63 protein-coding genes, 3 tRNA genes and 1 pseudogene (2 of these 67 only partly in view) are annotated in these 53817 nt (G+C 69.7%); 47 read left to right on the top strand and 20 right to left on the bottom strand.

All coding sequences use genetic code 11. The annotated features are described in order from the left end of the window. From gspD to ACOFKS_RS08585, 14 genes are all read left to right on the top strand, one after another. On the top strand, positions 1-1265 hold the 3' portion of the coding sequence (gene gspD / locus ACOFKS_RS08650; protein ID WP_419808836.1) for a type II secretion system secretin GspD. 961 nt of this gene lie to the left of the window's left edge; only the last 1265 of its 2226 coding nucleotides appear in the window; the start codon falls outside the window, past its left edge; its stop codon occupies positions 1263-1265. A gap of 126 nt (positions 1266-1391) precedes the next feature. Continuing rightward, entirely contained in the window at positions 1392-3050 is a 1659-nt protein-coding gene (locus tag ACOFKS_RS08645; RefSeq protein ID WP_419808835.1) for a GspE/PulE family protein, read from the top strand. Then, positions 3043-4269, top strand: a complete 1227-nt coding sequence (gene gspF, locus ACOFKS_RS08640) for a type II secretion system inner membrane protein GspF (protein ID WP_419808834.1) — start codon at positions 3043-3045, stop codon at positions 4267-4269. The genes ACOFKS_RS08645 and gspF overlap by 8 nt, the downstream gene beginning before the upstream one ends. A 152-nt stretch (positions 4270-4421) precedes the next feature. Next, the gene (gene gspG, locus ACOFKS_RS08635; protein ID WP_419809278.1) at positions 4422-4802 is read left to right on the top strand and encodes a type II secretion system major pseudopilin GspG; all 381 of its coding nucleotides are present in this window, start codon (positions 4422-4424) and stop codon (positions 4800-4802) included. Then, a complete protein-coding gene (locus tag ACOFKS_RS08630) occupies positions 4717-5349 on the top strand; it encodes a GspH/FimT family pseudopilin (protein ID WP_419808833.1) in 633 nt (210 codons plus the stop codon). The genes gspG and ACOFKS_RS08630 overlap by 86 nt, the downstream gene beginning before the upstream one ends. Before the next feature lie 10 nt (positions 5350-5359). Next, positions 5360-5749, top strand: a complete 390-nt coding sequence (gene gspI, locus ACOFKS_RS08625; RefSeq protein ID WP_419808832.1) for a type II secretion system minor pseudopilin GspI — start codon at positions 5360-5362, stop codon at positions 5747-5749. Further along, a complete protein-coding gene (gene gspJ, locus ACOFKS_RS08620; protein WP_419808831.1) occupies positions 5746-6498 on the top strand; it encodes a type II secretion system minor pseudopilin GspJ in 753 nt (250 codons plus the stop codon). The genes gspI and gspJ overlap by 4 nt, the downstream gene beginning before the upstream one ends. After that, complete coding sequence (gspK, locus tag ACOFKS_RS08615; protein WP_419808830.1) at positions 6495-7463, top strand: type II secretion system minor pseudopilin GspK; 969 nt, start codon at positions 6495-6497, stop codon at positions 7461-7463. The genes gspJ and gspK overlap by 4 nt, the downstream gene beginning before the upstream one ends. Next, positions 7460-8542 (top strand): type II secretion system protein GspL, encoded by a 1083-nt coding sequence (gene gspL / locus ACOFKS_RS08610; protein ID WP_419808829.1) that lies wholly within the window; start codon positions 7460-7462, stop codon positions 8540-8542. Before gspK ends, gspL begins: the two co-directional genes overlap by 4 nt. Continuing rightward, on the top strand, positions 8539-9006 hold the full coding sequence (gene gspM / locus ACOFKS_RS08605; protein WP_419808828.1) for a type II secretion system protein GspM: 468 nt from the start codon (positions 8539-8541) through the stop codon (positions 9004-9006). Before gspL ends, gspM begins: the two co-directional genes overlap by 4 nt. After that, complete coding sequence (gene gspN, locus ACOFKS_RS08600) at positions 9003-9716, top strand: type II secretion system protein N (RefSeq protein ID WP_419808827.1); 714 nt, start codon at positions 9003-9005, stop codon at positions 9714-9716. Before gspM ends, gspN begins: the two co-directional genes overlap by 4 nt. Before the next feature lie 114 nt (positions 9717-9830). Further along, positions 9831-9907, top strand: a tRNA-His gene (locus tag ACOFKS_RS08595). Between the two features lie 24 nt (positions 9908-9931). Further along, a complete protein-coding gene (locus ACOFKS_RS08590; protein WP_419808826.1) occupies positions 9932-10981 on the top strand; it encodes a Glu/Leu/Phe/Val family dehydrogenase in 1050 nt (349 codons plus the stop codon). A 137-nt stretch (positions 10982-11118) separates the two neighbouring features. Then, positions 11119-11745 carry a tetratricopeptide repeat protein gene (locus ACOFKS_RS08585; protein ID WP_419808825.1) on the top strand — a complete coding sequence of 209 codons (627 nt, stop codon included), beginning with the start codon at positions 11119-11121 and terminating at the stop codon, positions 11743-11745. Positions 11746-11841: 96 nt separating this feature from the next. On the opposite strand, the gene ACOFKS_RS08580 is transcribed toward ACOFKS_RS08585, so the two are convergent. Together ACOFKS_RS08580 and ald are read right to left on the bottom strand one after the other, a co-directional pair. Continuing rightward, the gene (locus tag ACOFKS_RS08580; RefSeq protein ID WP_419808824.1) at positions 11842-12072 is read right to left on the bottom strand and encodes a DUF3072 domain-containing protein; all 231 of its coding nucleotides are present in this window, start codon (positions 12070-12072) and stop codon (positions 11842-11844) included. A gap of 61 nt (positions 12073-12133) precedes the next feature. Beyond that, the gene (gene ald, locus ACOFKS_RS08575; protein WP_419808823.1) at positions 12134-13240 is read right to left on the bottom strand and encodes an alanine dehydrogenase; all 1107 of its coding nucleotides are present in this window, start codon (positions 13238-13240) and stop codon (positions 12134-12136) included. A gap of 142 nt (positions 13241-13382) precedes the next feature. Here ald and ACOFKS_RS08570 point away from each other — a divergent pair, with 142 nt between their 5' ends. From ACOFKS_RS08570 to ACOFKS_RS08555, 4 genes are all read left to right on the top strand, one after another. Continuing rightward, a complete protein-coding gene (locus ACOFKS_RS08570) occupies positions 13383-15299 on the top strand; it encodes a potassium transporter Kup (RefSeq protein WP_419808822.1) in 1917 nt (638 codons plus the stop codon). Positions 15300-15368: 69 nt separating this feature from the next. Continuing rightward, positions 15369-15923, top strand: coding sequence for a TM2 domain-containing protein (locus ACOFKS_RS08565; RefSeq protein ID WP_419808821.1), 555 nt, complete (start codon positions 15369-15371; stop codon positions 15921-15923). Further along, on the top strand, positions 15920-16441 hold the full coding sequence (locus tag ACOFKS_RS08560) for a 2'-5' RNA ligase family protein (RefSeq protein ID WP_419809277.1): 522 nt from the start codon (positions 15920-15922) through the stop codon (positions 16439-16441). The genes ACOFKS_RS08565 and ACOFKS_RS08560 overlap by 4 nt, the downstream gene beginning before the upstream one ends. A gap of 58 nt (positions 16442-16499) precedes the next feature. Beyond that, positions 16500-16576 (top strand) — tRNA-Met (locus tag ACOFKS_RS08555). 7 nt (positions 16577-16583) lie between these two features. On the opposite strand, the gene ACOFKS_RS08550 is transcribed toward ACOFKS_RS08555, so the two are convergent. Then, a complete protein-coding gene (locus ACOFKS_RS08550) occupies positions 16584-17879 on the bottom strand; it encodes a M20/M25/M40 family metallo-hydrolase (RefSeq protein ID WP_419808820.1) in 1296 nt (431 codons plus the stop codon). A gap of 124 nt (positions 17880-18003) precedes the next feature. Between ACOFKS_RS08550 and ACOFKS_RS08545 the strand changes: the two genes are divergently transcribed. Continuing rightward, the gene (locus tag ACOFKS_RS08545) at positions 18004-18252 is read left to right on the top strand and encodes a hypothetical protein (RefSeq protein ID WP_419808819.1); all 249 of its coding nucleotides are present in this window, start codon (positions 18004-18006) and stop codon (positions 18250-18252) included. Between the two features lie 390 nt (positions 18253-18642). Here the strand turns inward: ACOFKS_RS08545 and glnA are convergent, their stop codons facing one another. Continuing rightward, positions 18643-20055: a type I glutamate--ammonia ligase gene (glnA, locus tag ACOFKS_RS08540; RefSeq protein WP_419808818.1), complete on the bottom strand. Its 1413-nt coding sequence runs from the start codon at positions 20053-20055 to the stop codon at positions 18643-18645. Between the two features lie 137 nt (positions 20056-20192). Beyond that, a complete protein-coding gene (locus ACOFKS_RS08535) occupies positions 20193-20531 on the bottom strand; it encodes a P-II family nitrogen regulator (protein WP_419809276.1) in 339 nt (112 codons plus the stop codon). 245 nt (positions 20532-20776) lie between these two features. Between ACOFKS_RS08535 and ACOFKS_RS08530 the strand changes: the two genes are divergently transcribed. Continuing rightward, entirely contained in the window at positions 20777-21736 is a 960-nt protein-coding gene (locus tag ACOFKS_RS08530; RefSeq protein ID WP_419808817.1) for a hypothetical protein, read from the top strand. A 140-nt stretch (positions 21737-21876) separates the two neighbouring features. Here the strand turns inward: ACOFKS_RS08530 and arsC are convergent, their stop codons facing one another. The 6 genes and pseudogenes from arsC to ACOFKS_RS08500 form a co-directional block, all read right to left on the bottom strand. Continuing rightward, positions 21877-22218 (bottom strand): arsenate reductase (glutaredoxin), encoded by a 342-nt coding sequence (gene arsC / locus ACOFKS_RS08525; RefSeq protein ID WP_419809275.1) that lies wholly within the window; start codon positions 22216-22218, stop codon positions 21877-21879. Continuing rightward, the gene (locus ACOFKS_RS08520; protein WP_419808816.1) at positions 22215-22742 is read right to left on the bottom strand and encodes a hypothetical protein; all 528 of its coding nucleotides are present in this window, start codon (positions 22740-22742) and stop codon (positions 22215-22217) included. Before ACOFKS_RS08520 ends, arsC begins: the two co-directional genes overlap by 4 nt. Continuing rightward, a pseudogene (gene accC / locus ACOFKS_RS08515) lies at positions 22718-24071 on the bottom strand (acetyl-CoA carboxylase biotin carboxylase subunit). Before accC ends, ACOFKS_RS08520 begins: the two are co-directional and overlap by 25 nt. Further along, on the bottom strand, positions 24071-24541 hold the full coding sequence (gene accB / locus ACOFKS_RS08510) for an acetyl-CoA carboxylase biotin carboxyl carrier protein (RefSeq protein WP_419808815.1): 471 nt from the start codon (positions 24539-24541) through the stop codon (positions 24071-24073). The pseudogene accC and the gene accB overlap by 1 nt, the downstream one beginning before the upstream one ends. Before the next feature lie 12 nt (positions 24542-24553). Continuing rightward, positions 24554-24985, bottom strand: coding sequence for a type II 3-dehydroquinate dehydratase (gene aroQ / locus ACOFKS_RS08505; protein ID WP_419808814.1), 432 nt, complete (start codon positions 24983-24985; stop codon positions 24554-24556). Positions 24986-24996: 11 nt separating this feature from the next. Beyond that, the gene (locus ACOFKS_RS08500) at positions 24997-25680 is read right to left on the bottom strand and encodes a DUF1223 domain-containing protein (RefSeq protein WP_419808813.1); all 684 of its coding nucleotides are present in this window, start codon (positions 25678-25680) and stop codon (positions 24997-24999) included. Between the two features lie 57 nt (positions 25681-25737). Here ACOFKS_RS08500 and thiS point away from each other — a divergent pair, with 57 nt between their 5' ends. From thiS to ACOFKS_RS08440, 12 genes are all read left to right on the top strand, one after another. Next, a complete protein-coding gene (thiS, locus tag ACOFKS_RS08495; RefSeq protein WP_419808812.1) occupies positions 25738-26772 on the top strand; it encodes a sulfur carrier protein ThiS in 1035 nt (344 codons plus the stop codon). Positions 26773-26847: 75 nt separating this feature from the next. Next, on the top strand, positions 26848-27030 hold the full coding sequence (locus tag ACOFKS_RS08490; RefSeq protein WP_419808811.1) for a CsbD family protein: 183 nt from the start codon (positions 26848-26850) through the stop codon (positions 27028-27030). Positions 27031-27208: 178 nt separating this feature from the next. Next, complete coding sequence (locus tag ACOFKS_RS08485; RefSeq protein ID WP_419808810.1) at positions 27209-28114, top strand: SMP-30/gluconolactonase/LRE family protein; 906 nt, start codon at positions 27209-27211, stop codon at positions 28112-28114. Positions 28115-28138: 24 nt separating this feature from the next. Continuing rightward, a complete protein-coding gene (locus tag ACOFKS_RS08480; RefSeq protein ID WP_419808809.1) occupies positions 28139-28891 on the top strand; it encodes a GDSL-type esterase/lipase family protein in 753 nt (250 codons plus the stop codon). Positions 28892-28954: 63 nt separating this feature from the next. Then, on the top strand, positions 28955-29686 hold the full coding sequence (locus ACOFKS_RS08475; RefSeq protein ID WP_419808808.1) for a CoA transferase subunit A: 732 nt from the start codon (positions 28955-28957) through the stop codon (positions 29684-29686). 95 nt (positions 29687-29781) lie between these two features. Continuing rightward, positions 29782-30645 (top strand): HAD family acid phosphatase, encoded by an 864-nt coding sequence (locus tag ACOFKS_RS08470; protein ID WP_419808807.1) that lies wholly within the window; start codon positions 29782-29784, stop codon positions 30643-30645. 10 nt (positions 30646-30655) lie between these two features. Then, on the top strand, positions 30656-31105 hold the full coding sequence (locus ACOFKS_RS08465; RefSeq protein ID WP_419808806.1) for a hypothetical protein: 450 nt from the start codon (positions 30656-30658) through the stop codon (positions 31103-31105). Next, a complete protein-coding gene (locus ACOFKS_RS08460) occupies positions 31105-31740 on the top strand; it encodes a CoA transferase subunit B (RefSeq protein ID WP_419808805.1) in 636 nt (211 codons plus the stop codon). Before ACOFKS_RS08465 ends, ACOFKS_RS08460 begins: the two co-directional genes overlap by 1 nt. Then, positions 31737-32621, top strand: coding sequence for an alpha/beta hydrolase (locus ACOFKS_RS08455; protein WP_419808804.1), 885 nt, complete (start codon positions 31737-31739; stop codon positions 32619-32621). Before ACOFKS_RS08460 ends, ACOFKS_RS08455 begins: the two co-directional genes overlap by 4 nt. Positions 32622-32663: 42 nt before the next feature. Next, complete coding sequence (leuC, locus tag ACOFKS_RS08450; RefSeq protein WP_419808803.1) at positions 32664-34100, top strand: 3-isopropylmalate dehydratase large subunit; 1437 nt, start codon at positions 32664-32666, stop codon at positions 34098-34100. Between the two features lie 100 nt (positions 34101-34200). After that, entirely contained in the window at positions 34201-34830 is a 630-nt protein-coding gene (gene leuD, locus ACOFKS_RS08445; protein WP_419808802.1) for a 3-isopropylmalate dehydratase small subunit, read from the top strand. Beyond that, complete coding sequence (locus tag ACOFKS_RS08440) at positions 34793-35791, top strand: NADPH:quinone oxidoreductase family protein (protein WP_419808801.1); 999 nt, start codon at positions 34793-34795, stop codon at positions 35789-35791. Before leuD ends, ACOFKS_RS08440 begins: the two co-directional genes overlap by 38 nt. Positions 35792-35849: 58 nt before the next feature. On the opposite strand, the gene ACOFKS_RS08435 is transcribed toward ACOFKS_RS08440, so the two are convergent. After that, on the bottom strand, positions 35850-36311 hold the full coding sequence (locus ACOFKS_RS08435; protein WP_419808800.1) for a hypothetical protein: 462 nt from the start codon (positions 36309-36311) through the stop codon (positions 35850-35852). A gap of 115 nt (positions 36312-36426) precedes the next feature. Between ACOFKS_RS08435 and ACOFKS_RS08430 the strand changes: the two genes are divergently transcribed. From ACOFKS_RS08430 to ACOFKS_RS08385, 10 genes are all read left to right on the top strand, one after another. Further along, a complete protein-coding gene (locus ACOFKS_RS08430; protein WP_419808799.1) occupies positions 36427-36750 on the top strand; it encodes a DUF1476 domain-containing protein in 324 nt (107 codons plus the stop codon). Between the two features lie 2 nt (positions 36751-36752). Further along, complete coding sequence (locus ACOFKS_RS08425) at positions 36753-36989, top strand: BolA family protein (protein ID WP_419808798.1); 237 nt, start codon at positions 36753-36755, stop codon at positions 36987-36989. Between the two features lie 3 nt (positions 36990-36992). Continuing rightward, positions 36993-37331, top strand: a complete 339-nt coding sequence (gene grxD, locus ACOFKS_RS08420; RefSeq protein ID WP_419808797.1) for a Grx4 family monothiol glutaredoxin — start codon at positions 36993-36995, stop codon at positions 37329-37331. 10 nt (positions 37332-37341) lie between these two features. After that, on the top strand, positions 37342-38607 hold the full coding sequence (locus ACOFKS_RS08415) for a glycosyltransferase (RefSeq protein WP_419808796.1): 1266 nt from the start codon (positions 37342-37344) through the stop codon (positions 38605-38607). Between the two features lie 210 nt (positions 38608-38817). Then, a complete protein-coding gene (locus ACOFKS_RS08410; RefSeq protein ID WP_419808795.1) occupies positions 38818-39186 on the top strand; it encodes a BlaI/MecI/CopY family transcriptional regulator in 369 nt (122 codons plus the stop codon). After that, on the top strand, positions 39183-40685 hold the full coding sequence (locus ACOFKS_RS08405) for a M56 family metallopeptidase (RefSeq protein WP_419808794.1): 1503 nt from the start codon (positions 39183-39185) through the stop codon (positions 40683-40685). Before ACOFKS_RS08410 ends, ACOFKS_RS08405 begins: the two co-directional genes overlap by 4 nt. Positions 40686-40786: 101 nt before the next feature. Beyond that, positions 40787-41644: an MBL fold metallo-hydrolase gene (locus ACOFKS_RS08400; RefSeq protein WP_419808793.1), complete on the top strand. Its 858-nt coding sequence runs from the start codon at positions 40787-40789 to the stop codon at positions 41642-41644. Further along, positions 41629-42312 carry a hypothetical protein gene (locus ACOFKS_RS08395; protein ID WP_419808792.1) on the top strand — a complete coding sequence of 228 codons (684 nt, stop codon included), beginning with the start codon at positions 41629-41631 and terminating at the stop codon, positions 42310-42312. Before ACOFKS_RS08400 ends, ACOFKS_RS08395 begins: the two co-directional genes overlap by 16 nt. Positions 42313-42355: 43 nt before the next feature. Next, positions 42356-43357: a quinolinate synthase NadA gene (nadA, locus tag ACOFKS_RS08390; RefSeq protein ID WP_419808791.1), complete on the top strand. Its 1002-nt coding sequence runs from the start codon at positions 42356-42358 to the stop codon at positions 43355-43357. 250 nt (positions 43358-43607) lie between these two features. Then, positions 43608-44728, top strand: a protein-coding gene (locus ACOFKS_RS08385; protein ID WP_419807427.1) for an IS3 family transposase whose coding sequence is annotated in 2 segments (ribosomal slippage) — positions 43608-43857 and positions 43857-44728 — 1122 coding nt in all. Because the reading frame shifts where the segments join, the coding sequence is not laid out codon by codon here. A 14-nt stretch (positions 44729-44742) separates the two neighbouring features. Here ACOFKS_RS08385 and ACOFKS_RS08380 read toward each other — a convergent pair. Further along, the gene (locus ACOFKS_RS08380; protein ID WP_419808790.1) at positions 44743-45066 is read right to left on the bottom strand and encodes a DUF1697 domain-containing protein; all 324 of its coding nucleotides are present in this window, start codon (positions 45064-45066) and stop codon (positions 44743-44745) included. 75 nt (positions 45067-45141) lie between these two features. On the opposite strand from ACOFKS_RS08380, the gene nadC reads away from it, so the two are divergent. The 3 genes from nadC to ACOFKS_RS08365 are packed head-to-tail and all read left to right on the top strand — an operon-like array spanning position 45142 to position 47166. Then, on the top strand, positions 45142-45981 hold the full coding sequence (gene nadC / locus ACOFKS_RS08375; protein ID WP_419808789.1) for a carboxylating nicotinate-nucleotide diphosphorylase: 840 nt from the start codon (positions 45142-45144) through the stop codon (positions 45979-45981). A 16-nt stretch (positions 45982-45997) separates the two neighbouring features. Next, on the top strand, positions 45998-46471 hold the full coding sequence (locus ACOFKS_RS08370) for a hypothetical protein (RefSeq protein ID WP_419808788.1): 474 nt from the start codon (positions 45998-46000) through the stop codon (positions 46469-46471). A 26-nt stretch (positions 46472-46497) separates the two neighbouring features. Continuing rightward, entirely contained in the window at positions 46498-47166 is a 669-nt protein-coding gene (locus tag ACOFKS_RS08365) for a ribonuclease T2 (RefSeq protein ID WP_419809274.1), read from the top strand. On the opposite strand, the gene ACOFKS_RS08360 is transcribed toward ACOFKS_RS08365, so the two are convergent. The 5 genes from ACOFKS_RS08360 to rpsA all read right to left on the bottom strand — a co-directional run bounded on the left by ACOFKS_RS08360 (position 47163) and on the right by rpsA (position 51278). Further along, entirely contained in the window at positions 47163-47585 is a 423-nt protein-coding gene (locus tag ACOFKS_RS08360) for a DUF4112 domain-containing protein (protein ID WP_419808787.1), read from the bottom strand. The two genes, ACOFKS_RS08365 and ACOFKS_RS08360, sit on opposite strands and share 4 nt — an antisense overlap. Positions 47586-47590: 5 nt before the next feature. Beyond that, complete coding sequence (locus tag ACOFKS_RS08355) at positions 47591-48952, bottom strand: ABC transporter substrate-binding protein (RefSeq protein ID WP_419808786.1); 1362 nt, start codon at positions 48950-48952, stop codon at positions 47591-47593. Between the two features lie 17 nt (positions 48953-48969). Continuing rightward, positions 48970-49053, bottom strand: a tRNA-Leu gene (locus ACOFKS_RS08350). Between the two features lie 112 nt (positions 49054-49165). Further along, positions 49166-49447: an integration host factor subunit beta gene (locus tag ACOFKS_RS08345; RefSeq protein WP_419809273.1), complete on the bottom strand. Its 282-nt coding sequence runs from the start codon at positions 49445-49447 to the stop codon at positions 49166-49168. A 121-nt stretch (positions 49448-49568) separates the two neighbouring features. Further along, on the bottom strand, positions 49569-51278 hold the full coding sequence (gene rpsA, locus ACOFKS_RS08340) for a 30S ribosomal protein S1 (protein ID WP_419808785.1): 1710 nt from the start codon (positions 51276-51278) through the stop codon (positions 49569-49571). Between the two features lie 314 nt (positions 51279-51592). On the opposite strand from rpsA, the gene ACOFKS_RS08335 reads away from it, so the two are divergent. Together ACOFKS_RS08335 and ACOFKS_RS08330 are read left to right on the top strand one after the other, a co-directional pair. Then, entirely contained in the window at positions 51593-51847 is a 255-nt protein-coding gene (locus ACOFKS_RS08335) for a type II toxin-antitoxin system ParD family antitoxin (protein WP_419808784.1), read from the top strand. Continuing rightward, on the top strand, positions 51844-52134 hold the full coding sequence (locus ACOFKS_RS08330; RefSeq protein ID WP_419808783.1) for a type II toxin-antitoxin system RelE/ParE family toxin: 291 nt from the start codon (positions 51844-51846) through the stop codon (positions 52132-52134). The genes ACOFKS_RS08335 and ACOFKS_RS08330 overlap by 4 nt, the downstream gene beginning before the upstream one ends. Here the strand turns inward: ACOFKS_RS08330 and cmk are convergent. Both cmk and aroA read right to left on the bottom strand, forming a co-directional pair. Beyond that, positions 52118-52747, bottom strand: a complete 630-nt coding sequence (cmk, locus tag ACOFKS_RS08325; protein ID WP_419808782.1) for a (d)CMP kinase — start codon at positions 52745-52747, stop codon at positions 52118-52120. The two genes, ACOFKS_RS08330 and cmk, sit on opposite strands and share 17 nt — an antisense overlap. After that, positions 52744-53817, bottom strand: partial view of a 3-phosphoshikimate 1-carboxyvinyltransferase gene (gene aroA / locus ACOFKS_RS08320; RefSeq protein WP_419808781.1) — the 3' portion only. The gene runs 273 nt beyond the window's last position; only the last 1074 of its 1347 coding nucleotides appear in the window; its start codon lies beyond the right edge, outside the window; the stop codon is at positions 52744-52746. The genes cmk and aroA overlap by 4 nt, the downstream gene beginning before the upstream one ends.

The following is a 53817-nucleotide window of genomic DNA, read 5'->3' as shown; positions in this document are numbered from 1 at the left end:
AGCCCGCGCCCGCGCCGGTGCAGACGACGTCAGGCGGCGGCAGCGGCTCCGGGCAGGCGGCGATCACGACGCAGGGCGGGCGCAGCGCCTCGGTCGTGACGCGGTTCGCCGGGGCCAACGCGATCGTCATCGCCGCGCCTGCCGAGATCCAGCGTCAGCTCGCCGACGTCATCCGCCAGCTCGACACCCGGCGCGCGCAGGTGCTGGTCGAGGCGATCGTCGCGGAGGTGTCCGACTCCACGGTCAACCGGCTGGGCGCGCAGTTCCTGCTCGGCAACACCAGCGGCGGCGCGTTCGCGGCGTCGACGTTCAGCAACTCCGCGCCCAACATCCTTCAGATCGCCGGCGCGATCGGCGCGCGGCAGCTGGGCCGGACTACCACGACCACCGTCGCGAACGGCGTCACGACCACCATCACCAACAACTCGACCGGATCGGATCAGCTCACCCAATCGGCGATCCAGTCGATATTGGGCTCGTCGGGCGGCTTCGGCGGCTTTGGCGCGCAGATCGGCAGCACGATCTTCGGCGCCATCATCAACGCGGTGAAGAGCGACAACACCTCCAACCTGCTCCAGGTCCCGCATCTGGTGACGCTCGACAATCAGGAGGCGCACAGTCTGGTCGGGCAGGAGGTGCCGGTGACGACAGGGCAGGCGCTGTCGTCGAACTTCGACAACGCCTTTCGCACCACGCAGCGCGAGAATGTCGGCATCGGGCTGGACGTGCGGCCGCAGGTCAATTCGTCGGGCACGATCAAGCTGACGCTGCACCTTCAGGTCAGCTCGATCGCAGGGCCGGTGAGCAACGACAATTCGGACCTGATCCTCAACAAGCGCGAGGTCGAGACGACACTGACGCTGGACGACGGCGCGATCGGGGTGATCGGCGGGCTGTTGTCGGACGAGGAACGGCGCACGCTGGAGCGCATTCCGGTGCTGGGCGACATTCCGGTGCTGGGCAACCTGTTCCGCAGCCGCGCGCGGACGCGGTCGAAGACCAACCTGATGATCTTCATCCGGCCGACCATCCTGCGCAGCGCGGCGGACGGCCGCGCCCTGGCGGAGCGGCGTTACGGCTATCTGCGCGCGCAGGAGGGGGCGCAGCGGCCGGGCGAGGAGCCGACGATCGACCAGCTGGTGCGCGATTATCTCGGTGCCGCACCGCCGATCCCCGGCGCGCCGATGGCCGGCAGCATCGACGATCCGCGCGTCGCGGTGCCGGTGCAGCAGGCGGTGCCCGAAGTGCCCAGGCGGCGGCGGTGAGGTCCTTCCCGTCATGCCCGCGACAGCGGGGACCCATCTCCCAAACGTCGACTCAGCATTGCCGCGTTGCAGGGACGCGGCGCACGGGAGGGGTCCCCGCTTTCGCGGGGATGACGGCATAGCAGCGTGGCGACGGTCATCGACCAGCCGCAAGTGACGCTGCCCGCCGTCACGCTCCCCTACCTGTTCGCGCGCCGGTTCGGGGTGTGCGTCGCGCGGACCGATGCGGAGGGTCACCTGACCGTCGCGTTGCGCGAGGGAGCGGACCCCAAGGCGCTGATCGAGGTGCGGCGCGTGCTCGCGCGGCCGTTCGATATCGAGGTGGTCTCGCCGCCGGCGTTCGACCGGCTGCTGTCCGACGGCTATGCCATGGACGGGCAGGCGACCGCGATGGCGGCGGTGGGAATGGGCGACGAACTCGACTCGCTGGCCGAAGGGTTGCCGACCGCGGAGGACCTGCTCGACACCGCCGACGACGCGCCTGCGATCCGGCTCATCAACGGCATCATCGCCGACGCCGCGCGAAACGGCGTGTCGGATATCCACATCGAGCCCTACGACACCGGCCTCGTGATCCGGATGCGGATCGACGGCGTGCTGCGCGAGACGCTTCGGATGCCGCCGCACGTCGCCTCCGTGGTCGTCAGCCGCGTCAAGGTGATGGCGCGACTCGACATCGCCGAGCGGCGCGTGCCGCAGGACGGGCGCATGGGGCTGACGCTGGGCGGCAAGCTGCTCGACGTGCGCGTGTCGACGCTGCCGAGCCGCGCGGGCGAGCGGGTGGTGCTGCGTATCCTCGACAAGGACAATGCCGGCATCGACCTGGACGCGATCGGCATGGCGCCGGGGATGAACCGGCTGCTGCGCGATGTGCTCGCGGAGCCCAACGGCATCGTGCTCGTCACCGGCCCGACCGGATCGGGCAAGACGACGACGCTCTACGCGGCGTTGCGGCTGCTCAACGACGGCGCGCGCAACATCCTGACGGTCGAGGACCCGGTGGAGTACGCGATGGACGGGATCGGCCAGACGCAGGTCAATCCCAAGGTCGGCCTCACCTTTGCCGCCGGCCTGCGCGCGATCCTGCGCCAGGACCCGGATACCGTGATGGTCGGCGAAATCCGCGACCGCGAGACCGCCGAGATCGCGGTGCAGGCGTCGTTGACCGGGCATCTGGTGCTGTCGACGGTCCACACCAACGACGCGGCGGGCGCGATCACGCGGATGCGCGACATGCGCGTCGAGCCGTTCCTGCTGGCGAGCACGCTGCGCGCGGTTATCGCGCAGCGGCTGGTGCGGCGGCTGTGCCCAGCGTGCAAGCGGCCGGTGCGCGCGGGCGACACGCCGGCGCCGCTGCTGGGAATCGATCGGCAAGCGCAGGTCTACGAGCCGGTCGGCTGTCCGCAGTGCAACGGCTCGGGCTACAAGGGACGGCTGGGCGTGTTCGAGGCGATCCGCGTCGACGAGACGATCCGCCGCCTCATCAACGAGGGTGGCGACGAGGCGGCGATCGCGGCGCACGGCTTCGCGCGGTCGCCGATGCTGTCGGAGGCCGCACGCGACCTGGTGCTCGCGGGCGAGACGACGGCGGAGGAGGCGGTGCGGGTTGCGCGCCGGGACGCGACCGACCCCGAGCTCGCGGAGGAGGACGCGGATTTCCGTGCCGAGCCGGCCGCCCTAACGGCATCGCGCCCGGCCGACGCGCATCGCGGCCGGCCGCGCCTGTGGGGGCAGAAGAAGAAAAAGGAGGGCAAGGCCGCCAAGAAGAAGCGGGTGGATGCCTGATTTCGACTATCTCGCGATCGACACGCGCGGGGCCGAGAAGCGCGGGCATGTCGCCGCCGACAGCCTGGACGCGGCGCGCGCGCGGCTCGACCGGCAGCGGCTGTATGTCGTCAAGCTGGAGCCGGGCAGCGCGCCGCCGCCGGCCGCGAGCCGGGCGCTGTTCGGCCTGCAGCTGGGGCGCCCGCGGATGCGGACCAAGCAGTTGACGCTGTTCACGCGGCAGCTGGCGACGCTCAACCGCGTGTCGCCGCTGGAGGAGTCGCTCCGCACAATCACCCGCCAGACCGAGCAGGAGGGGGTGCGCCACATCGTCGCGACCGTCCACACCGGCGTCGTCGAGGGCCGGCGGCTGGCGGACGCGATGGCGCGCGAGCCGAAGAGTTTCCCGGCGCTGTATCGCGCGATGGTGTCGGCGGGCGAGAGTTCGGGGTCGCTGCCGACGATCCTCGACCGGCTGGCCGAGCTGCTGGAACGGCAGGCGGAGATCCGCGGCAAGCTCATCACCGCGCTCGCCTATCCGACGATCCTCGCGGCCGTGGCGATGGGGGTGGTCACCGCGCTGATGATCTTCGTCGTGCCGCAGGTGGTGGAGCAATTCGATACGGTCGGGCAGGCGCTGCCGTTCCTGACGCGCATGGTGATCGCGATATCGGCGTTCCTGGTCGGCTATTGGTGGCTGCTGCTGCTCGTCTTCGTCGTCGCCGGGGTCGGCGTCTGGCAGGCATTGCGGAATCCGGGGTTACGGCTGCGTTTCGACACGCGGCTGCTGCGCGTGCCGCTGCTCGGGCGGCTGCTGCGCGACCTGCACGCGGCGCGGATGAGCCGGACGCTGTCGACGATGGTCGCCAGCCGGCTACCGCTGCTGGAGGGGCTGACGCTGACCGCGTCGACGATCCACAACCGGCGCCTGAAGGCGGCGTCGGACGAGATCGCCGATTCGATCCGTTCCGGCGGCAGCCTGTCGGCGGCGATGCGGCGGACCGGGGTGTTCCCACCGCTGCTGACCTATCTGGCGGCATCGGGCGAGGCGGCGGGGCGGCTGGACGAGATGCTGGAGCGCGCGGCCGATTACCTGGAACGCGAATTCGACCGCTTCACCGCGACCGCACTGTCGCTGCTGGAGCCGGCGATCATCGTGGTGATGGGCGGCGTCGTCGCGACGATCGTGCTATCGATCCTGCTGCCGATCCTGCAGCTCAACACGCTGGCGGGGCAATGAGAGGTCGTATGAGTCATCTGCCTACCCGTGCTCCTGCGAAGGCAGGAGCCCAGAACCACGAACCGGAGGGCCCGTTGCCCTGGGTTCCTGCTTCCGCAGGAGCCCCCTCGCGCCGCAAGCGCCGCGAAGAAGGCTTCACGCTCGTCGAGCTGATGGTGGTGATCGTCATCATCGGCCTGCTCGCGACGATCGTCGTCATCAACGTCCTGCCGTCGGGCGACAAGGCGAAGATCGTGCGGGCGAAGGCGGACCTGTCGACGATCGAGGGCGCGCTCGACACCTATCGCTTGCAGCTCGATCGCTATCCGACGACCGCGCAGGGGCTGACGGCGCTCCGCACCGCGCCGCAGGGCGTCGATGCGTCGCGTTACCAGCCGGGCGGGTACATCAAGAAGCTGGAGAACGATCCCTGGGGCAAGCCTTACCTCTACGCCTCGCCCGGCCAGCATGGCGAGGCCGACGTCTGGACCTATGGCCGCGACGGCAAGGAAGGCGGCGAGGGGGTCGATGCCGATATCGGCTCCTGGATGTAGCGTTTGTGTTCCTGCGAAGGCAGGAACCCAGGATCGCGGGCGGTACGCTGCTTGGCCCTGGGCCCCCGCCTGCGCGGGGGCGCCCTACCGCGCGCCCAACGCGCGGCAGGGCGGCTTCACGCTTGTCGAGCTGATGGTGACGATCACCGTCATCGCGCTGATGGCGTCGGTGACGCTGTGGGCGATGCCCACCCCCGGCGGGCGGGTGCGCGACGAGGCGTTGCGTTTCGCGACGCGGGTCAAGGCGGCGCGTGACGGGGCGGTGATCGCGGGATCGCCGATGAGTCTGTGGGTGACGGCGGGCGGCTATGGCTTCGACCGGCGGGTCGGCGGTCGCTGGGTGCCGGCGGCGGACCGCGGCGCGCGGGTCGAGCGCTGGGCGGAGGGTACGCGCGCGGACGCCGGCGACACGAGCGGCCGCGCGCGCATCGTCTTCGATCCGACGGGCCTGCCCGATCGCGCCGCCGACATCCGCCTCGCACGGGGCGGGCAGGCGATGCTGGTCCGCGTCGGCGCCGACGGCAGCGTGCGCGCCGATGCCCAATAATCGGCCGGGCATGCCCGCTCGCACCGGCAATGCGCGCGAGGGCGGCTTCACGCTGATCGAGATCCTGGTCGCGCTGGCGGTGTTCAGCCTCGCGGCGCTGGCGCTGATCCGGCTCGAGTCGGCGAGCGTGCGCGGGATCGTGACCGTCGACCGGACGATGGTGGCGACGATGGTCGCGCGCACCATCGCGCTGGAGGCGGTGACCGACGCGCAGGTGCCGACGCTCGGCCGGGGCGCGGGCACGGAGGTCAATGGCGGCCAGACCTGGCGCTGGACGCGGCTGGTGGTGCCGACCGGCGACCCGCGCATCGTCCGGGTCGAGGTCGCGGTTGCGGCGCCCAATGGCCAGGTGGTTGGCCAGGCGACGATGGTGCGGCCGCCGACGGCGGAGGGGCAGTGACCCGCCGCGACGGTTCTCTCGTGGAGGCGGGTGCCCGGCGGCGGCGAGCATCGCGTTCGCGTCGCTCGGCTCCCGCCTGCGCGGGGGCACCCTCCCGCGCGACGACCCCGCAAGAGGGTGGCTTCACCCTCGTCGAGGTGATGGTCGCGCTGCTGATCTTCGCGATCCTCGCCAGTGCCGGGGTCGCGCTGCTGTCGTTCAGCGTCCGGGCGCAGGCGGCGGCGAACCGCAAGCTGGACGATCTCGGCGCGTTGCAGCGGACGTTCGGCATCCTGTCGGTCGATCTGGCGCAGGCGAGCGACCGGCCGGTACGGGATGCGGGCGGGGCGTCGCTGCCTGCGTTCGTGGGCGAGGCGGGCAGCGGCGCGCAGCCGATGCTCCGGCTGGCGCGCGGCGGCTGGACCAATCTGGACGCGCAGCCGCGCGCGGGGGTGCAGCGCGTCGCCTATCAGCTGTCGGGCGGGGTGTTGCAGCGGATCGCGTGGCCGCGCCTCGACGGCGCCGCACCGCTGCCGGCCGCGCCGTTGCTCGATCGGGTGGCGGCGATGACGCTGCGCTATCGCTATCGCGGCGCGTGGAGCGACCGGTGGGACGGTGCTACCGGCGTGCCGCTGCCGCAGGCGGTCGAGCTGCGGCTGACGCGCGTCGATGGGATCGCGTATCGCCAGATGTTCCTGGTCGGCACCGGCTATGCGCCACCGCCGCCCGGCCCCACGCCGACGCCGACACCGACGCCGGGGGCTCCGTGACCGATCGTGTCCCGAAGCGCGAGCGAGGTGCGGCGCTGCTCACCGTGCTGTTGCTCGTCGCGTTGATCGCGGTGATCGCGGGACAGGCGCTGGAGCGGCTGCGGCTGGCGACGCGGCTGGCGGCGAACGCGGGCGGGATCGAGCAGGCGCGCAGCTATGCCGAGGCAGCCGAGGTGCTGGCGACGCAGCGGATCTCGACGCTGCTGCGCGCCGATCCCGGCCATGTCAGCCTGGTCGGCGGCTGGAGCGGCGTGCCGTTCGCGCTGCCGCTGCCCGGCGGCGCGGCGGTGGCGCGGGTGCGCGACGGCGGCAACTGCTTCAACCTGAACGGGCTGGTCACCCGGACGAGTGATCGCGCCTATGTCGCCAACCCGACCGCGGTCGACCAGTTCGCCCGACTGATGCGGCTGTTGACGGTGCCGACCCAGACCGCGGCGCAGGTGGCGGCGAGTGCGTCCGACTGGATCGACACCGACGCGGACCGACAGGCGAACGGCGCGGAGGACGAGCGCTATCTGCGCCAGGACCCCGGCTATCGCACGGGCGGCACGCTGATGGCGGACCCGAGCGAGTTGCGCGCGGTCGCGGGCGTGACGCCCGACCTCTACGCGCAGCTGCGGCCGTGGCTGTGTACGCTCCCGATGGCCACGCCCGCGCCGATCAACGTCAACACGCTCGCGCCCGAGCAGGCGCCGTTGCTGGCGATGCTCGCGCCCGACGGCGTCGGCGTCGACGCAGTGCAGGGCGCGCTGTTGCGGCGGCCGGCGCTCGGCTGGCGCGACGTCGGTGCGTTCCAGACCGCGAGCGGCCTGACGCTCGGGGGAGGGCAGGCCGGCGTGACCACGACTTGGTTCGCGCTGACCGTCGACGTGACGCTGGGCACGACCGAATTGCACGAGACCGCGACGATCGACGCGCGAAGGCTTCCCGCGCGGCTCGTGGCGCGGCAATGGGGGGAGGAGTGACCGCCACCCTCGTCTTCCTGCCCTCCCGAGAGGCCGACTGGCGCTGGTGGCGTCTCGACGCGGCGCGTCGGGTCGTGGAGGGCGTCGGCGTGCCGCCGCCGGTCGACGACGATGCGCTGATCGCGGTCGCGCCGGCCGAGGCGGTGACGCTGCACTGGGCGGCGCTGCCGTCGCGCACGCCGGCGCAGGCGGCGGCGGCGGCGCGCATCCTGGTGGCGGAGGCGAGCGCGGTGCCCGCGACCGAGCTGCACGTCGCGGTTGGGGACGAGGCGGGTGACGAGCGTCCGATCGCGGTGGTGGATGCCGTCGCGATGCAGGGCTGGCTGAGCGAGCTGGCGGCGGCGGGGCTGGACCGTGCCGCGCTGGTGCCCGCGCCGCTGCTGCTGCCGCGTCCGGAAGAGGGCTGGGTCCGCGCCGAGCTGGGTGGCGCGGGCGTGGTGCGCGGGTCGACCAGCGGTTTCGCCGACGAGGCGCGGCTGACCGAGCTGGTGACCGGCGGCGCGGTGCCGCGCACGATCGGCCGCGACGAGCTGGATCAGGCGTTCGCGGCGGCGGTGGCGACGCCGGTGCTGGACCTGCGGCAAGGGCCGTTCGCGCGGCGGCGGCGGCAGGGGCTGGACTGGGCGCTGATCCGGCGATCGGCGGTGCTGGCGTTGGCGATCGTCGGCGTGACGCTGGCGATCGGGCTGGTCCGGATCGTCAAATACAGCGTCGCCGCCGACTCGCTGGAGGCGCAGGCCGACGCGCTCGCCGCCACGGGCCTGCCGCGCGGCGAGACCGTCACCGACGCCGATCGTCAGCTGGTCGAGCGATTGGGCGCGGTGCGCGGGCCGGGGCTGGGCTTCACCGGCATGGCCGCCGCCGTCTTCGCCGCCGTGCGCGCGACGCCCGGCACCGAGGTCACCGGCCTCGATTTTCAGCCCAACGGCAACCTCAAGCTATCGGTCGCCGCGGCACGCGAATCGCTGCCGACCGACCTCAAGCGTGCGATCGAGCGGGCGGGCTTCGTCGTCGATGCCAGCACCTTCACCTCGGCGAACGGCCGCGTCACCGGCGACATGACGGTGCGCGTTCCATGACGGCGTGGTTCAACGGGCGCTCGCTGCGCGAGAAGCGGCTGATCGTGGGGATGCTCGCGCTGCTGGCGCTGACGCTGATCTGGGTCGCCGTGATCCGGCCGCTCGGTGACGGGCTGTCGTCGGAGCGGCAGCGCCATGCCGATGCGGTGATCCGGCTGGGGCGGACGCAGGCGGCGGTGAGCGCGATCCGCGACATTCAGCGCCAGCGGCCCGCGCCGCTGACCGGCACCTTCGCCGACACGGTGCGCGCGCGCGCGGCGGACGCGGGCTTCGCGGTCGCCAGCCTGGAGGAGGACGGCGCCGACCGCGTCCGCGTCGGTATCGCAGGCGCGCGGCCGGCGGCGCTGGTGCCGTGGCTGGCGCGGCTGGAGAATGCGGGCATCCTGGTCGACGCCGTCGCGCTGACCGACAAGGGCGACCGCACGGTCGGCGTGCAATTGACGCTGAAGCGGCGCGCGCAGTGAGGGTGCGGCTGGCGACCGGGCGCGTGGCGCTGTTCGGGGCGATGCTGGCGGTGTGCCTGCTGGCGCTGGTGCCGTTGCGCCTCGTGCTCGGCGTCGCGGGTGTGGGCGAGCTGGGGCTGACGGCGCGGCAGGTGACGGGCAGCCTGTGGGGCGGGCGGCTGGTCGAGGCGCGGTTCGGCGACGTCGCGCTGGGGGATGCCAAGGCGCGGCTCGCCTTTTGGCCGCTGCTGATCGGTCGCGCGCGGGTCGAGCTGGACGGCGACGGTGTCCGGCCGCTGCACGGGGCGCTGACGGTGGGGCGGCACGGCTTCGCCGTCGACGACATGACCGCAAGCCTTTTGACCGGGCAGCTGTTCGCGCCCTTGCCGGTCACCGCGCTAGACCTCGACGACACCAGCGTCCATTTCCGCGACGGACAGTGCGAGACGGCCGACGGCCGCGTCCGCGTGACGCTGGCCGGCGAGGCGGCGGGCGTGCCGCTGCCGCCGGTGCTGAGCGGGCCGGCGCGATGCGAGGCGGGGGCGCTGCTGCTGCCGCTCGCCAGCGCGGCGGGGACGGAGACCGCGACGCTGCGCGTGTTCGGCGACGGTCGCTATCGCGTCGAGTTCGCGCTCAGGGCGATGGATCCGACGGTGGCGGTGCGGCTGGAGCGGGCGGGGTTCGTCGGCGGGGCGCAGGGCTATCGCCTGGCGGTGGAGGGGCGGTTCTAGGCACGGGCGTGACGCCGCGGGTAGCAGCTGCGCTGCCGCCGGCCGGGCTGGCCGGTCTCGCGCGCAACGGCCTTGCGCGCGTGCCGGCTTCGCCGTAGGGCGCTGGCGCGCACGGCGACCGTAGTTCAATTGGTTAGAGCGTCGGCTTGTGATGCCGGAAGTTGCGGGTTCAAGTCCCGTCGGTCGCCCCACCATTCCTCCGACGAGAGAGCGTTATGACCGCCGGTTGGGGCTTTCCCGATTTCGACGACCACGAGGCCGTGCACCTGTTCACCGACCCCGCCTCCGGGCTGAGGGCGGTGATCGCGGTGCATTCGACCGCGCTCGGGCCGGCGGCGGGGGGCGTGCGCTTCTGGCATTATGCCGACCCGCGCGAGGCGATTGTCGACGCGCTGCGCCTGTCGCGCGGCATGAGTTTCAAGAACGCGATGGCGGCGCTGCCGATGGGCGGGGGCAAGGGCGTGGTCCTCGCCGATCGGCCGGGCGCGACGATCAGCGACGATCAGCTCAAGGCGTTCGGCCGCGCGGTCGAGTCGCTCGCCGGGCGCTATGTGACCGCCGAGGACGTCGGCATGTCCGAAGCCCGGATGAAGGTGATCGCGGGCGAGACGCGCCACGTTTCCGGCCTGCCGGTGGGCGAGGGCGCGGCGGGCGGCGATCCGGGGCCGTACACCGCGATGGGCGTGTATCTCGGCGTCAGGGCGGCGGCGAAGCGCGCGCTCGGCACCGACGACATGAAGGGCGTGCGCGTCGCGCTCCAGGGCGTCGGCTCGGTCGGCGGCGGCACTGCGCGACTGCTGGCGAAGGACGGCGCGGTGCTGACGCTCGCCGATGTCGACACCACGCGCGCCGAGGCGCTGGCGGCGGAACTGGGCGCGGCCACGATCGCGACCGAGGCGGTGCTCGCGGCGGACGTCGACATCGTCAGCCCCAATGCGCTCGGCGCGATCCTGACCGAGCGGTCGATCGCGGCATTGCGCGCGAAGGCGGTGGCGGGCGGTGCCAACAACCAGCTCGCGGTGCGCGAGGACGGTCGGCGGCTGCACGAACGCGGCATCCTCTACGCGCCCGATTACGTCATCAACGCGGGCGGCATCATCAATGTCGGGCTGGAATATCTGGGGCAGGGCGACGAAGCGGAGGTCAAGGCCCGCATCGCGCGCATCCCGGCGCGGCTGGTCGAGGTGTGGGACGAGAGCGAGCGGACGGGCGCGCCGGCGTCGGACGTGGCGGACTCGATCGCGAAGCGACTGATCGGGCGCTAGCACGCGCGCCGGCAGGATGGCTGCGGGCGAGACGCGCCAGCCCAACCGGCTTCTGTAATCGGTGACGTTCAGCATCGTCAGGGTGACGGCTCCGTCCGAAGCGGGTAGTCGTCGCCGATGATCCAGGCAGCACCCCCATGGGCTGGTTGACGCTGTTCCTTATCGGCGGTGCGGCGTTCGCCGCGCTGGTGGTGCTCGGGCTGCGGCGGCCGTTATGGTCGCTGGCGGGCGCGGCGTTGATGATCGGGGCGACGGGCTATGCACTCCAGGGCAGTCCGGCGTTGCCCGGGCAGGCGCCGCGTGCCGACCTGACGACCGACCCCGCCGATCCCGGGCTGATCGCGTTGCGCGATCAGATGCTGGGCCACTGGACCGCGCAGGGCGCCTATGTCGTCGCCGCCGACGCGATGACCCGCATCGGCGAGAAGCGCGCGGCGGTGCAGGCGGTGCTGGGCGGGATCAGGCGGTATCCGGACAATCTGTTGCTGTGGGTGGCGCTTGGCAACACGCTGGTGGCGCATGACGGCGACCGCGTGTCGCCGCCGTCGCTGTTCGCGTTCCGACAGGCGCTGCGGCTCGGCCCGGAGCATCCGGCGCCTTATTTCTTCCTGGGGCTCGCGCATATCCGTGCGGGCGAGTTCGCGGCGGCGCGGCCGTTGTGGGCGCGGGCGGTGGCATTGAGCCCGGCGGGGACGGGATATCGCGTGCAGATCGCGGCACGGCTGGTGTTGCTGGATACGTATCTGGCGCAGGCGGGCCGGTAGGCAGAAGACCGCCGTCACCCCGGCCTGAGCCGGCGCCCCGTCTCTTCTCGTGACGGAAGAAGAAGCGGGATCCCGGCTCAAGGCCGGGATGACGGGCTACCGGTCGTCCTGCTCGCCGCGACCGGTCTTGCCTTGCAGCTCGTCGATCTTCTTCGAGGCATCGGCCTTGTTGAGATCCTCGGGGAACTCCTCGTGCGCCTCTTCCGACAGCGTCTTGAGATAGCTCGCCTGCGCGCCGGTCATCGGCTCGCCGCCGGTCGTCCAGTCGTCGGGGTCCTTGACCGCATTGGAGGTCGGGTGGGTCTTGGGGTTTTCGGTGTCGGCCATGATGAAACTCCTTCATGGCCGACAACGAGCGTGTTCCTTATCCGTTCCCCGGATCGGCGCGTCAGCCGGACCACGCCTCGAACGGTAGACCCAGATCATCGGCGACCGCCTGATAGGCGATCTTGCCCCGATAGACGTTGAGACCCGCCGCCAGGTGCGGATCGGTCCTCATCGCCCCCTCCGCGCCCAGGTTCGCCAGCTTGACCGCGAACGGCAGCGTCGCGTTGTTGAGCGCGAAGGTGCTGGTCCGTGCCACCGCGCCGGGCATGTTGGCGACGCAATAATGGATCACGCCGTCGACCTCGAACACCGGGTCGTCATGGGTGGTAGCGTGGCTGGTCTCGAAACAGCCGCCCTGGTCGATCGCTATGTCGACCAGCACCGACCCGCGCTTCATCGACTTCAGCATCTCGCGCGTCACCAGCTTCGGCGCGGCGGCGCCGGGGACCAGCACCGCGCCGATGACGAGGTGCGCGCGCTCCACCGCCGCCGCGATCGCCGCCTTGGATGCATAGGCGGTCTTGATCTGCGACGAGAAGAACATGTCCAGCTCGGCCAGCCGGCTCATGTTGATGTCATAGATCGTGACGTCGGCGCGCATGCCCACCGCCATCTGCGCGGCGTTGATGCCGGAGATGCCGCCACCCAGGATCGCGACCCGCGCCGGCGCGACGCCGGGAACGCCGCCCAGCAACACGCCGCGCCCGCCCTGCTCCTTTTCCAGATAATGCGCGCCGACCTGCACCGACATCCGCCCCGCGACCTCGCTCATCGGCTTCAGCAACGGCAGGCCGCCGCCCGGTGCGGTCACCGTCTCGTACGCGATGCAGGTCGCGCCCGACTTCATCAGCCCTTCGGCCTGCGGCTTGTCGGCGGCGAGGTGGAGGTAGGTGAAGAGCACATGGCGCGACTCCAGCAGCGCGATCTCGCGCGCCTGCGGCTCCTTCACCTTGACGATCATTTCGGCGGCGCCGAACACCGCGGGCGCGTCCGGCAGGATCGTCGCGCCGACCGCCTGATAGTCCGCATCCTCGAAATCGATCCCAATCCCCGCCTGCGTCTCGACCACCACCTCGTGACCCGCCGCGACCAGCTCGGCGACCGAGGACGGGGTCAGGCCGACGCGGTATTCGTGGTTCTTGATCTCCTTGGGGACGCCGATCTTCATGTCGTGGTTCCTCTTGATTGTCCTGTGCCGGCCATAGGCTCCCCGCGCCGTCTTGTCTCGATTGCACGGTCCCGCCGCAGGTGCTACCGGCGCGCGCTGTCCGGCATCTCACCGGGCACTGAAAGGCTCGGTTTCGACCAGCATGACCAGCGAGACCGTTGCCGCCTCCCTGCCCGATGACGGCGAGGAAGGCGAGCACCACATCCAGGGCAGTCTCGGCAAGCTGGCGCTCGGCGCGGTGGGGGTGTGCTATGGCGACATCGGCACCAGCCCGCTCTACGCGATGAAGGAGGTGTTCATCGGCCACCACAAGCTGGCCGTCGATCCCCTGCACATCTTCGGCGTGCTCAGCCTGGTGTTCTGGTCGCTGGTGATCGTGGTCACGATCAAATACATCTTCATCATCCTGCGCGCCGACAATCGCGGCGAGGGCGGCAGCCTGGCGCTGCTGGCGATGATCCAGCGGCGCACCGGCACCGGGCGCTGGTCGCGAGGTCTCATCATGCTGGGCGTACTGGCGACCGCGCTGTTCTTCGGCGACTGCATGATTACGCCAGCCATCTCCGTCCTCTCCGCCGTCGAGGGCCTGGTGGTGGTGGAGGCGGGGTTCGGGCCGTGGGTGCTGCCGATCTCGGTGGCGATCCTGATCGGGCTGTTCGTCATCCAGTCGCGCGGGACCGATACGATCGGGCGCTTCTTCGGCCCGATCATGGTCGTCTATTTCTGCACGCTGGCGGTTTTGGGCGTGCTCAGCATCGTCGACCGGCCGGAGATACTGGCGGCGGCGAACCCGATCTGGGCGTGGCGTTTCGTCGAGCATGATCCCGCGCTCGCCTTTCTGGCGCTCGGCTCCGTGGTGCTGGCGCTGACCGGAGCGGAGGCGCTGTACGCCGACATGGGTCATTTCGGCCGCCGGCCGATCCAGGCCGCCTGGGTGTGGCTGGTCTTTCCCGCGCTGTTGCTCAACTACGCCGGGCAGGCCGCGCTGCTGCTCGAAACGCCGGCCGCGGTTCAGAACCCGTTCTTCATGATGGCCAGCGAGGCGTGGCGATTGCCGCTGGTGGTGCTCGCCACCGTCGCGACGGTGATCGCCAGCCAGGCGGTCATCACCGGTGCGTTCTCGGTCATCCAGCAGGGCGTCCAGCTCGGATTGATGCCGCGGTTCAAGATCGAGCATACCAGCGCGAAGGCACGGGGACAGATCTATGTCGGCTCGGTGAACTGGGCGCTGATGATCATGGTCATGCTGCTGGTGCTCACCTTCGGCGAGTCGTCGAACCTGGCGGCGGCCTATGGCATCGCGGTGACGGGCACGATGTTCATCACCACCTGTATGCTGACGGTGCTGGTGTTCCGCGTCTGGAACTGGCCGGCGTGGATCGCGGTGCCGGCGCTGACCGTGTTCTTCGCGATCGACACGCTCTATTTCGCGTCCAACCTGACCAAGGTGCCAGACGGCGGCTGGTTCCCGCTGTTGATCGCGTCAGTAGCGTTCACGATGCTGACCACCTGGTCCAAGGGCCGGCAGCTGATGATCGACCGGTTGCGCGAGGCGGCGATGCCGATCAAGATCTTCATCAGTTCCGCCGCGACGTCCGCATCGCGCGTGCCGGGAACGGCGGTGTTCATGACCTCGACCGCAGAGGGCGTGCCGCACGCGCTGTTGCACAACATGAAGCACAACAAGGTGCTGCACGAACGAATCATCCTGCTGACGGTCAAGATCGTCGATCAGCCCTATTGGCCCGAGGAAGCGCGCGCGCGGCACGAGGTGCTGGGTCAGGGGTTCCACCGCGTCGTGCTGCGCTTCGGCTTCATGGAGGAGGCCGATGTGCCGTCGGCGCTGAAGACCGTCGACGCCTGCGGCGCGCAGTTCCGGATGATGGACACCAGCTTCTTCCTGTCGCGGCAGACGCTGTTGCCGTCGGATCGGCCGGGGATGATGATCTGGCGCGAAAAGCTGTTCGCCTGGATGCTGCGGAACGCGGAGTCGGCGATGGAGTTCTTCCGCCTGCCGACCAACCGTGTTGTCGAGCTGGGATCGCAAATCGAAATCTGATCGCGGACGCTTGCCACGTCCGCGCTGCCGCGTTTAGCTGCCGCCGACAGGCAAGGGGCACGCGGACAGATGCAAGGAACCATCCTGGGCTACGACGCGGCGACCGCGACCGGCGTCATCTCCGGTGCCGATGGACGCCGCTACAGCTTTGCCGCCGGCGAATGGCGCGGCGGCGGCGAGGCAGGGCCGGTCGGCGGCCTCGCGGTCGATTTCGAGAGTAGTGACGGGACCTCGGCGGTGGGAGTGTACCCGCTGCCGGCGGTCGCCGCGAACCAGCCCTATACCGGCTCGGCGCGGCTGGCGCCCGAAGGGTCGGCGCCGCCGCCCTATCCGGGACAGCCCTATCCCGGCATGGCCTATCCCAAATCGCACGTCGTCGCCGGACTGCTGGCGCTGTTCCTGGGCGGCTGGGGCATCCACAAATTCTACCTCGGCTACAATAACGAGGGCGTGATCCTGCTGGTCAGCAGCTTCGTTTCATTCGTTCTATGCTTCGTCATCATCGGCTTCCTGCCCTTGCTGGCGATCAGCATCATCTGCTTCGTCGAGGCGATCATCTATCTGACCAAGAGCGATGCCGAGTTCGACGAGCTGTATGTCCGGCACAAGAAGGCGTGGTTCTGAGCGACGATACTCCCGTCGCGGCGCCGATCATCGTGTCGGCGCTGTTCGGGCGGAGCGATCAGGCGTGGTTCGATGCGCTGCGGCAGCGGCATTTTCCGCCCGAGCGCAACCAGCTCGATGCGCATCTGACGCTGTTCCACCACCTGCCGCCGTCCGTCGCGCCCGAGCTGAAGCAGCGGCTCAACGCCGCCACGCGCGGGGTGCGGGCGCCGCAGGCGCGGGCGGGCGGGCTGATGTCGCTGGGCCGCGGCGTCGCGTTTCGGATCGAGGCGCCGGCGCTGGTGGCGCTGCGTGCCGAGCTGGCGGCGTCGTTCGCGGGGCTGCTGACGCCCCAGGACGCAGGCGGCTGGCGACCGCATGTGACGGTGCAGAACAAGGTTACCCCCAACGTCGCAAGGCTGCTGCTAGCCGAACTCGCCCGCGATTTCGTGCCGCGCGACGTCGAAGTCGCCGGGCTGGGGGCATGGTGGTATCGCGGCGGTCCGTGGGAGCCGCTGAGCCGCCACATGTTCGCTTGACCGCGCCCTTGACCCTTGGGCGAGCGCGCCCTTATAGGCGCCGCTTCGCCCAAGGTTTGGCGGAGTAGCTCAGCTGGTTAGAGCACGGGAATCATAATCCTGGGGTCGGGGGTTCAAGTCCCTCCTCCGCTACCAAACCTCGTCAGCGTGATCGTCGCTGCGCCGTCAGTCGGCCGATCAGCGCCGCCGAACGCAGCGCTTGGCGCGGCAGGCTGTCGAGCGCGATGAACTCGCCCTCGCCGTGCGCGCCGCCGCCGCTTGCACCCAGCCCCCCCAGCGTCGCGACATCGGCGCTGACGAAGCCGGAGTCGGCGGCGCCGCGCTTGTCGGGGTCGAACTCGGGCATGATCGGCAGGCCCAGCTCCTGGTTGACGACGTTGAGCTCGCCCAGCAGCGCCCGGTTGCGCGGCGAGGGTGCCATCGCCGGGGTCGAATCATAGAAGCGGAAGGTGGCGTCGGTGCCGGGCAGGTGCTGCGCCACGATCGCCGCCATCTTCGCACGGAGACGATCGTCCTGCTCCGGCGTCAACGTGCGGAGATCGCCGCGAGCGATCGCGGTCGAGGCGACGATGTTGGTCTTGCCCGAGGCGCTGACGGCGGTGCCCGCGTCGTCGATCGCCGCGGGGGTGCCGCCCGCGACGAGCCCGACGTTGAAGGTCGCGCTCGGCTCCGGCAGCTCGCGACGGAACGCGTCGAGGATGCGTGACATTTCATAGATCGCGCCCCAGCCGAGCTCGCGCCCGACCGCGCTGGAATGACCGGAGCGGCCGGTGGTGCGGAGTTCCCAGGCGCTGCCCGATCGCCGGGCGACGGTGCCCGCCTCCACCCCGCCCTCGGTGGCGAGGTTTTCGTATTCGAGTGCTGCGTCGGCCTGCTTGCCGGCGGCGATCAGGTCGGCGCGGGCGTCCGCCGTCGGCTGGCCCGGACGTTCCTCGTCGCCGGTGAGGACGACGGTGATGTTCGCCCGGCGCAGCGTGCCCGCCGCCGCCATCGCCCGCAGCGCGCCGACGATCACGACCAGCCCGCCCTTGTCGTCGCCGACTCCCGGCCCGGTCGCGCGATTGCCGTTGCGTGCGAAGCGCTGGAAGGGGGAGGTCGGCTCGAACACGGTGTCGAGATGGCCGATCAGCAGCACGCGCCTGCCGCGTCGGTTGCCGGTGTGGGTCGCGATCAGATGCCCGGCCCGGCCGGTCGCGGCCATATCGACCCAGCGGACGCTGAAGCCGAGCGGCTCCAGTTCGGCGCGCATCATCTCGGCGACCGCACGGACCCCGATGCGGTTGAGCGTGCCCGAATTCTGGTCGACCAGCCGCTGCAGCAGGGCCTCGTTACGCGCAGTATCGGCGGCGACGGCGGCGCGGAGCCGTTCGACGGGCTGATGGTCGGCAAGCGCCGGCGAGGCGAGCAACAGTGCGGCGGGCAGCAAGGAAAGGTGCATCGCTCCAGCCTAGCGGAACGCCGCCGTGAGAAAAGCCATGACGGTAAGACGTTTACCGTATTGCCTTTTCCGGCCACCGGTGCTTAGGACCGTGCGACACTGGTGACGACCAAGGGGAACTTATATGAAGATGTTCAACAAGATCATGACGGCTGCCGCCATCGCCTCGCTGGCGACGGTGCCGGCGATGGCCGCTTCGGCCAATCCGGCTGCGAGCCTGTCGGTGGCACATTCGGCGCGTGCCGGCACCGCGACCACCAAGGACAGCGATCTGGCCGGCGGCGGCGCGTTCATCGCCATCGCCGCCGCGATCGCGGTCGTCGTGGCGATCGTGATCGTCGCGTCGGATGACGATGACTCGGACAGCAACTAAGCTTTAGCCGCTTAGGCGAATTAGGAGGGGAGCCCTGCGGGGCTCCCCTTTTTTGTTGAGGCCAAGTGGCGGAGCGGCGCTACCGTCACCTCCGCCGGGCGTTTCGCGTTCTGCCGATCGATCGAGACCATAGTGGGTTGATCGCCTACGTCTTTGCGTTAGGGTAAGGGCGCGTCGGTGTCCAACGCCCATCGTTGTGGTTAGATCCACAACGACCTGCGTCGAATCAGGCGGTGCTCCAGGGCTACGTCAGGCTACCTATTCCAGCAGCCGTCCGGCCAGGGCTCTGCGGCAAAGCCCCATCGTGACGTCGGACCTCGCCTTGGCGAGGCCGGCCGATAGCGCTGGTGCGGCGGGCTGCGCCGCCGCACCGGCCGGGCGTCGCCGGTCTCAACCGCTATAGTACATGTCGTACTCGACCGGGCTCGGGGTCATCTCCCACCGGGCGACCTCGGCGCGCTTGACCTCGACATAGGCGTCGAGCTGATCCTTGGTGAACACGTCGCCGCGCAGCAGGAACTCGAAATCGGCGTCGAGGCAGTCGAGCGCCTCACGCAGCGAGCCGGCGACGGTCGGCACCTCGGCCAATTCGGCGGGCGGCAGGTCGTACAGGTTCTTGTCCATCGCCTCGCCGGGATGGAGCTTGCTCTGGATGCCGTCGAGTCCGGCCATCATCAGCGCCGCATAGGCGAGATACGGGTTGGCGAGCGCGTCCGGAAAGCGGACCTCGACGCGCTTCGACTTGGCGCCGGTGCCGTAGGGAATGCGGCACGACGCCGAGCGGTTGCGCGACGAATAGGCGAGCAGCACCGGCGCTTCATAGCCCGGCACCAGCCGCTTGTAGCTGTTGGTCGACGGGTTGGTGAAGGCGTTCAGCGCCTTGGCGTGCTTGATGATGCCGCCGATGAAGTACAGGCACATGTCCGACAGCCCGGCATAGCCGTTGCCGGCGAAGCTCGGCTCGCCCTTGTTCCAGATCGAGAAGTGCGTGTGCATCCCCGAGCCGTTATCTTCCTTGATCGGCTTGGGCATGAAGGTCGCGGTCTTGCCATAGGCGTGCGCGACCTGATGCACGACATATTTATAGATCTGCATCCGGTCGGCGGTCTGCGTCAGCGTGCCATAGGTCAGGCCCAGCTCGTGCTGCGCGGCCGCGACCTCGTGGTGATGCTTGTCGCAGGGCAGGCCCATCTCGATCATCGTCGAGACCATTTCGCCACGGATGTCGACCGCGGAGTCGACGGGGGCGACGGGGAAGTAACCGCCCTTGGCGCGCGGCCGGTGGGCGAGGTTGCCGCCCTCATATTCGCGGCCCGAATTTCCCGGCAGCTCGATGTCGTCGATCTTGTAGTAGCTGGTCGAGTAGCTGTTCTCGAACCGCACGTCGTCGAACATGAAGAACTCGGCCTCGGGGCCGACATAGACGGTGTCGCCGATGCCGGTCGACGCGAGGTAGGCCTCGGCGCGCTTGGCGGTCGAGCGCGGGTCACGCGCGTAGAGTTCGCCGGTGCCGGGCTCGACGATGTCGCAGAAGATGATGAGCATCGGCGTCGCCGAGAACGGGTCGGTATAGACCGCGTCCAGATCGGGCTTGAGCGTCATGTCGCTCTCGTTGATCGCCTTCCAGCCCTCGATCGACGAGCCGTCGAACATCAGTCCGTCGGTGAACTCGTCCTCGCCGAGCAGCGACGCGACCATGGTCAGGTGCTGCCACTTGCCCTTGGGATCGGTGAACCGCAGATCGACCCACTCGATCTCCTCGTCCTTGATCTTCTTCAGCACGTCGTTGGCGGAGGTGGCCATGATCCGGTTCCTTGTTGCTTGCCGATGTTTGAGTTCGTCATACCGGCCTTGAGCCGGGATCCGCATTCATGCTCTCGTCGAGGTAGCGGGATGCCGGATCAAGTCCGGCATGACGGAGAGTGGGTCGTCGAAAATGCTCAGATCGCGGCGTCGTCCCTTTCGCCGGTGCGGATACGCAGGGCGGCTTCGACGGGGATGACGAAGATCTTGCCGTCGCCGATGCGGCCGGTCTGCGCGGCGGCGGCGATCGCTTCGACCACGCGTTCGGCCAGGCCGTCCTCGACCACCACTTCCAGCTTCACCTTGGGCAGGAAGTCGACGACGTACTCGGCGCCGCGATAGAGTTCGGTATGGCCCTTCTGCCGGCCGAAGCCCTTGGCCTCGGTGACGGTGATGCCGGACACGCCGATCTCGTGCAGCGCTTCCTTCACCTCGTCGAGCTTGAAGGGTTTGATGATCGCCTCGATCTTCTTCACGGAAATGCTCGCCCCATCAGACCTGTCACCTGCCCTCGCCCGGCCGGGCGCGTTGCAGGGAACGTGCCAGCAGCGGCCCGCTCGGGCAATGGCGATTCGTCGCGTTAGAGGTGCTCGGAAAGCGGGCAGCGCCCTCGTCGCTGCCTGATCGTCGGGCATCTGGCGCGGCGGTGCGGGCCGGTATAGGTTCGGCAAGATAACGAAGGCATGGGTCGCGTCGTCCAACACCGATACGGGGGGAGCGCGTGAGCAAACGGGGTTTCGTGGGGGCGGCGCTGGCCGCGCTGCTGCTGCTGGGGACCGGGCCGATCATGGCCGGTGCGGCGACGGCGCAGTTCGGCAGCCTGGGCAATCTGGGGCGGCTCGGCGCGCGCGCGGCGGCGCCGCGGCTGATGAGCGGCCGGGAGCCGATCTCGACCAGCCTGCCCGACGCGGTGTGGGGCGATCCCGCCAAGGACGGCTGGGCGCCGCCCGGCCCGCGCCGACCGCTGACCGGGTTGCGGCGGATGGCCAATGGCGGCTTCGTGCTCCAGCCCGGTTCCTACGAGTTCCACGACCAGAGCTATTGCCTCCATGCCGGCACGCACGGGCCGGGCGGGGGCGAGGGTTATCTCTACGCGCCGCCCAAGGGGTCGGCGCAGGATGCTGTGATGACGATCGTCCGCAACTCGGTCGCGCATCCCGAGATCCCGCAGCGGACGATCCAGACGCTGTTGTGGGCGATCGTCGCGCGTGCGCGGTTCGAGGACCTGTCGAACGAACATCGCCTGGTCGCGAGCCAGCTGCTGTCGCAGCGCCAGCTGGCGTCGCTCAACCGCAGCGCGCTGGACGTGCTCAACAGCGGACCGATCGCGAACAACCTGCCCAGCCCGTTGCGCGAGATCGCGCAGGCGGAGGCGCAGCTGCGCGGGATGTTCGCGTCGGGCGCGAGCTATGGCGAGCTGGAGCGCGTCGCGGTCCTGTCCGGCCGCGTCGGGCGCGGGCCGGGGAGCCAGGCGATCCCGGCGGGACGCTGGAGCCAGCATCCGGACGGTTACTGGGTCCGCTATCTGCCGGTGAGCTATACCAACACGGTGGTGAACATCTGGGTGCCGCCCGGCAGCGCGGCGATCGGGCGCGAATACGATCCGGCGGTGCACATCGCGGTGCCCGGCGATACGGCACGGCAGCGGCTGATCCAGTCGGGGCGGGCATACGGCGGCTGAGGCGCGTCGGCAGCGCGGAACTTCACGATCCGCATGTCACGTCGGGCGGTCGATCCGGAGCCCCGCTGCGCCTCGCACTCGGAAGAAGCAGCGGGGTCCCGGCTCAAGGCCGGGATGACGAGCGTCCGGTATGACGAGGATCAGAGGACTTCCTGCACGCGCTCCGGCGGCCGGGCGAGGACGACACCCTTGTCGGTCTCGACCAGCGGGCGTTCGATCAACGCCGGGTTGACCAGCATCGCCTCCAGTACCGTCGGTTCGTCCGCGTCCGCGTCGGCGAGGTGACGGGCGTTCGGCTCGGCGCGGCGAAGACCGTCATGCGCGCTCATCCCGGCGCGGGCGTAGAGGCGGCGGAGTTCGGCGATCGTGGGCGGTGTCTTGAGATATTCGACGACCGTCACTTGCGCGCGCCCCTCCTCCAGCAACCGCAGCGCCTCGCGCGACTTGGAGCAGCGTGGATTGTGGTAGATCGTCGCCTTCACCGTTGCTCGCGCCACTCGGCGATCGCCTCGCGATACTCGACCGAGCGCTTCAGGCGGGCGAGGTAGCGGATCGGGCGTTTGCTCGACCACGGCAGGGCGCCGTTGCTGAAGCTGCCGCGTGCGCCGCACTCCGCCTTGCAGGTGCCGTTCGCGTCGTCCCACACCAGAGTCGTGCCCTGGCGGCGGACGGTCAGCGTGCAGGGGCGGCCGTCGATCCATCCGTCTTCGGGCCGGCCCGTATAGACCAGCGCGTCGCCCCGCCGTGTCGCGATCCCGGCCAGGCCGCAGCTGTGGCCGTTGTAGAACTGCAGGTCGAAGCGGAGATAGGCGTGGGCGGCGTCGACGGGCACGATCTCGGCGATGTTCTCGCTGCGATAGTGCGATCCGTCGACCATGCCGTTGGCGAAGCCACGGCCGTAGCGCCCGGCGAGCGCCTGCACCGGGTCGTACGCCGCCACCGCACCCGCGCCCGCCACCGCGCAGGCGAGCGCGATGACGATCAGGCGCCCTGTTGCGCCAGCCACGTTTCCAGCCACTTGATCGTGTAATCGCCCTGCTGGAAATCGGGTTCGTCCAGCAGCGCCTGATGGAGCGGGATGGTGGTCGTCACCCCCTCGATCACGAACTCCTCCAGCGCACGGCGCAGGCGCGCGAGGCAGCGTTCGCGAGTCGTGCCGTAGACGATCAGCTTGGCGATCATCGAATCGTAATAGGGCGGGACGCGATAGCCGGCGTAGAGGCCGGAATCGACTCGGACGTGCATGCCGCCGGGCGCGTGGAACTGCGTCACCAGACCGGGCGACGGCGCGAAGGTGCGCGGGTCCTCGGCATTGATGCGGCATTCGATGGCGTGGCCGCGGAACTGGACCTGATCCTGCGCGCAGGACAGCGACTCGCCCTCGGCGATGCGGATCTGTTCGCGGACGAGGTCGAGGCCGGTAATCATCTCGGTGACCGGGTGCTCGACCTGGAGCCGGGTGTTCATCTCGATGAAGTAGAACTCGCCGCCTTCCCACAGAAACTCGATCGTGCCCGCGCCGCGATAGCCCATGTCGGCCATTGCGCCGGCGACGATGCCGCCCATCCGGGCGCGTTCCTCGGCGGTGATGACGGGGGAGGGCGCTTCCTCCAGCACTTTCTGATGGCGGCGCTGGAGCGAGCAGTCGCGCTCGCCGAGATGAATTGCGTTGCCGTTGCCGTCGCCGAAGATCTGAAACTCGATATGGCGCGGATCGCCGAGATATTTCTCGATATAGACGGTGGCGTCGCCGAACGCCGCCTTGGCCTCGCTGCCCGCCTGTTGCATCAGCGTTTCGAGGCTGTCGGGGCCGGTACAGACCTTCATCCCGCGCCCGCCGCCGCCCGACGCGGCCTTGATGATGACCGGATAGCCGATCCGCTCGGCGATCGCGCGCGCTTCGTCGGCGTCCGACACCGCGCCATCGGAGCCGGGCACCAGCGGCAGGCCCAGCGCGCCGGCGGTGCGCTTTGCCTCGACCTTGTCGCCCATCGTGCGGATGTGCTCGGGCTTGGGCCCGACGAAGATGATGTTGTGGAGCTCGACGATCTCCGCGAACCGCGCGTTCTCGCTGAGGAAGCCGTAGCCCGGGATGGATCGCGTCGGCGCCGCTGATCTCGGCGGCGGAGATGATGTTGGCGATGTTGAGATAGCTGTCGGCGGCGGCGGGCGGCCCGATGCAGATCGCCTCGTCGGCGAGGCGGACGTGCATCGCGTCGGCGTCGGCGGTGGAGTGTACCGCGACGGTCTGGATGCCCATCTCGTGGCAGGCACGATGGATGCGCAGCGCGATCTCGCCGCGATTGGCGATCAGCAGCTTCTTGATCTTCCGCACTATTCCACCACGATCAGCGGCTGGTCGAACTCGACGGGCTGGCCGTTCTCGACGAGCACGGCGGTGATGGTGCCGCCGGTGGGCGCGACGATCGGGTTCATCACCTTCATCGCCTCGACGATCAGCAGCGTATCGCCGGCCGCGACTTTTTGCCCGACTTGGGAGAAGGGTTTGGCGCCGGGTTCGGCGGAAAGATAGGCGGTACCGACCATGGGCGACTTGACCGCGTCGGCGGTGGGCGTGGGTGCCGACGCGCCGACCTCCGCCGCTGCCGGGGCACCCGTGAGCGGGGCGGCGGCCGCAGGCGCGGCGTGGTGCACCACCGTCGGCGCGGGGGCCGCCACGGCGGCGGCGGTGCGCGCGACGCGGATGCGGACGCCCTCGTCCTCCACCTCGATCTCGGTCAGGCTGGTCTGGTCCAGCAGCTCGGCGAGCTGGCGGATGAGGTCGATATTCATGCGGTCTGCCATGGCAGGTGTCTGTCAGAACCGCGCCGCGGCTTCAAGCGCGAGCAGGTAGGACAAGGCGCCGAACCCCGCGATCGTGCCGCGCGCCGCTTGGCCGATCAGGCTGACGTGGCGGAATGCCTCGCGGGCGTGCGGGTTGGACAGGTGGACCTCGATCACCGGGGTGCGGACCGCCTTGATCGCGTCGTGGATCGCGACGGAGGTGTGGGTGAAGCCACCGGCGTTGAGGATCACCGCGCGGGCGTCGCGCGCCTGCGCCTCGTGGAGCCAGTCGACCAGATGGCCCTCGTGGTTCGACTGACGCATGTCGATGTCGAGCCCGAGTTCGCGGGCACGGTCCTCCAGCTGCCCGGCGATGTCGTCGAGCGTGTCGGACCCGTAGATCTCCGGCTCGCGGGTGCCGAGCAGGTTGAGGTTGGGCCCGTTGAGGACGAAGACGGTGGGCATGGCGGGCGCGCTCACAGTCGGCCGGCGGCGAGGATGGGGCCACCGTTGGTTTGCTGCACGAGGATCGCAGTGCGCCAAGCCGGATCGGGCGACGGCGCCACCGTCACCCGGACCGCCGCGCCGCGCCAGGTGCCGAGCGACACCAGCGCGCGCACGACGTTGCGGTGCGCCAGCGTCTTGCCGCCGTTCTCGCCGGCGCGGATCGCGACCTGGATCGTGCGGGGATCGTAGCGGACGAGCCAGATCGTCGCGGGCGCCGTCGCCGCCGCGCCGCCGACGGTCACCGTCTGTCCGCTATGCGACAGCACCGGCCGCGCCGACCGATGCGCCGCCGCGACCGTGCGCTCCAGTTCCGTACGGTTGCCGCCGTTGATCGCGGTGCGGCCGTCGACGATGGTCTGCGGCGTCGCGACCTGTCCACGACCGGCGGCGCGCGCATAGTCCCACTGGCGGGCCGTGAACGCGGGGCTGGCGAGCGTGTCCTTCCAGCCGAGCTGATCCCAATAGGTGACTGCGAAGGTGAGCGCGAGCACGTCGGCCCGGTCGGCCAGCGCGTTGACGTTGGCGAGTGCGGGCGGGCACGACGAACAGCCCTGACTCTGGAACAGCTCCACCACCGTCGGGTTGCGCGGATCGGCCGCGAGCGCCGATGCCGGCAGCGTCAGCAGCGCGGCGCAGACAAGCAGGCTTTTCATCGGCGGCTCTCCCGGTTTGTGGTTGGCCCTAGTCGTGCCGGTCCCTAGATGGAAGTCATGGCACATACCGACGGCACCGTATCGATCACCGTCAATGGCGAGCACAAACGTGTCGTCGCCGGGCTGACGCTGGCGCAGCTGGCGACGGAAATGGGGCTGGTGCCCGAGAAGGTCGCGGTCGAGCGGAACCTGGAGGTGGTGCCGCGATCGACCCTGGCGCAGGTGTGCGTCGAGGACGGTGACGACCTGGAGATCGTGCATTTCGTCGGCGGTGGCGACCATCCGGTCGCGGGCGGCGGTGGCGGCCATCTCGGGGCGGTCGATGCCGATACATGGACGGTGGCGGGGCGGACGTTCCGGTCGCGGCTGATCGTGGGGACGGGGAAGTACAAGGATTTCGCGCAGAACGCCGCCGCGCTGGAGGCGAGCGGTGCGGAGATCGTCACGGTGGCGGTGCGGCGCGTCAACGTCACCGATCCCAACGCGCCGATGCTGACCGACTTCATCGATCCCAAACGCTATACCTATCTGCCCAACACCGCCGGCTGTTTCGACGCGGACAGCGCGATCAGGACGCTGCGGCTGGCGCGCGAGGCGGGGGGATGGGATCTGGTCAAGCTGGAAGTGCTGGGCGAGGCGCGGACGCTGTATCCCAATATGCGCGAGACGCTGAAGGCGACCGAGGTGCTGGTGCGTGAGGGTTTCAAGCCGATGGTCTATTGCGTCGACGATCCGATCGCGGCGAAGCAGTTGGAGGAGGCGGGTGCGGTCGCGATCATGCCGCTGGGCGCGCCGATCGGGTCGGGGCTGGGCATCCAGAACCAGGTCACGATCCGGCTGATCGTCGAGGGCGCGGGCGTGCCGGTGCTGGTCGACGCGGGCGTCGGCACCGCATCGGATGCGGCGGTGGCGATGGAGCTGGGCTGCGACGGGGTGCTGATGAACACCGCGATCGCTGAGGCGAAGGAGCCGGTGATGATGGCGGCGGCGATGCGCGCGGCGGTCGAGGCGGGGCGGCTCGCCTATCGCGCTGGACGGATGGGGCGACGCCGCTATGCCGACCCGTCGAGCCCGTTAGCGGGCCTGATCTGATGGAACCCGTGTGCGACCGATCCGTTATGATTCTGACGGGCGATCGAGCCCGCCGGTGAGCACGGAGTGAGTACGATGGGCGAACTGACCGACAAGATCAAGGGCGCGGCCAACGAGGCGATCGGCAACGTCAAGCAGGCGATCGGCAAGAACAGCGACGATCCCAGCCTGGCCGCCGAAGGCGCCGCGCAGGAGACGACGGGCAAGGCCCAGCACGTCAAGGGCAGCGTCAAGGGCGCGCTCGGCGACGACATCTAATCGGGCGATCGTGTCGGTGGCGTCGCCACCGGTATGACAGCACGCGAACGAGGCCGCTTCGGGAAACCGGGGCGGCTTCGTCGTTTGGGCCTGCATGCGATTGCCAAGCGGATCGCGCGGTGCTTGGGTGGTCGCCAGGACAGGTGGCCCGGACGAGGACACCGACAGGAGAGCGGCGATGGTCGAGTGGACGACGGTGGCGACCGGGCTGCGCTTTCCGGAAGGGCCGGTGGCGATGGCGGATGGTTCGATCGTGCTGGTCGAGATCGAGCAGGGCCGCATCACCCGCGTCCGTCCGGACGGCGCCAAGGACGTGATCGCGACCCCGGGTGGCGGCCCCAACGGCTTGGCGATCGGGCCGGACGGCAAGCTGTACTGCTGCAACAATGGCGGCTTCGTCTATCACGAAAACAACGGCCTGCTTGCGCCCGGTGGTCAGCCCGACGACTATTCCGGCGGCCGGATCGAGCGGATCGACCTCGCGACCGGCACGATGGAGGTGCTGTATCGCGATGGCGATTTCGGCTGCTCCCTGCGCGGACCCAACGACATCGTGTTCGACGACGCGGGCGGCTTCTGGTTCACCGACCACGGCAAGACGCGCGAACGCGAGCGCGATCGAACGGGCATCTTCTATGCGAGGGCCGACGGCAGCCTGCTGAAGGAGGTAATCTTCCCGTCCGAGAACCCGAACGGCGTCGGCCTGTCGCCCGACGGCAAGCGGCTTTACGCGGCGGAAACGTTCACCTGCCGGCTGATGGCGTTCGACGTGACCGGGCCGGGCGAGATCGCGTCGCCTTCGGGTATGCCGCTCTATCGTCCGGCGGGCGGCAAATGGTTCGACTCGCTGGGCGTCGAGGAATGCGGCAACATCTGTGTCGCGACGATCGGCGAGTGCGGGATCAGCGTGATCTCGCCGACGGGCGAGCTGGTCGAGTTCGTGGCCACGGACGACATCTTCACCACCAACATCTGTTGGGGCGGCGACGACATGTGCGATGCGTATGTGACGTGCTCGGGCACGGGGCGGCTGGTCAAGACGCGGTGGCCGCGACCGGGGCTGCGCTTGCACTACTCGGCTTGACGGTTTTCTCGAAGGAGAAGCGGAATGACAATCAGAACCTTGGCGATCGCCGCGACGGCGGCCTTTATGCTCGGCGCGCTGCTGTCCCCCGCGCCGGCACCCGCGCAGACCGCCGCGAGCGGTACGCTGCATCGCGGCCGGGTGCCGGTGGAGAAGGACGGCGATCGGCACCTGGCCTTTCTTGCGACCAGAGATGCGCTGATCCGGACCGGCGGCACGGACCTGGTGTTCGTCGGCGATTCGATCACCGACTGGTGGCGCAACGATCCCCAGCGCGCGATCTTCGATAGGTATTTCGGACGCTATCGGCCTTACAATATCGGCATCGCCGGCGACGAAACGCAGCACGTGCTGTGGCGGATCGAGCATGGCGAGCTGGATAGAATCAGGCCCAAGCTGGTCGTGCTGATGATCGGCACCAACAACCTCGCCAATGCCAACCGCATGAGCCCGGCGGAAACGGCCGATGGGGTCGCGGGCGTGGTCGAGGCGATCCGGCGCAAGCTGCCGCGGAGCAAGATCCTGCTGCTCGGCATCTTCCCACGCGCCGCCCGGCCCGAGGACCCGCTGCGGCTTGCGGTGAGCGACACGAACGCGCGGATCGCGCGGCTCGGCGACGAGAGAACGGTGTTCTACCGGGATATCGGCGCCAAGCTGCTCGGCTCCGACGGGACGCTATCCACCGAGATCATGCCGGACGGTCTGCACCCAAATGCACGGGGCTATCAGATCTGGGCCGATGCGATCAGCGCCGACGTTCGCCGATGGGTGCGATAGCCGGGCGTTGACCGCGCGGGGCGGGTCCGCCTAATCGCTGGTCAAGCTGGAGACCCGGACGCGATGCACAAGCTTTACCCCGATGCCGCCGCCGCGCTCGAAGGTCTGCTCCACGACGGGATGACGATCTGCGCGGGTGGGTTCGGGCTGTGCGGGATACCGGAGCGGCTGATCGACGCGATCCAGGCGTCGGGAGTCACCGGGCTGACCATCGCGTCGAACAATGCCGGCATCGATGGCGAGGGGCTGGGCAAGCTGCTCCGAACCCGCCAGGTCCGGAAGATGATCTCCTCCTATGTCGGCGAGAACAAGGAGTTCGAGCGGCAGTATCTGTCGGGCGAGCTGGAGGTCGAGTTCTGCCCGCAGGGGACGCTCGCCGAGCGCTGTCGCGCGGGCGGGGCGGGAATACCGGGCTTTTATACCAGGACCGGCGTCGGCACGTTGGTGGCCGAGGGCAAGGAGGTGAAGTCCTTCGACGGCGAAGACTTCATCCTGGAGCGCGGAATCCGCGCGGACCTGGCGATCATCAAGGGCTGGCGCGCGGACGAGAGCGGGAATTTGCAGTTCCGCAAGACCGCGCGCAACTTCAACCAGCCGATGGCGACCGCGGGTCGGGTCTGCGTCGCGGAGGTGGAGGAGGTGGTGCCGACCGGGTCGCTGGACCCGGATGCGATCCACCTGCCGGGCATCTATGTGAAGCGGATGATCGTCGGCGCGCCGTACGACAAGAAGATCGAGTTCCGCACCGTGCGGCAGCGTGAAGCGGTCGGTGCGGGGGTTGGGAGCCCGGGTTGACGAGGCCCTATCACGCTTCCCCCGCGAACGTCGGGGCCCGGTCGCGACGGTTTTCGTGGTTGAGGGTAGCACGTCTTCGCGATGTTCGCCGCACCTTGGCCCCGGCCTTCGCCGGCCTGGGGCTGTCGCTGGCGTCTTGCGCGACCGCGCCGGTCGCGCCGGACGTCACGACTTCGCTACCGGTCCCGGTATCGACCGTGCCGGCGGGGATGCAGTACCTTTACGGCTCGGGCGAGGCGGGCGCGTTGCAGCAGACGGTGTTCCACGCATTGATCGCTTATGCGACGGAAAAGGCGGCGCATCGGTCGGCGGACAGCGTCGTGCTCGCCGCCGGGTCGCCGCTGGTCCATGCGACCTTCGTGCCGTGCGGGGCGAAGCCGCTGGCGGCGGTGTTCGACGCGGACGAGACGGTGCTGCTCAACCTCGGCTTCGAGGCTGACGAGGCGGCGCATCCCGGTCGCGCCTATGACGAGGCGCGCTGGCAGCGATGGGAGCGGACTGGCGTCGGCGCGGTGGCGGCGGTGCCTGGCGCGGTCCATGCCTTCGACGACCTGCGGACGCTGGGCGTGACGGTGATCGTCAATTCCAATCGTAGTACCGCGAACGCGGCATCGACGGCGGCGGCGCTGAAGGCGGCGGGGCTGGGCGATTTCAGGGCCGGCGATACGCTGTTGACGCGAGACGCGGGCGCGCCGTCGGGCAAGGACGCGCGCCGGGCCGCGATCGCGGCGCGATACTGCGTGATCGCGATGGCGGGGGATCAGCTGGGCGACTTCTCCGACCTGTTCGCGATGCCCATGCCGGTGCCCGTGCGGCGCCAGCTGGCGGTGCACAGCTCGGCGGCGGGATTGTGGGGCAAGGGCTGGTTCGTGCTGCCCAACCCCGTTTATGGCAGCGCGCTGCGCGGCGGTCCGGACGACGTGTTCCCCGCCGACCGGCGCTGGACGCCGGCGCCGTGAGAGGTAGGTCGTGACCGGCTCGCCGCGTAACGACTGGCTGCTCGTCGGCGGTGGCCTCAGCATGGCGGCGGCGGTGCTGCATCTCGCCTGCATCGCCGGCGGTCCCGGCTGGTATCGCGCGCTCGGCGCGGGCGACCGGATGGCGCGGATGGTCGAGGCGGGGCGGCTCGGGCCGCTGGTCGTCACCGTCGCGATCGCGGCGGTGCTGGCGGCGTTCGGCGCCTATGCCTGGTCAGGTGCGGGCGTGCTGCCCCGCCTGCCGTTCCTGCGCCCCGTGCTGATCGCGATCACGTCGTTCTATATGGTGCGCGGCTTTGCGCTGTTCGCGCCGTCGATGATGCGCCGCCCCGACCTTTCGCCTGCCTTCCTGCTATGGTCGTCCGCCATCGTGCTCGGCCTCGGGCTGGTACATCTGGCGGGCATCTGGCGCGGCTGGTCCGCCCTTCAAGGAGTGAGTTGATGCCGTGGGACCGCAATCAGATGGCTGCGCGCGCGGCGCAGGAGCTGCGTGACGGCTATTACGTCAATCTCGGCATCGGCATCCCGACGCTGGTCGCGAACAACATCCCTGCGGGTATGACGGTGACGCTGCAATCGGAGAACGGGATGCTGGGCATCGGCCCGTTTCCCTATGAGGACCAGGTCGACCCCGACCTCATCAACGCGGGCAAGCAGACGATCAGCGAGCTGCCGCAGACCGCCTATTTCAGCTCGGCGGAATCGTTCGCGATGATCCGGGGCGGCCATATCGACCTGACCGTGCTCGGCGCGATGGAGGTGAGCGAGGACGGCGACATCGCCAACTGGATGATCCCAGGCAAGATGATAAAAGGCATGGGCGGCGCGATGGATCTGGTCGCCGGCGTCAAGCGGATCATCGTCGTGATGGAGCACAATTCCAAGGCGGGCGAACCGAAGTTCATCCCCGCCTGCACGCTGCCGCTGACGGGGCGAAACGTGGTCGACATGATCGTCACCGATCTGGCGGTGTTCCAGCGGCCCGATCACGGCTCGCCGTTCCGGCTGGTCGAGCTGGCCGACGGGGTGACGGCGGACGAGGTGGCGGCGAAGACGACGGCGCGTTACGAGGCGTGATCCGCCGGATCGGCCTCGCGATCCTGGTGATCGTCGCCGCGCTCGGGATCGTCGCGTGGAACACGGAACCGCCACGGCTGCTCAGCTGGGCGGACGCGGCCGTGGGCGGCGGACGTGGCGCGGAGCTGGTCGGCGATGCGATCCCGTTCGGGACGACGGGACAGACGCTCGACGTCTGGCGGCCGAGCGCGACGAGCGCCACGGCGAGGCTGCCGGTGCTGATCTTCTGGTACGGCGGCGGGTGGGTCCATGGGGATCGCCGCGCCTATGCGTTCGCGGCGCGGGCGTTCGCGCGGGCCGGCTTCGTCGTGGTCGTGCCGGATTACCGCAAGGTGCCGGGCGTCCGCTTTCCGGCGTTCGTTCAGGACGGCGCGCAGGCGGTGCGCTGGACGCGCGACAATGTCGGCCGATACGGCGGCGATCCCGGCCGCATCGGCGTGTCGGGCCATTCGGCGGGTGCGTACGTCGCGGCGATGCTGACGCTCGATCGTCGCTGGCTGCGCGCCGAGGGGGTCGATCCGCGTGTCATCAAGGCGGCGGCGCCGATGTGCGGGCCGTACGACTTCTTCCCGTTCGACAAGCGGCGCTCGATCGATGCGTTCTCGGGCGCGAAGGACGGCCCGATGACGCAACCGATCCATTTCGCACGCGCCGACGCGCCGCCGATGCTGTTGCTGACCGCGGGCAACGACGTGCAGGTCGGTGCGCACAATGCGAACAACCTGACCGCGCGGCTGACCGCGCTCGGCGCGCCGGTCGAGCATCGCGATTATCCGGGACTGAGCCACGAGAATGTCGCGATGGCGCTGTCGGTGCCGTTCCGGGGCAAGGCGCCGGTGCTGGCGAACACCGTCGCCTTTCTGCGTCGCACCCTGCGCTAAGGCGTTGGCCGGCCGGACGATCTAGGTTAACGCGCGCTTCCGATGATCGTCGCGCGCACCCTCTACGAGAAGATCTGGGACGACCACGTCGTCGAACGGCGCGACGATGGGACCTGCCTGATCTATATCGACCGGCATCTGGTCCACGAGGTGACCAGCCCACAGGCGTTCGAGGGGCTGCGCGTCGCCGGGCGGCCGGTGCGGCGACCCGAGCTGACGCTGGCGGTGCCCGACCATAATCTGCCGACCACCGCGCGGGTCGACGCGAAGGGCCGCGAGCTGCCGATCGCGGATGCGGAGAGCGCCAACCAACTGGCGACGCTGCGCGACAACGTCCGGGCGTTCGGCGTCCCCTATATCGACGCGCTCGCGCCCGAGCAGGGGATCGTCCACGTCGTCGGGCCGGAGAGCGGCTTCACGCTGCCGGGCACGACGCTGGTGTGCGGCGACAGCCACACCTCGGCGCACGGCGCACTGGGCGCGCTGGCGTTCGGGATCGGCACCAGCGAGGTCGAGCATGTCCTCGCGACGCAGACGCTGCTGCTCCAGCCGTCCAAGACGATGGAGGTGCGGGTCGACGGCGCGCTCGGTTTCGGCGTGACGGCGAAGGACGTGATCCTCGCCATTGTCGGCCGCCTGGGCGCGGCGGGCGGAACCGGGCACGTCATCGAATATACCGGCGAGGTGATCCGCGCGCTGTCGGTGGAGGGGCGCCTGACGGTCGCGAACATGAGCATCGAGGCGGGTGCGCGGGCGGGGCTGGTCGCGCCGGACGAGACGACCTTCGCCTATCTGAAGGGCCGGCCGCTGGCACCGGCGGGAGAGGCGTGGGACCGCGCCGTCGCGTGGTGGCGAACGCTGCCGAGCGATCCGGATGCGCGGTACGATGCGCGCGTGATGCTGGACGCGACCGACATCGCGCCGGCGCTGACCTGGGGGACCAGCCCGGAGGATGTGGTGCCGATCACCGGCACCGTGCCGTCGCCGGAGAGCTTCGCAGATCCGTCGAAACAGGCCGCCGCGCGCAAGTCGCTCGATTATATGGGGCTGACGCCGGGAACGCGGATGCAGGACGTGGCGGTCCAGCATGTGTTCATCGGCAGTTGCACCAACAGCCGGATCGAGGATTTGCGCGCCGCCGCCGGGGTGGCGAACGGACGGCGGGTGGCCGATGGCGTGCGCGCGCTGGTGGTGCCGGGCTCCGGCCTCGTAAAGCGGCAGGCGGAGGCGGAGGGGCTCGACCGCATCTTCACCAACGCAGGCTTCGAGTGGCGCGAGCCGGGCTGTTCGATGTGCCTGGCGATGAACCCCGACAAGGTGCCGCCGGGCGAACGCTGCGCCTCGACCAGCAACCGCAATTTCGTCGGACGGCAGGGGCCGGGTGCCCGCACCCACCTGTTGTCGCCCGCGATGGCGGCGGCGGCGGCGGTGACGGGGCGGCTGGCGGACGTGAGAGACCTGATGGGAGGGGCGCGATGAAGAAGGTGCTGGTGATGCTGGTCGCGGGCGCGATGCTCAGCGGGGTCGCGGCCTATGTGGCGGCGGCGCGGAGCGTGCCGGAAAAGGCCGCGGCGCCGCAGTGACGCCGGTCGTTCGGGTCCACGGCAGCGCCTATCCTTGGGGGGCGAAGAACGTCGATACCGACGTCATCATCCCCGCGCACTGGTTGAAAACGACGACGCGCGTCGGGCTCGGGCGCGGGGCATTCGAGACGTTGCGGGCGGAGCCGGGCAACCTGTTCGACGATCCGCGCTGGGCCGGCGCGCCGGTGCTGATCGCGGGCGACAATTTCGGCTGCGGGTCGAGCCGTGAGCACGCCGCCTGGGCGCTGGCCGACCTCGGCATCCGCGCGGTGATCGCGCCGTCCTTCTCCGACATCTTTTCCGGCAATGCGGTCAAGAACGGGATCGTCCCCGTGGTGTTGCCGCAGGCGGCGATCGACCGGCTGATCGCGGTCGCGCAGGATCAGCCGGTGACGGTCGATCTGGAGACGATGACGGTCACCACCCCGTTCCAGGACCGCTTCGTCTTCGACCTGGACCCGTTCCGCCGCCGCTGCCTGATGGAAGGGCTGGACGAGATCGGCCTGACGCTGGCAAGGGATACCGCGATTTCGAATTACGAGATCGGGGCCGGTGAAGCGCGCCCCTGGCTCATACCGGAGAGCGGATATGCGGGCGTTGCTGTCGAAGGCGATCGGCGGACCTGACACGCTGGAGATGACCGAACTGCCCGACCCCGTCGCCGGGGCAGGGCAGGTGGTGATCGCGGTCAAGGCTTGCGCGATCAACTACCCCGACGTCCTCATCATCGAGGACAAATACCAGTTCAAGCCGCCGCGCCCCTTCGCGCCGGGCGGCGAGGTCGCCGGCGTGGTCGAGAGCGTCGGCGAGGGCGTGACCGGCTGGCAAGTCGGCGACCGGATCATGGGTACGATCGGCAACGGCGGGCTGGCGGAGAAGATCGCGGTCGACCCGTCGCGATTGTACCGCCTCCCCGCAGAGCGGTCGTTCGCGGAGGGTGCGGCGCTGATCCTCACCTATGGCACGACGATTCATGCGCTGCTCGATCGCGGGCATTTGACAGCGGGGAAGACGCTGCTCGTGCTCGGTGCGGCGGGGGGCGTCGGTCTGGCGGCGGTGGAGCTGGGCAAGGCGTTCGGCGCGCGCGTCGTCGCGGCGGTGTCGTCGGAAGAAAAGGCGGCGGCGTGCCGCGAGGCGGGGGCGGACGAGACGATCGTCTATGCTCGCGCGCCGTTCGACAAGGACCAGTCGAAGGCGCTGGCCGAGCAGTTCAAGGCCGCCGGGGGCAAGACGGGCTATGACGTCATCTACGATCCGGTCGGCGGCGACTATGCCGAGCCGGCGCTGCGATCGATCGGGTGGGAGGGGCGCTATCTGGTGGTGGGTTTTCCCGCCGGCATCCCGAAGCTGCCGCTCAACCTGACGCTCTTGAAGAGCTGCGACGTGTGCGGGGTGTTCTGGGGCGCGTTCGCGGCACGTGATCCGGCCGCCAACAACGCGCACATCGAGCATCTCTTCCGCCTGTGGGCAGATGGCAGGATCGCGCCGCGCGTGACGGAAGTGTTCCCGTTCGTGCGTGGTGGCGACGCCATCGCCAAGATGGCGGCGCGCGGAGCGATCGGGAAGCTGGTGGTCGAGGTCGGCTAGTCGCCGCGATCGCATAGGGCCTCACACCCCTCTCCCGGCGGGAGAGGGGTGTGGACGGTCAACGTGCCGGTGCCGGGGTCGGCGTCGCGGCCGGAGCGGGCGCGGCCGGGGCGGGCGTAGCCGACTGGGCGCGGGTCTCGCGGATCTGGCTGGCGATCTGTGTTTCCAGCCCGTCCATCTGCGCCTTGAACTGCGCGCGTGCTTCGGTCCGGCCGGCCGGCGGAAAGGTCGGGCCGGCGACCCACGTCTCGAAGGTGGTCTGAAGCGTCGCCTTTTGCGTCGCGCAGCCGGCGAGTGCCTGACGCGACGCCGCCTCTGGGGCGACCGTGGCCGGGCTAGCGCCGATCTTGCCGCCGAGGCACTGGCCGAACGCCTGCGCCGCGGTCATGAACTCGGGCGAGGGTGTCATCGGCTGGGCGGGCGCGCTGCCCGTCTGCGGCGCGGGCGGCGGCGCCGCGGGGGTCTGTGCAAAGACGGGACCGGTGACGAGCATTGCGGCGACGATCAGGACTTTCGACATCGTATATTCTCCTCGCGCGACGCCCTGACAGGTTCTGGCGGACACGCAAGGGTCCGGTTGCGCCTTGCGCCTCCCTCTCTTATCTCGCCGTAACGATGCGAGCCGGGAGACAGCAGTGACCACTTTCGACGATCGCAAGGATGCGTTCGAGGCCAAGTTCGCGCGTGACGAAGAGATGGCGTTCCGCGTCACCGCGCGGCGCAACCGCCTGGTCGGCGGCTGGGCGGCGGCGCAGATGAAGCTGACGCCCGAAGAGACGGATGCCTATTGCAAGAGCGTCGTCCAGGCCGACTTCGAGGAAGTCGGGGACGAGGATGTCGTTCGTAAACTGGTCGGCGACCTGATGGCGGCGGGCGTCCAGACCGACGAGAGCATAGTCCGCCGGGCACTGGACGAGCAGCTGATCGAGGCGCGCCGTCAGCTGATGGAAGCGCAGTAACGATGCCGATGGCCGCCGACGAGATCGCCGCCATGATCCGGCAGGCGCTGCCCGATGCGGAGGTGGAGATCACCGACCTGGCGGGCGACGGCGACCATTATTCGGCGCGGGTCAGCAGCGCCGCCTTTGCCGGACTGTCGCGCGTCAGGCAGCACCAGGCCGTCTATGCCGCGCTTGGCGGCCGCATGGGCGGGGTGCTCCACGCGCTCCAGCTCACCACATCCATTCCCCAGAGGTAAGCCATGACCGATCAAATCTCCGGCGACGCCAACGCCCGCATCGATGCGCTGGTGAAGGCCAGCCCCGTGGTCCTGTTCATGAAGGGCAGCCCGCTGTTCCCGCAATGCGGCTTTTCCAGCCGCGCGGTGGCGATCCTCAACCACCTCAACGTCGAGTTCGAAAGCGTCGACGTGTTGCAGGATCAGGGTATCCGGCAGGGCATCAAGGCCTATTCCGATTGGCCGACGATCCCGCAGCTCTATGCCGACGGCGAATTCGTCGGCGGGTCCGACATCATGATGGAGATGTACGAGTCGGGCGAGCTGGCCGATCTGTTGCAGCCCGCAAAGGCCACCGGCTGACGCTTCGCATGTGAACGCGCCCGTCGTCTTCGGGTCCGGGCAGGGTGATCGACACCGGCCTGGGGGCGCTGAGAGGCTGCTGGTCTGCGACCTGACGCAGAGCTATTCGCCGTCCGCGGGTGGCGGCATCAGCACCTATCTGCGCGAGAAGCGCGACTATGTGCTGCGAGAGACGCCGCATCGGTTGGTGCAGATCGTGCCGGGGCCGGAGGATCGCGTCACCGTCGACGGCCGGCACATCTTCGTCGAGGTCGGCGCGGACCCGGTGCGGGGCAGTCCGGACTATCGCTTCATCCTGCGCGTCGGTGCGGTGCGGCGGATATTGGCGGCGTACCGCCCGGATCTGATCGAATCGCTATGCCCCTGGGTGCTGCCATGGGCGGCGATCGACCACCGCCGTCGCTTTCCCGGTACGGCGATGGTGGCGGGGTATCGCACCGATTTCCCGAACGCGCATGTGCTTCGGGTCGGGCGGCGTCTCTTTCCCGAGGGCATCGCGCGGGGCTTTCGCTGGCTGAGCCTCGGTTACGCCAAGATCACGTACCGGGAGTTCGACTGGGTCTACGCGTTGGGTGAGGAAGCGCGCGCAACCCTCGCCGGGATGGGGCTGGCGCGGACCAGCGTGCTGCCGCTGGGGGTGGACACCAGGCGATTTACGCCCGCTCGGCGCGATCCGGTCTATCGAGGCGAGCTGGGGCTGGGTGGCGACGGGCCGCTGCTGATCTATGCGGGCCGGCTGGATCACGAGAAGAGCGCCGACCTGCTCGTCGCGATGTTCCGGCAGCTGCCGCCCGCGCTGGGCGCGGCGATGGTGATGGTGGGCGACGGCAAGCTTCGGGCGCCGCTGATGGCGGCGGCACGAGGGCTGCCGATCGCCTTTCCCGGGTTCGAGCCGGATCGCGATCGGCTGGCGCGCGCGCTTGCGTCGTCGGACATCTATGTGTCGGCGATGGCGAATGAGACGTTCGGCGTGTCTGTGCTGGAGGCGCAGGCATCCGGGCTACCGGTGGTCGGGGTCGCGTCGGGCGCGATGCCCGCGCGGGTGCCGGCAGGACTGGGGCTGTTGGGGCCGGTCGACGATCCGGCGGCGATGGCGGTGAACGTGCAGGCGCTGTGGGCGGGGGACCACCGCGACATGGCGCGCGCGGCGCGGGCGCGGGTCGAGCAGGGTTTTTCCTGGGCGGCGACGTTCGATCGGTTGTTCGGCGAAATCTATCCGGCGGCGCTCGCTCGCGCGGCAGGCCGGGTGCGGGTGGACCGGCGCGAGATCGCTTGAGCGACCGGTCCACCCTGCTGAAGCGCGGCGACGCGCATCGGTGCTGAAGATGGTGCAGTTGGTGTGCCAGCCGGTGTGAGTTGAGGATTTCCGCGGCTCACGATGGTTAACGGTTCGGGTCCGATCTGCCGCATTGTAAGCGTCTCCGACAGCTGTTGACTACAGCCGTAAGCGATGCAATTACATCCGTAGTCGAACAGGAGGCGAGTCGTGGCCGAACGCATCAGCGATGCCGAGCATGTCGTGATGGAGGTGCTGTGGGACGACGCCCCATTGACCGCGCAGGACGTGGCCGAGCGGGTCGATCCCGGCCGGGGCTGGAGCGCCAACACGGTCAAGACGCTGCTGGGACGGTTGCTCGCCAAGGAGGCGATCACGCATCAGGAGGATGGCCGGCGTTACCTGTATCGGCCGCTGGTGCGGCGTGACGATTACGTCGCCGGTGAATCGCGGCGGCTGATGGATCGGCTGTTCGGCGGCAAGCTGACCCCGCTGGTCGCGCATCTCGCCGAGCGCGATGCGCTGACGGCCGAGGACGTCGCCGAAATCGAGGCGCTGCTCCGGGACCTCAAGGCATGAGCGCGGCGTCGCTCGCCGGCTGGTCGATCGACGCGCTGATCGCGTCGGCGCTGCTGATGGCGGCTGTGATGCTGGTGCGTGGGCCGGTGCGGCGCGCGTTCGGGGCACAGATCGCCTATGCATTGTGGGCGCTTCCCGCGTTGCGCCTGCTGCTGCCGCCGCTGCCCGCCGGCTGGTGGCAAACCGAGGCGGTCGCGCCGGTGACGCGCGCGAGTGAGACCATCGTCGTCTATCTGACGCCCGTCGCCCGCGCGGCGGGGCCGTCGCTGGGCACCGTCATGGCGCTCGGCTGGGGCGTGGGCGCGGCGCTGTTTCTGGCCTGGCATCTGGTCCGCCACACGCGCTTCTGCCGCGCCGTGCTCAGCCGGGGCGAGCGGGTCGACGAGTGCGACGGCATCCAGGTCATCGCCAGCGCCGCCGCGCCCGGCCCGCTCGCGTTCGGGGTCTGGCGCCGCTACGTCGCCTTTCCGCGCGATTTCGCCGAGCGGTACGACGCCGACGAGCGCGCGCTGGCATTGGCGCATGAGCTGGGTCATCACGAGCGTCGCGACCTGCTCGCCAACTGGGTGGCGCTGCTGGTGCTGGCGCTGCACTGGTTCAACCCGCTCGCCTGGCGCGCGTTCCGGGCGTTCCGTGCCGATCAGGAGCTGGCGAACGATGCCCGCGTGCTCGCCCGCTGCGACACCGCCGCGCGTCACGCCTATGGCCGCGCCATCGTCAAGGCGGCGCATGGCCGGGCGTTCTCCGCCGCTTGCCACCTTCATACCATCGCCGACCTCAAGGGGAGATTGCGGATGCTCGCCACCTCGCGCCGTTCGCGCCGTCGCCTCGCCACCGGCACCGCCGCCGTCGCGCTGCTCGGTGCCGCCGGGCTGGGGCTGACCGCCTCCAGCAGCGCCGCCGAGCGCATTCGCGCGTCGTTGCAGGCCCCGATCGATGTGACCGCCGGGTTGCAGCAGGAGCCAGCCCCGCCGGGGCCGACGTCGGTCGGTTCAGGCGGTCGCCATGTGTCCACCACGCGCACCGACCGCACGACCCACGTCACGGTCACCGAGAACGGTCGGACCCGCAGTTATGACGGCGCGGCGGCGGAGGCGTGGCTCGCCGCGAACCCGACGCCGGTTCCCCCGGCCGCGCCTGCGCCGCCCGCCTCGCCCGAGGTGCCGGGGGACACGCTCATGCCGCCGGGCGCGCCCGAGGTCTCGTCGCGGACCTGCACGCCCGACGGACCGACGGTGGAGCATAGCGAGCATAACGGTCGCCATCGAATCGTGATCTGCACCAACCGCATCGAGGCGCAGGCGCGTGCAGGGGCGGAGGTCGCCGCCAACGCCGGCAAGATCGAGAGCGACGCACGGGCCAGCGCGCTCGCCGGGTTGCGGGCGGCACGCGCCTCGATCGCCGCGAGCCGCGACATGGGCGACGAAGCCCGACGCGGGGCGCTGGAGGGGATCGACGAGGCGATGGTGGAGGTCCAGACCGAGACCGACCGCGACTAGATGCCGCCGATCCACTTGCCGGCGCACCAGGCCGCGGCGGTGAGGGGGGACGCGGCGGGGCGGCGGTTGCGCTTCGCCGCCCCAACCGCCATCTGCCCCGCATGCCCGAGCAACCCCCCGGCGTTCCCGTCCAGCTCGAACCGCTCGTTACTCGGGTCCTCGCGCCCAACCCGTCGCCGTTCACCTATACCGGCACGCAGACGCACATCGTCGGCACGACAGATCTGGCGGTGATCGACCCCGGTCCCGAAGAGCCCGCGCATATCGAGGCGTTGCTCGCCGCCATCGCCGGGCGGCCGGTCACCGCGATCGTCGTCACCCACCACCATCGCGATCACAGCCCCGCGACCCGCCCGCTCGCCGCCGTGACGGGCGCGCCGATCGTCGGGGCCGCACCGACCTTCGTCAGCGAAGAAGGGCCGCGCGCGGACGCAGCCTTCGACCGCGACTACGCGCCCGATCGCGTGCTGGCGGAGGGTGATGCGGTGAGCGGAGAGGGCTGGACGCTGACGGCGATCGCGACGCCGGGCCATACCTCCAACCACCTTGCCTTTGCGCTGCCGGAGACGGGCGCGCTGTTCTCCGGCGACCACGTCATGGGCTGGTCGACCAGCGTCGTCTCGCCGCCCGACGGCGACATGACGGCGTACATGGCGAGCCTGGAGAAGCTGCTCGGGCGCGAGGACCGGGTCTATTACCCCGGTCACGGCGACCTGATCGACAAGCCGCAGCGGCTGGTGCGCGGGCTGCTGGGGCATCGCCGGCAGCGCGAGGGGCAGATCCTGCGGCTGCTCGACGCGGGCGCGCAGGCGATCCCGGCGATGACGGCGCGCATGTATGTGGGCCTCGACCCGCGCCTGCTGCCCGCTGCCGAGCGATCGGTGCTGGCGCATCTTTACGACCTGCGCGCGCGCGGGCTGGTGGCCGAAAGTGACGAGGGCGTGTGGGCAAGAAGCTGACGGCTCTCGTCGTGCTGGTCTTAGTGCTGGTCGTCGCCGCCGCCTTCTGGCGCGATCACCGGCGCGCGGACCGGGCCGAGATGGACGCCGGGCTCGCTGCCTCGCGCACGCTGTCGGCGGTGTTCGAGCGTACCGGCACCCTCCAGGTCGCGCGGCTGAGCGGCGAGGCGGTGACGCGCGTCAGCGGGTCGAGCGGCTTCGGCGTGTTCACCAACGTGCAGACCACGCGCGCGCCGTACAGCGTCGACTATCTGCTCGACCTCAGCCGCCTGCGCGCCGCCGACTATCGCTGGAACCGCGCGGCCAAGGTGATGGTCGTCACGGTGCCGACGGTCACGGTCGGCAAGCCCAACATCGACTTCGCCCAGGCGCGGTCGGATCAGTCGGGGCTGTATATCTCGCGCAAGTCAGGGTTGGGCCTGCAGCAGCGCGCGGCGGGCAACCTCGCCGCCGCCGCCGGTGCGGCGGCGGCGTCACCGGCCAACCTCGCCAAGGCACAGGCCGCCGCCCGCGATGCGATCGCCGCGCTGGTCGCATCGCCGCTGGCCGCCGCCGGGGTGGGCGAGGTCCGCGTCGTGGTGCGGCTGGCGGGCGAGGAGCGGCCGGCGGGGCTGGACCGCGAGCAGTGGGACATGAGCCGACCGCTGACCGAGGTGCTCCGCAACTAGCCAGACGTTGCGTCGGCGCGGGCGGGGGGCCACATAGTCGGGCATGACCGCGCAGCCCCAAACTCTCGTCGGCCTCGATCTTCGCGAGGAGATCGAGCGCCTCCGCCGCGACCGCAACGCCGTGATCCTGGCGCATTACTACCAGCGTCCCGAGCTGCAGGATCTGGCGGACTTCGTCGGCGACAGTCTCGACCTCAGCCGCAAGGCGCAGGCGACCGACGCCGACGTGATCGCCTTTTGCGGCGTGCGTTTCATGGCGGAAACGGCGAAGATCCTGTCGCCCGACAAGATCGTGGTGCTGCCCGACATGGATGCCGGGTGCTCGCTGGAGGACAGTTGTCCGCCCGAGCAGTTCGCCGCTTTTCGCGCCGCGCATCCCGATCACATCGCGCTGACCTACATCAACTGCTCGACCGAGGTGAAGGCGCTCAGCGACATCATCGTCACCAGCTCGTCGGCGGAAACGATCCTGGCGCAGCTTCCGGCAGACCAGAAGATCATCTTCGGTCCCGACCGCAATCTGGGCGGCTATCTGACGCGCAAGACCGGGCGCGACATGCTGTTGTGGCCGGGCGTGTGCATCGTCCACGAGGCGTTCAGCGAGACCGAACTGCTCAAGCTGCGCGCGAAGCACCCGACCGCGCCGATCGTCGCGCATCCGGAATGCCCGGCGGTGATCCTGGACCATGCGGATTACGTCGGCTCGACGCGGGGCATCCTGGAGTTCGCGCAGTCGTTCAGCGGCGACACGCTGATCGTCGCGACCGAACCGCACATCATCCACCAGATGGAAAAGTCGCTGCCCGGCAAGACCTTCATCGGGGCGCCGGGTGCGGACGGGAACTGCAACTGCAACATCTGTCCGTACATGGCGCTCAACACGATGGAGAAGCTGTACGTGGCACTACGCGACCTGGAGCCGCGGATCGAAATCGAGGACGGCCTGCGGCTGCGCGCGAAGAAGAGTCTGGACGCGATGCTGTCGATGGCGAGCGCGACGGTGGGGCAGGGCGACCTCGGACCGGCGCGGGTAACGGGGGACTAGCTGGCGGCCAGCGCCGCCAGCTTCGCGATCGTGTTCATGTTGCGCGCCGTGCCCAATTTCGCCGCCGGATAACCAGCTTCGAGTCGCGCATGCCCTCTTCGGTGTAGCGGACGTAGATCTCTCTCGTGCCGAGCGACATCTGCTCGCCGTTGACGTGTCGTGCGTCGGCCAGCGCGTCGGCGGGCGGCGGCTGACCTGCTCCCCGGAAATCATGCCATTGGTAAGTTAGCTCGTCAGATGGAGACGAGCGATGCGGCGAAGCCGATTTACCGAGGATCAGATCATTGGCGTGCTGCGCGAGCACGAGGCTGGCGTGAAGACGGCGGACCTGTGCCGCAAGCACGGGATCAGCGATGCGACGTTCTACAATTGGAAGTCGAAGTACGGCGGGCTGACGGTGTCCGACGCGGCGCGGTTGCGGGCGCTCGAGGATGAGAACCGACGCCTGAAGAAGCTGCTGGCGGAGTCGATGCTGGACGTGTCGGCGCTTAAGGATCTGCTGGGAAAAAACTGACCCGGTCTGCAGAGCGCTATGCTGCGGTGGAGAAGCTGATGGCCGATCACGGCTTCTCCGAGCGTCGCGCCTGCAGGCTGATCGGGGTCAATCGGTCGGCATGGCAATATGAGCCGCTTCGCGGGAAGGACGATGCTGTCCGCGAGCGGATGCGTGAGATCGCGAACGAGCGTCGTCGGTTCGGCTACCGGCGGCTGGCGATCCTGCTGCAGCGTGAGGGCAAGGGCATGAACCTGAAGAAGGTGTATCGGCTGTATCGCGAGGAGCGGCTGACGATACGCAAGCGTGGCGGGCGCAAGCGCGCGCTGGGCACGCGGGCGCCGATGGCAATCCCGCAGGAGCCCAACCAGCGCTGGTCGCTCGACTTCGTATCGGATGCATTGGCCTGCGGCCGGCGGTTCCGCTTGCTCAACGTCATCGACGATTACAGCCGGGAATGCCTGGCCTGCATCGTCGATACGTCGCTGTCCGGTCGGCGGGTCGTTCGTGAGCTGAGCGCTATCGCCGAACGTCGCGGGCTGCCGTGCATGGTGGTCAGCGACAATGGCACCGAGCTGACCAGTCACGCCGTTCTTGCCTGGTGCCAGGATACCGGGGTCGACTGGCATTACATCGCGCCGGGCAAGCCGCAGCAGAACGGCTTCGTCGAAAGCTTTAATGGTCGCTTGCGCGACGAGTGCCTGAACGAGCACCTGTTCCCATCGCTGGCCGCGGCAAGACGGATCATCGAGGCATGGCGGACGGACTACAACACCGTGCGTCCGCACAGCAGCCTTGGCGGGTTGGCACCCGCCGAGTTCACCAACTGCCCCCGCCAGGGGCATATGGACACTGAAGCTAAGTTATCAGCGGCCTGAAAACGGGGAGCAGGTCACGGCAGGTCGAGGAGGATCGCGACCACCCGGTTGCCGGGCGCGTCGGGGAAAGGGTTGGCGTCGCGGACCGCCGCCATCTCGGCCGCCCTGCGGACCATTACCCCGACCGGCTTTCCCGCATAGCTCTCCAACCGCGCCTCCAGCAGCGCCTTGACGCTCGGCTCGTCCAACGCGGTTTCGAACAACAGATTGCCGCTGGCGATGTAGGTGCGGACCTGCGCGAAGCCGAGCGCGACGGCCATCGCCGCCAGCTCGGCCATCGGCAGCTTGCCGGTGCCGCCGACGTTCACGGCGCGGAGGAGGGCGACGTAGCTGGGCATGCGGCGGCGTTACCGCGCCGTCGCGGTGCAGGACAGGCTATTGTCAGCGGCATCGCGGCCGTTACCAGCGGCGACATGGACATTCCCGGCTTCGACCTCGACGCATTCGTCACCGCCACGCTGGCGGAGGACATGGGGGAGGCGGGCGACATCACGTCGGCGGCGGTGATCCCCGCCGACGCCCGGTTCGCCGGCGTGATGGACAGCCGCGATGCGATCGTCGTCGCGGGACTGGCGATCGCGGAGGCGTTCTTCCGCCGGCTCGATCCGGCGGTGCGGATCGAGCGGCTGGTCGAGGACGGGGCGAAGGTCGCGGCGGGCACCGACCTGATGCGGCTGGCGGGCGATGCGCGGGCGATGCTGACCGCCGAGCGATCGGCGTTGAACACCGTGCAGCACCTGTCGGGGATCGCGACGATGACGCGCGCCTATGCCGACAAGCTGCTCGGCACCGGCGCAACGCTGCTCGACACGCGCAAGACGTTGCCGGGCCTGCGCGTGCTGGAGAAATACGCGACGCGGATGGGCGGCGCGCAGAACCACCGCATGGGGCTGTGGGACGCGGCGATGATCAAGGACAACCACGTCGCGGTCGCGGGCGGGGTCGCGGAGGCGGTGCGGCGTGCGCGGGCGGCGGGGATCGCGGAGGTGATCGTCGAGGTCGATCGCGTCGACCAGATCGAGCCCGCGCTGGCCGCCGGGGCGACACGGCTGCTGCTCGACAATATGGACCCGCCGACGTTGCGTGGCGCGGTGACGCTGGTCGGCGGGCGCGTGCCGACCGAGGCATCGGGCGGCGTCCGGCTGGAGACGATCCGCGCGATCGGCGAGACGGGAGTCACGTTCGTCAGCGTCGGACGGCTGACGCAATCCGCGCCGGCGGCTGATATCGGACTGGACTTCACCGCGCTCTGACCGGCAGAACGGGATCATGGACGCGACCGCTTCTCCCCGCCCGCCCTCGATCGCCGCGTTCGAGCGGCTGTATCTCGGCTCCACCGCGCTTTATGTCATCGTCACGCTGATCTATTGGTCCGCGACGCGCGAAATGATGGCCGCGTCGTCGCAGGTACAGAGCAATCCGCAGGTCGGGGGCATGATCGGCGGGATCATGATCGGGTCGTTCGCGGTGACGGTGCTGGTGGCGCTGCTGCTATGGTGGCTCGTCGCGCGGGGGCGCAGCGTCGTCGGCAAGTGGCTGGTCGTCGGCACCGAGGCGATCGGCGCGATAGGCGGCCTGCTGGCGCTGCTGCGGCTGGCGCGTGGTACGGCGGGCGACCTCACGCAGGCGCTGCTGGGTCTGCTGGTCACGGCGCTGGCGATCGCGGCGGCGGCGATGCTGTTCCGGGCCGATGCGACCGCTTGGCTGACCGAGGGCGTCGTCGACGAGGAGGTGCAGCCGTGAAGTGGGTCGCCGTCGCGCTGATCGCCATGCCGGGCGTCGCCGAGGCGCAGGCATATCGCTGTTCGGTGCCCGCCGGGGTCGAGCGGCCGCATGCCGACGTCGCGAGCGCGGATCAGCCGCAGCGATTACTGCCGATCGGCGGCTATACGCTCGCGCTGACCTGGGCACCCGAATTCTGTCGACGCGCGCCTCGGAATGCGCGGTTCCAATGCGGGGCGGGCAACCGGTTCGGCTTCACGCTGCACGGCCTGTGGCCGGACGGGGTGGGTCGCGAGTGGCCGCAATATTGCCGGTCGACCGCGCTGCTGCCGCCGCGGGTGATCCGCGCCAATCTGTGCGCCACGCCCTCGGCGCAGCTGCTCCAGCACGAATGGGCGAAGCACGGGACGTGTATGCCGGGGCAGACGCCCGCGACCTACTTCGCGCGGTCCACCGGGCTATATGGCCGGCTGCGCTATCCGGACATGGACGCGCTGTCGCGGGGCCGGGTCACCGCCGGATCGCTGGCGACAGCGCTGGCGGCGGCCAATCCGGGGCTGCCGGCGGCGGCGGTTCGGGTGACGACCACCCGGCAGGGCTGGCTGGACGAGCTATGGCTCTGTCTCGACCAGCGCTTCCGCTACGAACGGTGCCACGCCGATGGCGGCGGTGTCGCGGCGACGAGCACGGTCAAGATCTGGCGCGGTCGGCGCTAACGCGTGTCGATCAATGCGGTGGCCGGGTGGTGCTTGTCGAGGTGACGCTTGACCAGCCGCAGGTTGCGGGTGTTCGAGCGGAAGAAGAAGTCGGGCACCGCGCCGATGAACGGGATCAGCCCGAGCAGCCAGTCGGTGCCGATGTTGCCGAACATCCGCAGCAGCGTGCTCTTCGGCATCCCCAAGTTGCGCGCCTCCCAGGCCAGCCACGCGCCCATCGCCGCCGCGATCGTCTGACCGGCGACGGGCACCACGTCGAGGATCACGTCCAGACCGACGCGCCGGTTGGTGCCGGGGATGGTGAACAGCCCCTCCAGCAGATGCTCCATCGCCTCGATCCGGCGGCGCACGGCGGCTGGATCGCGACCGACCGGCAGGCGGTCTAGCAGCGCGGGATCGAAGGGGAGGGGCTTTGCCATGACGATCAGGTGGGATCGGCGAGCAGCCGGTTCAATGGATGCCACGCCCGGCTGTTGAGCGCCCACGGCCGCAGGCGCGGCGAGACCAGCGACCAGCGCCACGGCCGGGCGAGCGGGATGAAGGCGATGTCGGCGGTCAGCGCGGCGTCGGCGGCGGCGATCCGCTGGGCGCGCTCGGCGAGCGTCGGTGCCTCGCGTGCGGCTTCCAGTTGCGCCCTCGCCTCGTCGCCGCACGGCTGGCAGGCGGTGGCGAGATACCAGCGCGCGCTGTCATAGGGGGCGACCGCGTCTACCAGCCGGAGGTCGGCCGGGGCGGCGGCGGCGACGCGATCGGGGACGATGCCGATCAGCAGTAGCGCGCGGGCGACCTGGCCCCACAGGCGGGTGGCGCCGGGCCCTTGCGGGAGAGCGATCCGGAGGCGGACCGGCTGGCGATAGGCGACGACGCTGGCGCGCGAGGCGGCCAGGCGCTGCTCCATCGTCAGCGCGCGCCAGGCGGGTGCCTGAGGCGGGGCGGCCGAGTCGAGCCGGTCGGGGAGCAGGCGGTCGTCGGGTGTCCAGGTCGCCGCGACCGCGCCGATGACGGCTGTGGCGTCGATCGCCTGCGCGACCGCCGCGCGGTTCGCCGCGTCGGCGAGGAAGCCGTCGCGGCGCACGATCGCCAGCCCGAACAGGCCCGCTGCCGGATCGATGCGGATGGCGGGCGCGGGGACGCCAGCGGCCTGAACCAGCGGCCAGTCCGCGAAGCCGCCGCCCGTGACCAGCGCCGCGCGATCGTCGACGAAACGCGCGACGGCGAGGCTGGCGGGTTCGGCGGTGAGGCGGACCTCGCCGCGTGTTCCGGCGGGCGTGTCGGGATCGGGAAGCGGGCGCAGCAGCGGTGTGGCGGCGTCGCCGACCAGCTGCATCGGGCCGGTGCCGACCGGCCGGACGCGGCGGACGATCGCGAGTTCAGGTTGCGCGAAGAGCTTGAGCAGGTCGGGGCGGGGGCGGTGCAGCCGGACCTCGATGACCTGCGGGGTCATCACGACGATCTCGTCGATCGCGGTGAGGAACGGCTTGAGCGCGCCGGACCGGACCTGTCGGTTCAACCGATCGACGACCTGCGCGGCGGTGACCTCGCTGCCGTCCGACCAGCGCGCGTCGCGCAGGCGGAAGATGTAGCTCATCCCCTCGTCCGTCACGATCCAGCGTTCGGCGAGGCCGGGCTCGATCTGGCCGGCGGCGTCGAAGCGGACCAGTCCCTGCGCCAGGGCGTCGGTCAGCAGACGGGACGATTGGTCGCCGGTGGCGCCGAGTCGTGACGGAGAGCCGATGACGCTGACCGCGATCGGGCCGGAGCCGGTGGTGCCGTCGCAGGCCGCCACGACGAGCGCGAGCAGGATGGTGCGGACGGCGGGACTCGAACCCGCACTCCAGGGGAAGGCGATTTTAAGTCGCCTGCGTCTACCGGTTTCGCCACGTCCGCACACCGGGGGAGGCAAGCGGAAAGGGTCCGACATTGCAAGGGGGCTGGTCCATTCACCCTCTCCCGATGTCACGGAAGAGGCCGGCGCGGAGCCGGCCGGTGAAGGCTCGGGTTACGCCACGTTGAGCTTGGCGCGCATTTCCTTGCCGGGCTTGAAATAGGGCACGCGCTTGGCGTCGACATCGACCACGTCGCCGGTGCGCGGATTGCGGCCGGTGCGGGCATCGCGGGCACGCGTGGAGAAGGCGCCGAAGCCACGTAGCTCGACGCGACCGCCCTTGGCGAGCTGGCCCACCATCGCGTCGAAGAAGGTCGAGACGATCGACTCGATCTCACGTGGCGCGAGGTCGGGATGCGCGGCCTGGATCTTCTGCACCAACTCGGAACGGATCATCATGCCCCCGCACAACTCGATGCCGTACCATAACGGCCATCGCAGTCCCGTCCAGCGTGTGCCGGATACCGGGTCGTCCGTCGCCGGGAACGTCCGCATCGCGAACGCTCCCGGCATCGGTTTACTCGCCCGAGCGCGCCTTCAGCGCCGCGCCCAGGATGTCGCCAAGCGACGCGCCCGAATCGGACGAGCCATACTGCGCCACGGCCTGCTTCTCCTCGGAGATCTGCATCGCCTTGATCGAGAAGGTCGGCTTTTTCGACCGGTCGAAGCCGGTCACCATCGCGTCGAACTTCTGCCCGACCTGGAACCGCTCCGGCCGCTGCTCGTCGCGATCGCGGCCGAGGTCGAGGCGCTTGATGAAGCCCGCCGCGCCATCGTCGCCGACCTGCACCTCGAGGCCCGCGTCGCGGACCTCCAGCACCGTGACCGTGACGACCTGGTTCTTGTTGAGCCGGTCGCCCGCCGCCGCGGTGCCGCCCGTGACCGGGCCGCCGCGCTCGAGCTGCTTCATGCCGAGGCTGATGCGCTCCTTCTCCGGATCGACGTCGAGCACGATCGCCTGAACGCTCTCGCCCTTGCGATGCAGCGCCAGCGCGTCCTCGCCCGACACGCCCCAGGCGATGTCGGACATGTGGACCATGCCGTCGACGTCGTTGTCGAGGCCGATGAACAGACCGAATTCGGTCGCGTTCTTGACCTCGCCCTCGACCTGCGTGCCGACCGGGTGGGCGGCGGCGAAGGCCTCCCACGGGTTGTTCTGCGCCTGCTTGAGACCCAGCGAGATGCGACGCTTCTCCTCGTCGACCTCGAGCACCATCACGTCGACCTCCTGCGAGGTGGAGACGATCTTGCCTGGATGGACGTTCTTCTTGGTCCAGCTCATCTCGGAGACGTGGACCAGACCCTCGATGCCGGCTTCCAGCTCGACGAACGCGCCATATTCGGTGATGTTGGTAACGCGGCCCGACAGCTTCGCGCCGACCGGATACTTCGCCGCGGCGCCGTCCCACGGATCGGACTCGAGCTGCTTCATGCCGAGGCTGATGCGCTGCGTGTCCTTGTTGATGCGGATGATCTGCACCTTGACCGTGTCGCCGATGTTGAGCGCCTCGGACGGATGCTGGACCCGCTTGTAGGACAGGTCGGTGACGTGGAGCAGGCCGTCGATGCCGCCCAGGTCGACGAACGCACCATAGTCGGTGATGTTCTTGACGACGCCGTCGATGATCTGGCCCTCGGCGAGGCTCTGGATCAGGCCGGTACGCTGCTCGGCGCGGGTCTCTTCCAGCACGGCGCGGCGCGACACGACGATGTTGCCGCGCTTGCGGTCCATCTTCAGGATCTGGAACGGCTGCGGGATGTCCATCAGCGGCGTAACGTCGCGGACGGGGCGGATGTCGACCTGTGAGCCGGGCAGGAACGCCACGGCGCCCGACAGATCGACGGTGAAGCCGCCCTTGACGCGGCCGAAGATGGTGCCCTCGACCCGTGCGGTCTTCGCGAACTCGGTCTCCAGCTTGTCCCACGCGGCTTCGCGGCGGGCGCGGTCGCGCGACAGCATCGCTTCGCCGTGCATGTTCTCGACGCGGTCGACATAGACCTCGACCTCGTCGCCGACCTTCAGCTCGGCCTTCTGCCCCGGTGCGGCGAACTCGCGCAACGGCACGCGGCCCTCCGACTTCAGGCCGACGTCGATCACGGCCATGTCGTTCTCGATGCCGGTCACGGTGCCGTGCACCACGCGACCCTCGAAGCTGTCGGCACCGCCGAACATGTCGTCGAGCATGGCCGCGAAATCGTCGCGGGTGGGAAGGGCTTGGGTAGCCATAAGCGTCAGGTATTCCTCAGTCTATTTTCCGGCCGGCCGGTTTTTCCGGCGGTCTTCAAGCCGTGCCGCCGCGACCGCCTCATGCGAGAACACGGCGTCCTGCGAGCTCGATCGTGCGGAGGAAACGCTTGATGCGAAAAGGGCGCGTAAGGACCAGCCTCCGCGCCATCCTCCGCAAGCTCTACCCGCGGGACCGCGTCGCCATAGCCTAAAGCGGCGGCGGGAGCAAGACACGGCAATGGAGTCCGAGGCGACGACCCTGGAACTTGACAATCCTTGCCATGGCGCGATGTTGGCGGAAGAGGAGACCCGCGATGGCCACGATGAACATCTCGCTGCCCGATCAGATGAAGGCGTGGGTCGAGGAGCAGGCGGCCGACGGTCGCTACAGCAACTCCAGCGACTATGTGCGCGACCTGATCCGGCGCGACCGGGTACGGCGCGAGAAGATCGCGGCGATGGACGAGATGATCGCCGAGGGGCTGGCGAGCGGGATCAGCGAGCGTTCGGTCGAAGAGATATGGCAGGACGCGGTACGTCGATCGGAACAGGTCGACCAGGCGGCGTGAGCTATCGCCTCTCGGATCGCGCCGCCATTGAGCTGTTGGAGCTCTTGCAGGAAAGTATCGGTCGGTTCGGCGTCCATCAGGCCGCGCGCTATCGCGCCTCGATGGAGCGGGCGTTCGTGCTGCTCGCCGAGAACCCCCGGATCGCGCGCGGGAGAGATGAGCTCGTCAGCCGTGCCCGCGCCTATCGTCATCAGGCACACATGATCGTGTATCGCGAAGAGGGCGACGGCATCCTTATCATTCGTCTGCCCCATGCCCGATCCGACTGGCTCAACGACCCGGACTGATCCGCCCCTCCACCAGCGCGATCGCCTTTTCGACGCTGGCCTCGATCGACAGGAAGCTGGTGTCGAGCAGCAGGGCGTCGGCGGCCATCACCAACGGCGCGGCGCTGCGGCCGCTGTCGCGGGCGTCGCGGGCACGGATGTCGGTCAGGACCTTGTCGAAGCTGAGCGTCGAACCGTGCGACTGGAGTTCGGTGTGGCGGCGCCGCGCGCGGATCTGGGGCGTCGCCTTGACGAACAGCTTGGCGTCGGCGTCCGGGGCGATGACGGTGCCGATGTCGCGGCCGTCGAGCACCGCGCCGCCGGGTTGATGCGCGAACCGCTTCTGCCGCTGAAGCAGCGCGGCGCGGACGAGCGGGTGCGCGGAGACGACGGAGGCGAGCTGGCCGATCTCGTCGGTCCGCAGCACCGGATCGGCCAGCGTCAGCTCGTCGAAGTCGCAGGCGGCGACCGCGTCGGCCTCGATCGTCGCGTCCAGCTCCAGCCGCCGAACGGTGGCGGCGACGGCGCGATAGAGCAGGCCGGTGTCGAGATGCGGCAGGCGATAATGCCGCGCCAGTGCCTTGGACACGGTGCCCTTGCCCGAGGCGGCGGGGCCGTCGATCGCGATTATCATGCGTTCAGCCACGTCGGCGCGAGACCGAGCCGGGCCATGGTGTCGAGGAAGCCGGGATAGCTGGTCGCGATCGGCGCGGCGTCGTCGATCGCGAGCGGACGGCGGACGTGGAGCCCCGCGACCGCCATGCTCATCGCGATGCGGTGGTCGAGCCGGGTCGCCACACGGCCGCCGCCGGGCAGCGGCTCGCCCCCCGAACCCTGCACCGTCAGGCCGTCGTCGTGCTCGGTGGTGGCGACGCCGGCGGCGGCGAGCGCTGCGGCCATGGCCGCGACGCGGTCGGACTCCTTGACGCGCAGTTCGTGCGCGCCGCGTGCGACCGTCACCCCGTGCGCGAAGGCGGCGGCGACGAAGAGCGCGGGGTATTCGTCGATCATGCTCGGCGCGAGGTCGGGCGGCACCTCGATGCCGGTGAGCGCCGAGTTGCGGACGCGGAGGTCGCCGACCCGTTCGCCGCCGACCTCGCGCTCGTCCTGCACCGCGATGTCGCCGCCCATCATCCGCAGCGCCTCATAGACGCCCGCGCGGGTCGGGTTGAGGAGGACGTTGCGGATCAGCAGGTCGGAGCCGGGCACGATCAGCGCCGCCACCGCCCAGAACGCGGCGGATGATGGGTCGCCGGGGACGATCACGTCCTGTGGGCGCAGTTCGGCCTCGCCACGGATCGAGATGACGGTGCCGTCGGGGCCGGGCTCCACGGTCAGCTCGGCACCGAAGCCGCGCAGCATCCGTTCGCTGTGATCGCGGGTCGGCACCCGCTCGATCACGCGGGTGATGCCCGGCGTGTTGAGCCCGGCGAGCAGCACCGCCGACTTGACCTGCGCGCTGGCGACGGGGAGCCGGTACTCGATCGGCACCGCCGGGCAGAGACCGCGCACCATCAGCGGCAGCGTGTCGCCGGGGCTGGCAGCGATGTTGGCCCCCATCCGCCGCAGCGGCTCGGCGACGCGCGCCATCGGCCGGCGCGACAGGCTGGCGTCGCCGACGAAGGTGGCGGTGATCGCGTGCGAGGCGACCAGCCCCATCAACAGCCGCGTCGACGTGCCGGAATTGCCCATCTCCAGCGCTCG

Origin of the sequence: Sphingomonas sp. (assembly GCF_965200135.1) — a bacterium.
In the GTDB taxonomy this organism is placed as follows: Bacteria; Pseudomonadota; Alphaproteobacteria; order Sphingomonadales; family Sphingomonadaceae; genus Sphingomonas.
This window is presented reverse-complemented; position numbering and strand designations above follow the sequence as displayed.

What these genes read in the sequence shown, in the direction of transcription:
- ACOFKS_RS08565 (WP_419808821.1), top strand. Translation starts at nt 15,369, where the DNA reads ATGCAAGGAACCATCCTGGGCTACGACGCGGCGACCGCGACCGGCGTC.
- nadC (WP_419808789.1), top strand. Translation starts at nt 45,142, where the DNA reads ATGGACATTCCCGGCTTCGACCTCGACGCATTCGTCACCGCCACGCTG.
- leuC (WP_419808803.1), top strand. Translation starts at nt 32,664, where the DNA reads ATGATCGTCGCGCGCACCCTCTACGAGAAGATCTGGGACGACCACGTC.
- ACOFKS_RS08400 (WP_419808793.1), top strand. Translation starts at nt 40,787, where the DNA reads ATGCCCGAGCAACCCCCCGGCGTTCCCGTCCAGCTCGAACCGCTCGTT.
- ACOFKS_RS08370 (WP_419808788.1), top strand. Translation starts at nt 45,998, where the DNA reads ATGGACGCGACCGCTTCTCCCCGCCCGCCCTCGATCGCCGCGTTCGAG.
- ACOFKS_RS08490 (WP_419808811.1), top strand. Translation starts at nt 26,848, where the DNA reads ATGGGCGAACTGACCGACAAGATCAAGGGCGCGGCCAACGAGGCGATC.
- ACOFKS_RS08345 (WP_419809273.1), bottom strand. Translation starts at nt 49,447, where the DNA reads ATGATCCGTTCCGAGTTGGTGCAGAAGATCCAGGCCGCGCATCCCGAC.
- gspF (WP_419808834.1), top strand. Translation starts at nt 3,043, where the DNA reads ATGCCTGATTTCGACTATCTCGCGATCGACACGCGCGGGGCCGAGAAG.
- ACOFKS_RS08485 (WP_419808810.1), top strand. Translation starts at nt 27,209, where the DNA reads ATGGTCGAGTGGACGACGGTGGCGACCGGGCTGCGCTTTCCGGAAGGG.
- rpsA (WP_419808785.1), bottom strand. Translation starts at nt 51,278, where the DNA reads ATGGCTACCCAAGCCCTTCCCACCCGCGACGATTTCGCGGCCATGCTC.
- ACOFKS_RS08580 (WP_419808824.1), bottom strand. Translation starts at nt 12,072, where the DNA reads ATGGCCGACACCGAAAACCCCAAGACCCACCCGACCTCCAATGCGGTC.
- thiS (WP_419808812.1), top strand. Translation starts at nt 25,738, where the DNA reads ATGGCACATACCGACGGCACCGTATCGATCACCGTCAATGGCGAGCAC.
- ACOFKS_RS08425 (WP_419808798.1), top strand. Translation starts at nt 36,753, where the DNA reads ATGCCGATGGCCGCCGACGAGATCGCCGCCATGATCCGGCAGGCGCTG.
- cmk (WP_419808782.1), bottom strand. Translation starts at nt 52,747, where the DNA reads ATGATAATCGCGATCGACGGCCCCGCCGCCTCGGGCAAGGGCACCGTG.
- ald (WP_419808823.1), bottom strand. Translation starts at nt 13,240, where the DNA reads ATGAAGATCGGCGTCCCCAAGGAGATCAAGAACCACGAATACCGCGTC.
- ACOFKS_RS08365 (WP_419809274.1), top strand. Translation starts at nt 46,498, where the DNA reads ATGCCGGGCGTCGCCGAGGCGCAGGCATATCGCTGTTCGGTGCCCGCC.
- ACOFKS_RS08550 (WP_419808820.1), bottom strand. Translation starts at nt 17,879, where the DNA reads ATGCACCTTTCCTTGCTGCCCGCCGCACTGTTGCTCGCCTCGCCGGCG.
- ACOFKS_RS08405 (WP_419808794.1), top strand. Translation starts at nt 39,183, where the DNA reads ATGAGCGCGGCGTCGCTCGCCGGCTGGTCGATCGACGCGCTGATCGCG.
- nadA (WP_419808791.1), top strand. Translation starts at nt 42,356, where the DNA reads ATGACCGCGCAGCCCCAAACTCTCGTCGGCCTCGATCTTCGCGAGGAG.
- ACOFKS_RS08440 (WP_419808801.1), top strand. Translation starts at nt 34,793, where the DNA reads ATGCGGGCGTTGCTGTCGAAGGCGATCGGCGGACCTGACACGCTGGAG.
- glnA (WP_419808818.1), bottom strand. Translation starts at nt 20,055, where the DNA reads ATGGCCACCTCCGCCAACGACGTGCTGAAGAAGATCAAGGACGAGGAG.
- ACOFKS_RS08380 (WP_419808790.1), bottom strand. Translation starts at nt 45,066, where the DNA reads ATGCCCAGCTACGTCGCCCTCCTCCGCGCCGTGAACGTCGGCGGCACC.
- ACOFKS_RS08480 (WP_419808809.1), top strand. Translation starts at nt 28,139, where the DNA reads ATGACAATCAGAACCTTGGCGATCGCCGCGACGGCGGCCTTTATGCTC.
- ACOFKS_RS08630 (WP_419808833.1), top strand. Translation starts at nt 4,717, where the DNA reads ATGGCGAGGCCGACGTCTGGACCTATGGCCGCGACGGCAAGGAAGGCG.
- gspM (WP_419808828.1), top strand. Translation starts at nt 8,539, where the DNA reads ATGACGGCGTGGTTCAACGGGCGCTCGCTGCGCGAGAAGCGGCTGATC.
- accB (WP_419808815.1), bottom strand. Translation starts at nt 24,541, where the DNA reads ATGGCAGACCGCATGAATATCGACCTCATCCGCCAGCTCGCCGAGCTG.
- ACOFKS_RS08475 (WP_419808808.1), top strand. Translation starts at nt 28,955, where the DNA reads ATGCACAAGCTTTACCCCGATGCCGCCGCCGCGCTCGAAGGTCTGCTC.
- ACOFKS_RS08460 (WP_419808805.1), top strand. Translation starts at nt 31,105, where the DNA reads ATGCCGTGGGACCGCAATCAGATGGCTGCGCGCGCGGCGCAGGAGCTG.
- ACOFKS_RS08500 (WP_419808813.1), bottom strand. Translation starts at nt 25,680, where the DNA reads ATGAAAAGCCTGCTTGTCTGCGCCGCGCTGCTGACGCTGCCGGCATCG.
- ACOFKS_RS08545 (WP_419808819.1), top strand. Translation starts at nt 18,004, where the DNA reads ATGAAGATGTTCAACAAGATCATGACGGCTGCCGCCATCGCCTCGCTG.
- aroQ (WP_419808814.1), bottom strand. Translation starts at nt 24,985, where the DNA reads ATGCCCACCGTCTTCGTCCTCAACGGGCCCAACCTCAACCTGCTCGGC.
- grxD (WP_419808797.1), top strand. Translation starts at nt 36,993, where the DNA reads ATGACCGATCAAATCTCCGGCGACGCCAACGCCCGCATCGATGCGCTG.
- ACOFKS_RS08360 (WP_419808787.1), bottom strand. Translation starts at nt 47,585, where the DNA reads ATGGCAAAGCCCCTCCCCTTCGATCCCGCGCTGCTAGACCGCCTGCCG.
- ACOFKS_RS08335 (WP_419808784.1), top strand. Translation starts at nt 51,593, where the DNA reads ATGGCCACGATGAACATCTCGCTGCCCGATCAGATGAAGGCGTGGGTC.
- ACOFKS_RS08570 (WP_419808822.1), top strand. Translation starts at nt 13,383, where the DNA reads ATGACCAGCGAGACCGTTGCCGCCTCCCTGCCCGATGACGGCGAGGAA.
- gspG (WP_419809278.1), top strand. Translation starts at nt 4,422, where the DNA reads ATGGTGGTGATCGTCATCATCGGCCTGCTCGCGACGATCGTCGTCATC.
- ACOFKS_RS08435 (WP_419808800.1), bottom strand. Translation starts at nt 36,311, where the DNA reads ATGTCGAAAGTCCTGATCGTCGCCGCAATGCTCGTCACCGGTCCCGTC.
- ACOFKS_RS08590 (WP_419808826.1), top strand. Translation starts at nt 9,932, where the DNA reads ATGACCGCCGGTTGGGGCTTTCCCGATTTCGACGACCACGAGGCCGTG.
- ACOFKS_RS08585 (WP_419808825.1), top strand. Translation starts at nt 11,119, where the DNA reads ATGGGCTGGTTGACGCTGTTCCTTATCGGCGGTGCGGCGTTCGCCGCG.
- gspI (WP_419808832.1), top strand. Translation starts at nt 5,360, where the DNA reads ATGCCCGCTCGCACCGGCAATGCGCGCGAGGGCGGCTTCACGCTGATC.